General features: G+C 66.0%; 60 protein-coding genes. 49 read left to right on the forward strand and 11 right to left on the reverse strand.

Annotated elements, in window-relative coordinates:
- The coding region (locus tag Q7514_RS31455) for an IS30 family transposase (protein WP_330137167.1) at positions 1-411 on the forward strand (411 nt) is incomplete at its 5' end.
- Positions 412-502: 91 nt separating this feature from the next.
- Here Q7514_RS31455 and Q7514_RS31460 read toward each other — a convergent pair.
- From Q7514_RS31460 to Q7514_RS31480, 5 genes are all read right to left on the reverse strand, one after another.
- Positions 503-1,546 (reverse strand): esterase/lipase family protein, encoded by a 1,044-nt coding sequence (locus Q7514_RS31460; RefSeq protein WP_330137168.1) that lies wholly within the window; start codon positions 1,544-1,546, stop codon positions 503-505.
- A 101-nt stretch (positions 1,547-1,647) separates the two neighbouring features.
- Positions 1,648-2,496 carry an ABC transporter permease gene (locus Q7514_RS31465; protein ID WP_330137169.1) on the reverse strand — a complete coding sequence of 283 codons (849 nt, stop codon included), beginning with the start codon at positions 2,494-2,496 and terminating at the stop codon, positions 1,648-1,650.
- A gap of 4 nt (positions 2,497-2,500) precedes the next feature.
- Positions 2,501-3,352: an ABC transporter permease gene (locus tag Q7514_RS31470; protein WP_132471075.1), complete on the reverse strand. Its 852-nt coding sequence runs from the start codon at positions 3,350-3,352 to the stop codon at positions 2,501-2,503.
- The gene (locus Q7514_RS31475) at positions 3,349-4,359 is read right to left on the reverse strand and encodes an ATP-binding cassette domain-containing protein (protein WP_330137170.1); all 1,011 of its coding nucleotides are present in this window, start codon (positions 4,357-4,359) and stop codon (positions 3,349-3,351) included. The genes Q7514_RS31470 and Q7514_RS31475 overlap by 4 nt, the downstream gene beginning before the upstream one ends.
- 139 nt (positions 4,360-4,498) lie before the next feature.
- Positions 4,499-5,188 carry a GntR family transcriptional regulator gene (locus tag Q7514_RS31480; RefSeq protein ID WP_330137171.1) on the reverse strand — a complete coding sequence of 230 codons (690 nt, stop codon included), beginning with the start codon at positions 5,186-5,188 and terminating at the stop codon, positions 4,499-4,501.
- A gap of 188 nt (positions 5,189-5,376) precedes the next feature.
- Between Q7514_RS31480 and Q7514_RS31485 the strand changes: the two genes are divergently transcribed.
- From Q7514_RS31485 to map, 25 genes are all read left to right on the forward strand, one after another.
- Complete coding sequence (locus Q7514_RS31485; protein ID WP_330137172.1) at positions 5,377-7,050, forward strand: amidase; 1,674 nt, start codon at positions 5,377-5,379, stop codon at positions 7,048-7,050.
- 452 nt (positions 7,051-7,502) lie between these two features.
- Positions 7,503-7,808 (forward strand): 30S ribosomal protein S10, encoded by a 306-nt coding sequence (gene rpsJ, locus Q7514_RS31490; RefSeq protein ID WP_003938093.1) that lies wholly within the window; start codon positions 7,503-7,505, stop codon positions 7,806-7,808.
- A 39-nt stretch (positions 7,809-7,847) separates the two neighbouring features.
- Complete coding sequence (gene rplC, locus Q7514_RS31495; RefSeq protein WP_132471072.1) at positions 7,848-8,501, forward strand: 50S ribosomal protein L3; 654 nt, start codon at positions 7,848-7,850, stop codon at positions 8,499-8,501.
- On the forward strand, positions 8,498-9,181 hold the full coding sequence (rplD, locus tag Q7514_RS31500; protein ID WP_330137173.1) for a 50S ribosomal protein L4: 684 nt from the start codon (positions 8,498-8,500) through the stop codon (positions 9,179-9,181). The genes rplC and rplD overlap by 4 nt, the downstream gene beginning before the upstream one ends.
- The gene (gene rplW / locus Q7514_RS31505) at positions 9,178-9,483 is read left to right on the forward strand and encodes a 50S ribosomal protein L23 (RefSeq protein ID WP_054719983.1); all 306 of its coding nucleotides are present in this window, start codon (positions 9,178-9,180) and stop codon (positions 9,481-9,483) included. Before rplD ends, rplW begins: the two co-directional genes overlap by 4 nt.
- Positions 9,484-9,521: 38 nt before the next feature.
- Positions 9,522-10,355 carry a 50S ribosomal protein L2 gene (gene rplB, locus Q7514_RS31510; RefSeq protein WP_054719986.1) on the forward strand — a complete coding sequence of 278 codons (834 nt, stop codon included), beginning with the start codon at positions 9,522-9,524 and terminating at the stop codon, positions 10,353-10,355.
- A 19-nt stretch (positions 10,356-10,374) separates the two neighbouring features.
- Positions 10,375-10,656, forward strand: coding sequence for a 30S ribosomal protein S19 (rpsS, locus tag Q7514_RS31515; RefSeq protein WP_054719989.1), 282 nt, complete (start codon positions 10,375-10,377; stop codon positions 10,654-10,656).
- Entirely contained in the window at positions 10,653-11,045 is a 393-nt protein-coding gene (gene rplV / locus Q7514_RS31520; protein ID WP_132471070.1) for a 50S ribosomal protein L22, read from the forward strand. Before rpsS ends, rplV begins: the two co-directional genes overlap by 4 nt.
- Positions 11,045-11,836: a 30S ribosomal protein S3 gene (gene rpsC / locus Q7514_RS31525; RefSeq protein ID WP_132471069.1), complete on the forward strand. Its 792-nt coding sequence runs from the start codon at positions 11,045-11,047 to the stop codon at positions 11,834-11,836. The genes rplV and rpsC overlap by 1 nt, the downstream gene beginning before the upstream one ends.
- Before the next feature lie 4 nt (positions 11,837-11,840).
- The gene (gene rplP, locus Q7514_RS31530) at positions 11,841-12,257 is read left to right on the forward strand and encodes a 50S ribosomal protein L16 (RefSeq protein WP_330137174.1); all 417 of its coding nucleotides are present in this window, start codon (positions 11,841-11,843) and stop codon (positions 12,255-12,257) included.
- Positions 12,257-12,493 carry a 50S ribosomal protein L29 gene (gene rpmC / locus Q7514_RS31535; protein WP_054716697.1) on the forward strand — a complete coding sequence of 79 codons (237 nt, stop codon included), beginning with the start codon at positions 12,257-12,259 and terminating at the stop codon, positions 12,491-12,493. The genes rplP and rpmC overlap by 1 nt, the downstream gene beginning before the upstream one ends.
- The gene (gene rpsQ / locus Q7514_RS31540) at positions 12,490-12,774 is read left to right on the forward strand and encodes a 30S ribosomal protein S17 (protein WP_330137175.1); all 285 of its coding nucleotides are present in this window, start codon (positions 12,490-12,492) and stop codon (positions 12,772-12,774) included. The genes rpmC and rpsQ overlap by 4 nt, the downstream gene beginning before the upstream one ends.
- Positions 12,775-13,072: 298 nt before the next feature.
- Positions 13,073-13,441 (forward strand): 50S ribosomal protein L14, encoded by a 369-nt coding sequence (gene rplN, locus Q7514_RS31545; protein ID WP_003938082.1) that lies wholly within the window; start codon positions 13,073-13,075, stop codon positions 13,439-13,441.
- On the forward strand, positions 13,441-13,758 hold the full coding sequence (gene rplX / locus Q7514_RS31550; RefSeq protein ID WP_054716691.1) for a 50S ribosomal protein L24: 318 nt from the start codon (positions 13,441-13,443) through the stop codon (positions 13,756-13,758). Before rplN ends, rplX begins: the two co-directional genes overlap by 1 nt.
- Before the next feature lies 1 nt (position 13,759).
- Entirely contained in the window at positions 13,760-14,326 is a 567-nt protein-coding gene (rplE, locus tag Q7514_RS31555; RefSeq protein WP_054716688.1) for a 50S ribosomal protein L5, read from the forward strand.
- Between the two features lie 4 nt (positions 14,327-14,330).
- Positions 14,331-14,516: a type Z 30S ribosomal protein S14 gene (locus Q7514_RS31560; protein WP_054716685.1), complete on the forward strand. Its 186-nt coding sequence runs from the start codon at positions 14,331-14,333 to the stop codon at positions 14,514-14,516.
- A 167-nt stretch (positions 14,517-14,683) separates the two neighbouring features.
- On the forward strand, positions 14,684-15,082 hold the full coding sequence (gene rpsH / locus Q7514_RS31565; RefSeq protein ID WP_054716682.1) for a 30S ribosomal protein S8: 399 nt from the start codon (positions 14,684-14,686) through the stop codon (positions 15,080-15,082).
- Between the two features lie 14 nt (positions 15,083-15,096).
- Complete coding sequence (gene rplF, locus Q7514_RS31570; RefSeq protein ID WP_054716679.1) at positions 15,097-15,636, forward strand: 50S ribosomal protein L6; 540 nt, start codon at positions 15,097-15,099, stop codon at positions 15,634-15,636.
- Positions 15,637-15,638: 2 nt separating this feature from the next.
- Positions 15,639-16,046: a 50S ribosomal protein L18 gene (gene rplR, locus Q7514_RS31575; RefSeq protein WP_054716703.1), complete on the forward strand. Its 408-nt coding sequence runs from the start codon at positions 15,639-15,641 to the stop codon at positions 16,044-16,046.
- A gap of 31 nt (positions 16,047-16,077) precedes the next feature.
- Positions 16,078-16,731, forward strand: a complete 654-nt coding sequence (gene rpsE / locus Q7514_RS31580; RefSeq protein ID WP_132471067.1) for a 30S ribosomal protein S5 — start codon at positions 16,078-16,080, stop codon at positions 16,729-16,731.
- Positions 16,731-16,910, forward strand: a complete 180-nt coding sequence (gene rpmD / locus Q7514_RS31585; RefSeq protein ID WP_054716674.1) for a 50S ribosomal protein L30 — start codon at positions 16,731-16,733, stop codon at positions 16,908-16,910. Before rpsE ends, rpmD begins: the two co-directional genes overlap by 1 nt.
- Before the next feature lie 2 nt (positions 16,911-16,912).
- On the forward strand, positions 16,913-17,356 hold the full coding sequence (rplO, locus tag Q7514_RS31590; RefSeq protein WP_330137176.1) for a 50S ribosomal protein L15: 444 nt from the start codon (positions 16,913-16,915) through the stop codon (positions 17,354-17,356).
- A 254-nt stretch (positions 17,357-17,610) separates the two neighbouring features.
- Entirely contained in the window at positions 17,611-18,924 is a 1,314-nt protein-coding gene (gene secY, locus Q7514_RS31595; RefSeq protein ID WP_330137177.1) for a preprotein translocase subunit SecY, read from the forward strand.
- Positions 18,921-19,466, forward strand: coding sequence for an adenylate kinase (locus tag Q7514_RS31600; RefSeq protein ID WP_330137178.1), 546 nt, complete (start codon positions 18,921-18,923; stop codon positions 19,464-19,466). The genes secY and Q7514_RS31600 overlap by 4 nt, the downstream gene beginning before the upstream one ends.
- 16 nt (positions 19,467-19,482) lie before the next feature.
- On the forward strand, positions 19,483-20,280 hold the full coding sequence (gene map, locus Q7514_RS31605) for a type I methionyl aminopeptidase (protein ID WP_330137179.1): 798 nt from the start codon (positions 19,483-19,485) through the stop codon (positions 20,278-20,280).
- 9 nt (positions 20,281-20,289) lie between these two features.
- Here map and dtd read toward each other — a convergent pair whose 3' ends face one another.
- Positions 20,290-20,727, reverse strand: a complete 438-nt coding sequence (dtd, locus tag Q7514_RS31610; protein ID WP_330137180.1) for a D-aminoacyl-tRNA deacylase — start codon at positions 20,725-20,727, stop codon at positions 20,290-20,292.
- 186 nt (positions 20,728-20,913) lie between these two features.
- Between dtd and infA the strand changes: the two genes are divergently transcribed.
- The 9 genes from infA to Q7514_RS31655 all read left to right on the forward strand — a co-directional run bounded on the left by infA (position 20,914) and on the right by Q7514_RS31655 (position 26,712).
- Positions 20,914-21,135 (forward strand): translation initiation factor IF-1, encoded by a 222-nt coding sequence (gene infA / locus Q7514_RS31615; protein WP_006554587.1) that lies wholly within the window; start codon positions 20,914-20,916, stop codon positions 21,133-21,135.
- A gap of 92 nt (positions 21,136-21,227) precedes the next feature.
- Entirely contained in the window at positions 21,228-21,341 is a 114-nt protein-coding gene (gene rpmJ, locus Q7514_RS31620) for a 50S ribosomal protein L36 (protein ID WP_003938068.1), read from the forward strand.
- Positions 21,342-21,548: 207 nt separating this feature from the next.
- Complete coding sequence (gene rpsM, locus Q7514_RS31625) at positions 21,549-21,917, forward strand: 30S ribosomal protein S13 (RefSeq protein ID WP_330137181.1); 369 nt, start codon at positions 21,549-21,551, stop codon at positions 21,915-21,917.
- Positions 21,917-22,330, forward strand: a complete 414-nt coding sequence (gene rpsK, locus Q7514_RS31630) for a 30S ribosomal protein S11 (RefSeq protein WP_132471062.1) — start codon at positions 21,917-21,919, stop codon at positions 22,328-22,330. The genes rpsM and rpsK overlap by 1 nt, the downstream gene beginning before the upstream one ends.
- Positions 22,331-22,357: 27 nt before the next feature.
- A complete protein-coding gene (rpsD, locus tag Q7514_RS31635) occupies positions 22,358-22,963 on the forward strand; it encodes a 30S ribosomal protein S4 (protein WP_054715397.1) in 606 nt (201 codons plus the stop codon).
- 143 nt (positions 22,964-23,106) lie between these two features.
- Positions 23,107-24,165, forward strand: coding sequence for a DNA-directed RNA polymerase subunit alpha (locus Q7514_RS31640; protein ID WP_054715400.1), 1,059 nt, complete (start codon positions 23,107-23,109; stop codon positions 24,163-24,165).
- A 29-nt stretch (positions 24,166-24,194) separates the two neighbouring features.
- A complete protein-coding gene (rplQ, locus tag Q7514_RS31645; protein WP_330137182.1) occupies positions 24,195-24,755 on the forward strand; it encodes a 50S ribosomal protein L17 in 561 nt (186 codons plus the stop codon).
- A 5-nt stretch (positions 24,756-24,760) separates the two neighbouring features.
- Positions 24,761-25,669, forward strand: coding sequence for a tRNA pseudouridine(38-40) synthase TruA (gene truA / locus Q7514_RS31650; RefSeq protein ID WP_330137183.1), 909 nt, complete (start codon positions 24,761-24,763; stop codon positions 25,667-25,669).
- A 41-nt stretch (positions 25,670-25,710) separates the two neighbouring features.
- Positions 25,711-26,712, forward strand: coding sequence for an alpha/beta hydrolase (locus Q7514_RS31655; RefSeq protein WP_408016221.1), 1,002 nt, complete (start codon positions 25,711-25,713; stop codon positions 26,710-26,712).
- 653 nt (positions 26,713-27,365) lie between these two features.
- On the opposite strand, the gene Q7514_RS31660 is transcribed toward Q7514_RS31655, so the two are convergent.
- Complete coding sequence (locus Q7514_RS31660; protein ID WP_330137185.1) at positions 27,366-28,508, reverse strand: acyl-CoA dehydrogenase family protein; 1,143 nt, start codon at positions 28,506-28,508, stop codon at positions 27,366-27,368.
- Positions 28,509-28,577: 69 nt separating this feature from the next.
- Here Q7514_RS31660 and Q7514_RS31665 point away from each other — a divergent pair, with 69 nt between their 5' ends.
- Together Q7514_RS31665 and Q7514_RS31670 are read left to right on the forward strand one after the other, a co-directional pair.
- Positions 28,578-29,159: a TetR/AcrR family transcriptional regulator gene (locus Q7514_RS31665; RefSeq protein ID WP_330137186.1), complete on the forward strand. Its 582-nt coding sequence runs from the start codon at positions 28,578-28,580 to the stop codon at positions 29,157-29,159.
- Positions 29,160-29,179: 20 nt separating this feature from the next.
- A complete protein-coding gene (locus Q7514_RS31670) occupies positions 29,180-29,767 on the forward strand; it encodes an NADPH-dependent FMN reductase (protein ID WP_330137187.1) in 588 nt (195 codons plus the stop codon).
- Between the two features lie 54 nt (positions 29,768-29,821).
- On the opposite strand, the gene eccE is transcribed toward Q7514_RS31670, so the two are convergent.
- Positions 29,822-31,465, reverse strand: coding sequence for a type VII secretion protein EccE (eccE, locus tag Q7514_RS31675; protein ID WP_330137188.1), 1,644 nt, complete (start codon positions 31,463-31,465; stop codon positions 29,822-29,824).
- 108 nt (positions 31,466-31,573) lie between these two features.
- On the opposite strand from eccE, the gene eccB reads away from it, so the two are divergent.
- On the forward strand, positions 31,574-33,031 hold the full coding sequence (gene eccB / locus Q7514_RS31680; protein WP_330137189.1) for a type VII secretion protein EccB: 1,458 nt from the start codon (positions 31,574-31,576) through the stop codon (positions 33,029-33,031).
- Here the strand turns inward: eccB and mycP are convergent.
- Together mycP and eccD are read right to left on the reverse strand one after the other, a co-directional pair.
- The gene (mycP, locus tag Q7514_RS31685; RefSeq protein ID WP_330137190.1) at positions 32,977-34,419 is read right to left on the reverse strand and encodes a type VII secretion-associated serine protease mycosin; all 1,443 of its coding nucleotides are present in this window, start codon (positions 34,417-34,419) and stop codon (positions 32,977-32,979) included. The genes eccB and mycP overlap by 55 nt on opposite strands.
- The gene (gene eccD / locus Q7514_RS31690) at positions 34,416-35,879 is read right to left on the reverse strand and encodes a type VII secretion integral membrane protein EccD (protein WP_330137191.1); all 1,464 of its coding nucleotides are present in this window, start codon (positions 35,877-35,879) and stop codon (positions 34,416-34,418) included. The genes mycP and eccD overlap by 4 nt, the downstream gene beginning before the upstream one ends.
- Before the next feature lie 202 nt (positions 35,880-36,081).
- Between eccD and eccCa the strand changes: the two genes are divergently transcribed.
- The 9 genes from eccCa to Q7514_RS31735 all read left to right on the forward strand — a co-directional run bounded on the left by eccCa (position 36,082) and on the right by Q7514_RS31735 (position 46,939).
- Entirely contained in the window at positions 36,082-40,083 is a 4,002-nt protein-coding gene (gene eccCa, locus Q7514_RS31695) for a type VII secretion protein EccCa (RefSeq protein WP_330137192.1), read from the forward strand.
- The gene (locus Q7514_RS31700) at positions 40,065-41,522 is read left to right on the forward strand and encodes a type VII secretion-associated protein (protein WP_330137193.1); all 1,458 of its coding nucleotides are present in this window, start codon (positions 40,065-40,067) and stop codon (positions 41,520-41,522) included. Before eccCa ends, Q7514_RS31700 begins: the two co-directional genes overlap by 19 nt.
- A gap of 133 nt (positions 41,523-41,655) precedes the next feature.
- On the forward strand, positions 41,656-42,006 hold the full coding sequence (locus Q7514_RS31705; protein WP_330137194.1) for a WXG100 family type VII secretion target: 351 nt from the start codon (positions 41,656-41,658) through the stop codon (positions 42,004-42,006).
- Positions 42,007-42,097: 91 nt separating this feature from the next.
- The gene (locus tag Q7514_RS31710) at positions 42,098-42,397 is read left to right on the forward strand and encodes a WXG100 family type VII secretion target (protein WP_330137195.1); all 300 of its coding nucleotides are present in this window, start codon (positions 42,098-42,100) and stop codon (positions 42,395-42,397) included.
- A 315-nt stretch (positions 42,398-42,712) separates the two neighbouring features.
- Positions 42,713-43,156 carry a 50S ribosomal protein L13 gene (gene rplM / locus Q7514_RS31715; protein ID WP_054714919.1) on the forward strand — a complete coding sequence of 148 codons (444 nt, stop codon included), beginning with the start codon at positions 42,713-42,715 and terminating at the stop codon, positions 43,154-43,156.
- Positions 43,153-43,671 (forward strand): 30S ribosomal protein S9, encoded by a 519-nt coding sequence (gene rpsI, locus Q7514_RS31720; RefSeq protein WP_330137196.1) that lies wholly within the window; start codon positions 43,153-43,155, stop codon positions 43,669-43,671. Before rplM ends, rpsI begins: the two co-directional genes overlap by 4 nt.
- Positions 43,672-43,832: 161 nt before the next feature.
- Positions 43,833-45,170 (forward strand): phosphoglucosamine mutase, encoded by a 1,338-nt coding sequence (glmM, locus tag Q7514_RS31725; RefSeq protein WP_330137197.1) that lies wholly within the window; start codon positions 43,833-43,835, stop codon positions 45,168-45,170.
- Positions 45,171-45,278: 108 nt separating this feature from the next.
- Entirely contained in the window at positions 45,279-45,608 is a 330-nt protein-coding gene (locus Q7514_RS31730; RefSeq protein WP_330137198.1) for a hypothetical protein, read from the forward strand.
- Positions 45,605-46,939, forward strand: a complete 1,335-nt coding sequence (locus Q7514_RS31735; protein WP_330137199.1) for a hypothetical protein — start codon at positions 45,605-45,607, stop codon at positions 46,937-46,939. The genes Q7514_RS31730 and Q7514_RS31735 overlap by 4 nt, the downstream gene beginning before the upstream one ends.
- Positions 46,940-46,948: 9 nt before the next feature.
- On the opposite strand, the gene Q7514_RS31740 is transcribed toward Q7514_RS31735, so the two are convergent.
- A complete protein-coding gene (locus tag Q7514_RS31740; protein ID WP_330137200.1) occupies positions 46,949-47,797 on the reverse strand; it encodes a dienelactone hydrolase family protein in 849 nt (282 codons plus the stop codon).
- Between the two features lie 139 nt (positions 47,798-47,936).
- On the opposite strand from Q7514_RS31740, the gene glmS reads away from it, so the two are divergent.
- Both glmS and Q7514_RS31750 read left to right on the forward strand, forming a co-directional pair.
- Positions 47,937-49,802 carry a glutamine--fructose-6-phosphate transaminase (isomerizing) gene (gene glmS, locus Q7514_RS31745; RefSeq protein ID WP_330137201.1) on the forward strand — a complete coding sequence of 622 codons (1,866 nt, stop codon included), beginning with the start codon at positions 47,937-47,939 and terminating at the stop codon, positions 49,800-49,802.
- A 51-nt stretch (positions 49,803-49,853) separates the two neighbouring features.
- Positions 49,854-50,150: NAD(P)H-hydrate epimerase (locus Q7514_RS31750; protein ID WP_330137202.1), on the forward strand; the 297-nt coding region annotated here is incomplete at its 3' end.

The raw sequence follows: 50,150 nt of genomic DNA on the forward strand, positions 1-50,150 counted from the left end.
GGCACCCTGGTCGAGCGCTCCACTCGCTACACGATGCTGCTTCACCTACCCGACGGGCATGATGCCGAATACGTCCGCGATGCGCTGATCGTGGCCATGCGCGAGTTGCCCTCGCATCTACGTGGGTCGCTGACGTGGGATCAAGGAGCCGAGATGGCCAGACACAAGCAGATCAGTGTTGCTACCGACATGGCCGTCTACTTCTGCGACCCGGGCAGTCCGTGGCAGCGGGGCAGTAACGAGAACACGAACGGGTTGCTGCGGCAGTACTTCCCGAAGAGCACCGATTTGAGCGTCTACGGTCCCGAGGACCTCGAGCATGTCGCCCAGGAACTCAACGGCCGGCCACGCAAGACGCTCGGCTGGGATACTCCAGCCGAGCGTCTGCGTGATCTAATCACCACCTATTGACAGGCAGTGTTGCGCCGACCCCTTGAAACCGCCGGCGCAGGAGGGGCCTTGTTCCCGCTTCGGGACAGTGTCGGTCGGTTGGTCCGAGTGCTTACGGGGTTCCGGGTGCGTCAGGAACAGTGCAGGGCACTTCGTGGGCACCGGCGTAGGCCGGATCGAGCGCCGACTTCAGCAGATACAGCGATTCGGGCAGCATCAGCATCGTCGAATGATCTGCGGGCGACGACGGGCACAGGTCCTGGACCCACTTGTTGTAGACCTCGGCCCCGGGGTCGGGCTCGAGGAACGAGCTCTCCGGAGGCGTCACGATCTCGTCGTGACGGGTCGCAATCGACGTGTAGGTGATTCCCGGCAGTGTCTCCGGTCCGTTGTTGAGGGCCGCGAGCACCCGAGAACCGATGAGCTGCTGCTGACCGGCGACACCGAGATTGGTGCCGGCGAACAGTGCCTGGGCGACGATGTCCTTCCCGTTCGTCAGACCGAGGATTGCCAGCGCCCCATACAGCTGCTGGAGCCCGTTGAAGGACGTGCCGTGGTTCGTTGCTCCGAGCATGACGAGGTTCTCGACCTTGTTGCGCGCCGGATCGACGGGATCGGCTCCATCTTCGAATTTCAGGTATTGCCGCGAAAGCATTCCACCCTGTGAATGGCCCACCAGATCGACCTTGTCGCTCCCGCTGTGCTCGAGAACCGCGTCGACGAAGTCCCGTACTTCCACCGCGGACTGTTCGATGTCGGTGACCCCCCAGATCGTCGTGGCGGGATCGAACATTGCCTTCGCGCCGCCGTAGTTCAGCGCGTACACGCAGTAGCCGAGGTCGGCGAGCTGCGGCGCGACGATCGGCCACGTCTGCATCATTCCCGACCCGGTTCCGTGTACGAGTACCACCGGGCGTGGATGCTCAGGGGACAGGACACAGTCGAGATCGTTCGTGCCTTCGGGACTGGGCCCCATAGTGGAGAGCAGCTCGGAGAGGCGGTTGTCGCTCGTAGCGGGGGAATCTGTGGCGACCTCGCCAGGAGGCAGGTCGGTGGCGGGCTGGGCGGACGCGATCGCGGGTGTGGTGGCCAGCGACGCCGAGACGGCAAGGGTAGCGGTGGCTGTGGCCACAGCGATCCGGCGCGCAAATTTCATCGGGGCTCCTCGGGCGGACAGCCGGGTCGTGGCGTATCCGTACCTGGTTGGACGCAAGTGAGATTAGCAGCGGCAGCCGTGTTCGTCCGGGAAGTTCAAGGTCATCCCTGTTGGGCCGCCCGTCGATAGCCGCGGATCGCCGGTACCAGGAACAGGACGAACATCCCGAGCGACCACGCCAGGGTTTTGATCATCGGTTCGGCCAGCGGCCCACCCACCGCGAGCGCGCGCATGGTGTCGATGGCACACGACATCGGCTGGTTGGCGACGATGGGCTGCAGCCAGGTCGGATAGGCCATGACCGGCACGAACCCCGAATTGAAGAACATGAGGAGGGTACACACGATCGACACCATCTCGACGAGCGGGATCTTGGTCGACAGGGTGGCCAGAACGGTCACCATCATGGCGAATCCCATCCCGAACACGATCGGCACCACCAACATCAACAGCGTTGCCGGGATGCCCTGCGTGAACCGGAAGCCCATGACGACGCCTGCGGCGAAGATCACAATCGAAGTGACCAGGACGCGAACGGCCTCGGCCATCAGACGTCCCACCAGTCCCGCTGATCGGTGGATCGGCAGCGTGTAGAAGCGGCTCAATAGGCCGGACTCGCGTTCGGCGCGCAACCCGACCGCGCTGACCACGGAACCGAACATCGCGCCGACCAACACGATCATCGGGACCGTCCCGAAGATCGACGGCTGCCCCGTCGCGGCCGTGATGCTGTCGCCGAGCACGATCCGGAACATCACCAGCGTCAACGCGGGATAGATCAATGCCTGGATCATCGTTGCCGGATCGCGGGCCCAGCGAAGGAGGAGCCGGCCGCACTGAAGGCGGCTGTGTTCCCACAACGCGGCGAAGGAGCCTTCGCCGACCACGGCATTCGGTGCCGGATATCCGAACGACCCGGTTCCCGTTCCCGTCGCAGTGTCCTGACTCATCGAGTCACCTCCGCCTCGTGTTCGCCCACACGGCAAGAGGTAGACACACCACGGTCAGCCCGACCAGCCACAGCAAACTCGGGAAGAACACCTCCCAGGTGACCCCACCATCTGCCATGTCGCGCATCGCGAACGAGAACTGCGAGATCGGCTGGTTGCGCACGAACGGTCGGATCCATTCGGGGAAACCCTGCTCGGGAACGAAACCGCACGACAGCATCCCGAGGATCAACTGTGGAAGCGTCAGGGCCTGAGATGTCGCTTCGGGGCTCTTGGAGAGGCTGCCGATCGCGTCGGCTCCCAGACACAGCACGAGGCTGATCGCGAGTGCCGTCACTCCGAAGAGAACCGCTTGTCCGAGTCCGGCGGTGAACCTGAAGCCGATCACGTAGCCGAATCCGATCGCGGCGAACAGCGAAATCACCGATCTCGTCAGCCCCGCCGTCATGCGCGAGAGCAGCGGCACGGTCGCGCCCACCGGCATGGTCTTCAACCGGGTGGTCAGCCCGGTCGTGGCCTCCTGCGCCGCCATCTGGGCTGCGGAGATGGCGGTGAACGCCATTGATTGAAGGACGATGATCGGCATCAGGAACTGCGCGTAGTCGATGCCTTGCATCTGCATCACGAACTTCAGCGGCAGATAGAACCCGAGGCCGAAGACGAACGGTGCGATGACGGCGATGATCAGTTCGCCGTATCTGGCCATCGTGCGCAGGGTGCGTCCGGTCAGCGCCGACCACTGGGACACCGAGTTCGGGTGGACACGGCGGTGCGAGCCGGACCGCCGGTCGGGAACGCTCACACTCGCGCCGCCGGGTACCCGGCCCGCCGGAAGATGCTCGGTGCGGGCCGTCACGCGCCCCCTCCCGCCGCGGCGGCATCGAGTTCGGAGGGCGTCGTCGACGCGCTGTGCCCCGTCAGCTGGAGGAAGACGTCGTCCAACGAGGGCCGCCGCAATCCGATATCGGCGAGTTCGATTTCGAGGGGCGAGATCAGTCCGAGCGCCTCCGTAAGGGTCGCCGCTCCGTCGGGAGCCGGGATGGACACTCGGTCGAAGTCGCCGGGTGCCGCGAGGTCGGCACGTGTGGACTCGGGGACGAGGGATCCGAGCGCGTGGACGATCCGTGGCAGGTCCGCCGGATCGACGGGGACGATCTCGCAGTAGCTACCTCCGGTCGAGGCCTTCAGTTCGTTCGCCGTGCCCCGCGCGATGACCGTCCCCTTGTCGATCACGATGATGTTGTCGCTCAGGACGTCGGCTTCTTCGAGGTATTGGGTGGTCAACAGGGTCGTGATGCCTTGTTTCTTCAGGGACTCGACCAGCGACCACACACCTTGACGCGACCGTGGATCGAGCCCGGTGGTCGGCTCGTCCAGGAACACGACCTCGGGCCGGACAACGAGCCCGCACGCAATGTCGACACGGCGGCGCATACCCCCCGAATAGCCCTTGACCGGTCGGCGTCCTGCGTCGACGAGGTCGAACTCGCGGAGCAGTTCGTCCGCGCGCAGCTTTGCCGAAGCCTTGTCGAGTCCCATCAACCGTCCGAACAGGACGAGGTTCTCCCGCCCGGTGAGAGTGTCGTCCAATGCTGCGAACTGCCCGGTCATCATGATCGAGCGCCGGACGGCCGCAGGGTTGGTCTCGACATCATGACCTGCAACGACGGCGCGCCCGCTCGAGGCTCGGATGAGCGTCGACAGTATCTTGACCATGGTGGTCTTACCGGCACCGTTGGGGCCGAGTACGGCGAGGACCGAGCCTTCCGGAGCTGAGAAATCGACACCGGCGAGTGCGTGAACATTTCCGAACGACTTGTGGACATCCTCCACGAGGACTGCATGGTCGTGGTTGCTTCGCATCCGCACTCCACCGTCGAACTCGGTCCCTGTCGGGATCGGTCATGGCCCGTCCAGCGGGGGTCCCCGCCTCCTGCGTCGAGATGCTACCGCTCGGGGGCGTTCCCGGCCGGATGTCCGAGAAGGCCGGTTCGAGATGAGATCAGGACCAGATGCCGATCTCGTCCAGATGCCGGACGAGGCGGCGTGCTCCGTCGGTGAAATGGTCCCGGGTCTCGGTTCCGGCCGTGTTCGGGTCGTGCTCGCGGAGAGCATCGAGAATTCGGTGGTGCGCTGCGACGGCCTCGACCCCCCATTCCTGGTCGGACGAATAGAAATGCGCGGGCGTGTATCGCGTCGCGTTGTGCAGGAACCATGCGAGTTTTCGTGCGGCAGCAGCCCGGTTGAGTGTGCGGTGGAAGGAGAACTCGAGGGTCTCGATACGTGCACCGTCGCCGATCCGAACCGCGTCGCTGAACCTGACGTTGATGTCGTCGAGTTCGGCGATCGTCTCGTCACCGATGGTTTCCGCGGCACGCGCGGCGAGCTTCTCGGCTATGCACCCCTGCAACCAGAACACGTCGTCGATGTCGGATCGGGTCAATGGTGCGACGACGTAGCCACGGTGCGGAACCAATTCGACCAGACCCTCGCCGCGAAGGGTGAGCAGGGCCTCACGAACCGGGGTGACGCTGACCCCTAGTTCGGCCGCAGTCTCGTCGAGCCGCACGAAATCTCCCGGGCGCACCTCGCCCGACATGATCCGATTGCGGACGAACGACGCCACATCATCCGATAGCTGGGGGCGCCGTCCCAGGCTGCGAGAGGAGCCGGACCGGTTGGGCGGGGGCATCGGCTTCTCCTGTGTTTCGTCATCGGTGTCGGGCGGGTCGAGAGGACATGTCGATCCGGGGCATTATCGCGTACGTCACCTTCTCGTGCTGTGAAATCTCACCGAAGGTGAATGCCCTCCGTCGACATCTGGGCATGCCCCGGTATGTCGATTCTGCGCTCACGCACCATCCGTGCTTCGCTGGGCAGATGGGTAGTGCATTCTCTCGCCGTCGGATGTTGGGTTCGCTCGCGGGGGGCGCGCTGCTCGTAAGCACAGCCACTGCGCAGCGTAGCCACGCCTCACCGGGCCATCGTCGCCACACGACACCGGGACACAGGCTCCCGGATCCGGGCACGGTCGATGCGACGGACCCGGCGTTGTTGAGCGCGGTGGAGGCCGCGAGTCTCCTGCACGCCGGCCGGTTGCATCCGAAGGAACTGCTCGATGCGTGCCTGGCTCGGACGCGGGAGTTCGACGGTCTGATCGGCGCGTGGGTCCGGTTGTATCCGGAGTTCGCGTACGCAGCCGCAGACGCGGCGGGGGAGAGGCTCACGCGGGCGAGGAGCGAGGGGACTCCCGCACCCGATGTCTGTGGTCTGCCGATCGCGCTCAAGGACCTTTTTGCGGTGTCGGGGCTGCCGCTCACCGCCTCGAGCAGAGTGCTCGAAGGGAACATCGCAGCCGGACACTCCGGTGTGTGGAACAAACTCGAGGACGCCGGTGCGATCCTCATGGGGCACGCCCACACCGACGAGTTCGCGATCGGTGTCGCGACGCCGCAAGTGGGAAATCCGTGGAACACCGAGATGTCGCCGGGTGGGTCCTCGGGTGGCAGTGCCGCGGTCCTCGCCGCGTGCTTCGCCCCGCTGGCGGTCGGCAGCGATACCGGAGGATCGGTGAGGTTGCCTGCGAGCGCATGCGGGATCTCGTCGATCAAACCCACCTACGGGCGGATCACCTCCCACGGCATGATTCCGCTGACCTGGACCCGCGACCACGTCGGTCCGATGGCGCGGAGTCTCGCCGACGCATCGATGATGTTGTCGACCCTCGCGACCGTCGACGTCGACGACCCGATCACCGCGCTCGGCCCCCCGGTCCCGGCAGGTGGCTATCCGCTGGCCGCGAAAGGGGGTGCGTCGCCGTTGGCCGGGATTCGGCTGGGACTTCCGCCGTCGGATCTCCCGCCGTCACTGCAGCCCCTGTTCGACGACGCCATCCAGGTCGCGCGTTCGCTCGGCGCCGAGGTGGTTCCCGTCATGATGCCACCGACTCCGACCTCGCTGGCGACGGGTGATGTGGTCGAGATGGGTTCGTACCACAGGCAATTCGCCGATCGGATCGGCCTGTATCGGCCGGAGCGGGTGGCCAGTGTGGGAGCCGCGGTGGCGTCGTTGGCGGTCCCGGTCGTGGACTACCTGATGCTCGAGCGCGACCGGCTGCGCTACCAGTACGACTACAACAGGCTCTTCACCGACAACGATCTCGACGCGGTCATGATCCCCGGGACTCGTGTGGACGGCGCGTTGCGCGAGGAGTTCCTCGGCGTGAGTGTGACCGAAGGCGTACCCGGGGAGGTGAAGTGGGCCAATTACTCGGGTGCACCGGTTGTGACGCTGCCGGTGGGACGGTCGTCGGCGACGGGAATGCCGTTCGGCGTGCAACTCGGTGCCAGACCCTGGCAGGACGAACAGATCATCGAAATCGGCCTCGAGCTGCAGGAAGCGATCCCGGTGTGGCGGGATGTGCCCGATCTGACGCCGGCGCCGGGAGCTGCGCCCGAAGTGTTGCAGGTCGCACCCGGCCCCGGTCCCGACCCGACCAACACGGCGGATGCGGCAGCACCGTTGCGGACGCCCCCGATGAACGCGATAGATTAGGACTTGCGTCGCGACCGGGGGAGCGTTCGCCGGAGTTGTACTCAGTGGCGAATTGCTGCATACTGGTCGGGTTGCCTTGACCGGGCCATGGATGTTTCGCGGCTCGGAACGGTGAAAGTAGTAACAGTCGCGGATCGAGCCTTACGGCCAGGTCGCGGCCACATGCAAGACGGAAGCAGCACCAACGTGCGCTCGTATGAGCGCATCCGGTCCCGTTCTGTGCGGTGTCGAAGCGAAAATTTCGGCACCGAGGAATGAGCGACGGAGCGACACGCCCGACCGCGTGGACCGGAGAACAATGACAGATGAACAGCGGCAGCGGATCGGGTGAGCCCGGATCGCTATGTGTATGAGTGCTGTTCTCGGTCGCCGTTCCGTTCGGAACTGTGCAGACGAGGTGGTTCCCGATTCATTCGGGTGCTACGAAACGCGGCAAGAAAAGGACACTAAGCGTGGCGGGACAGAAGATCCGCATCAGGCTCAAGGCCTATGACCACGAGGCGATCGACGCATCTGCGCGAAAGATCGTCGAGACGGTCACCCGTACGGGTGCCCGCGTGGTCGGCCCGGTGCCGTTGCCAACGGAAAAGAACGTGTACTGCGTCATTCGCTCGCCGCACAAGTACAAGGACTCGCGCGAGCACTTCGAGATGCGTACTCACAAGCGGCTGATCGACATCCTCGACCCGACGCCGAAGACGGTCGACGCACTCATGCGCATCGACCTCCCGGCGAGCGTCGACGTCAATATTCAGTGACTTACAGCGAGCTTGTAGAAGACGCAGCGGAGAGAACAGATGACTAACCAGATCAAGGGAATCCTGGGCACCAAGCTCGGCATGACCCAGGTCTTCGACGAGAACAACCGGGTCGTTCCGGTGACCGTCGTCAAGGCCGGACCGAACGTGGTCACGCAGATTCGCACCGAGGAGCGCGACGGCTACAACGCCGTGCAGCTCGCATTCGGCGCCATTGCACCGCGCAAGGTCAACAAGCCGGTTCGCGGCCAGTTCGACAAGGCCGGCGTGACCCCGCGCCGCCACCTCGTCGAGCTCCGTGTCGAGGACGCCTCGGAGTACGAGGTCGGCCAGGAACTGACCGCAGAGGTGTTCGAGGACGGCGCATTCGTCGACATCACGGGCACCTCCAAGGGCAAGGGCTTCGCCGGCACCATGAAGCGTCACGGCTTCTCCGGTCAGGGCGCTTCGCACGGTGCGCAGGCTGTGCACCGTCGTCCCGGTTCCATCGGTGGCTGCGCCACCCCGGGCCGTGTCTTCAAGGGCACGCGCATGTCCGGCCGTATGGGTAGCGACCGCGTCACGACGCAGAACCTCTCCGTCCACAAGGTGGACGCCGAGAACGGTCTGCTGCTTATCAAGGGCGCGATCCCCGGCCGCAAGGGCGGCCTCGTGATCGTCAAGACTGCAGTGAAGGGTGGTGCACGGGCATGACCAGCACCGAGACCGCAACCAAGCTGACGCTGGACGTCAAGGCTGCAGGTGGCAAGACCACCGGCACCGTCGATCTCCCCGCTGAGATCTTCGACGCCCCGGCGAACATCGCGTTGCTGCACCAGGTGGTTGTCGCGCAGCTCGCTGCCGCACGCCAGGGCACGCACTCGACCAAGACCCGCGGAGAGGTCCGTGGCGGCGGCCGTAAGCCGTACCGCCAGAAGGGCACCGGCCGCGCACGTCAGGGCTCGACCCGTGCACCGCAGTTCGTCGGCGGCGGCACGGTCCACGGCCCGCAGCCGCGCGACTACAGCCAGCGGACGCCCAAGAAGATGAAGGCAGCCGCCCTGCGCGGTGCCCTCTCCGACCGGGCGCGCAACGAGCGCATCCACGTGATCACCGAGCTCGTCGCGGGTCAGACCCCGTCGACGAAGTCGGCGCGCGCCTTCCTCGGTGAGCTCACCGAGCGCAAGAAGGTGCTCCTGGTGGTCGGCCGTGCAGACGTCGCCGCGTGGAAGAGCGTGCAGAACCTGCAGAACATCCACGCACTCGCACCCGATCAGCTGAACACCTACGACGTCCTCTACAGCGACGACATCGTGTTCAGCGTCGAGGCGCTCAACGCGTTCATCCACGGGCCGGCCGAGTCGGCTCAGGAAGTCAAGGAGGAGAGCAAGTGAGCACGATCGCCGACCCGCGCGACATCCTGCTGGCTCCCGTCGTCTCCGAGAAGTCCTATGGGCTGATGGAGGAGGGCACCTACACCTTCCTGGTCCACCCGGACTCGAACAAGACGCAGATCAAGATTGCCGTCGAGAAGATCTTCGGCGTCAAGGTGAGCAGCGTCAACACCGCCAACCGTCAGGGCAAGCGCAAGCGGACGCGGTTCGGTTACGGCAAGCGCAAGGACACCAAGCGCGCGCTCGTGACCCTGACCGCCGACAGCAAGCCCATCGAGATCTTCGGAGGCCCGGTCGCCTAGGCGCCGGAACTCGCGAGAGATAGAGGACGAGAAGACTCATGGCAATCCGTAAGTACAAGCCGACAACGCCGGGCCGTCGTGGCGCCAGTGTGTCGGACTTCGCCGAGATCACTCGGTCGACGCCCGAGAAGTCGCTGATCCGCCCGCTGCACGGTCGCGGTGGTCGTAACGCGCACGGTCGTATCACGACCCGGCACAAGGGTGGCGGACACAAGCGCGCATACCGCTTGATCGATTTCCGTCGCAACGACAAGGACGGCATCCCGGCCAAGGTCGCTCACATCGAGTACGACCCCAACCGCACCGCCCGCATCGCGCTGCTCCACTACGTGGACGGCGAGAAGCGCTACATCATCGCCCCCAAGGGCCTGGTGCAGGGCGCTCCGATCGAGTCCGGCCCGACGGCCGACATCAAGCCGGGCAACAACCTGCCGCTGCGCAACATCCCGACCGGTACCACCATCCACGCGGTGGAGCTGCGTCCCGGTGGCGGCGCCAAGATGGCCCGTTCGGCCGGCGCGAGCATCCAGCTCCTCGGTAAGGAAGGCACCTACGCCACGCTGCGTATGCCGTCCGGCGAGATCCGTCGCGTCGACGTGCGCTGCCGCGCAACCGTCGGCGAGGTCGGCAACGCCGAGCAGTCGAACATCAACTGGGGCAAGGCCGGCCGTATGCGCTGGAAGGGCAAGCGCCCGACCGTCCGTGGTGTGGTCATGAACCCCGTCGACCACCCGCACGGTGGTGGCGAGGGCAAGACCTCGGGTGGCCGCCACCCGGTCAGCCCGTGGGGCAAGCCCGAAGGCCGCACCCGCAAGAACAAGGCGTCCGACAAGCTCATCGTCCGTCGCCGCCGTACCGGTAAAAAGCGCTAGTCAAGGAGGGAGTTAGAGAATGCCACGCAGCCTCAAGAAGGGCCCGTTCGTCGACGACCACCTCCTGGCGAAGGTTGACGTCCAGAACGAGAAGGGCACCAAGCAGGTCATCAAGACCTGGTCGCGCCGTTCCACGATTCTGCCGGACTTCATCGGTCACACGTTTGCCGTCCACGACGGACGCAAGCACGTTCCGGTGTTCGTCTCGGATTCGATGGTCGGCCACAAGCTCGGTGAATTCGCACCGACCCGTACGTTCAAGGGCCACATCAAGGACGACCGGAAGAGCAAGCGTCGATGAGTACTGAAACCACAAACCCGAGCGCTCGGGCTGTTGCGCGCCACGTGCGTGTGACCCCGATGAAGGCGCGCCGCGTCGTCGACATCGTCCGCGGAAAGTCCGTCGAGGAAGCCCTCGCAATCCTGAAGTTCGCGCCGCAGGCCGCGGCGGAGCCGGTCGCCAAGGTGATCGCCTCGGCAGCTGCCAACGCGCAGAACAACCTGAACCTCGACCCCAGCACGCTCGTTGTTGCGACGGCGTATGTGGACGAGGGCGCAACCCTCAAGCGGTTCCAGCCGCGTGCGCAGGGTCGCGCGTTCCGTATCCGCAAGCGGTCGAGCCACATCACCGTGATCGTGGAGAGCATCGGCTCGAACTCGTCTCGTAACCGCCGGAAGGGAGCTCAGTAGTGGGCCAGAAGATCAACCCGCACGGCTTCCGTCTGGGCATCACCACCGACTGGAAGTCGCGTTGGTACGCAGACAAGCAGTACGCGGACTACGTGAAAGAAGACGTCGCGATCCGTAAGTTCCTGGCCTCCGGCCTCGAGCGTGCAGGTATCGCGAAGGTCGAGATCGAGCGCACTCGCGATCGTGTGCGTGTGGACATCCACACCGCACGTCCGGGCATCGTCATCGGCCGCCGCGGCGCCGAGGCCGATCGCATCCGCGCCGAGCTCGAGAAGCTGACCGGCAAGCAGGTTCAGCTCAACATCCTCGAGGTCAAGAACGCCGAGTCCGAGGCTCAGCTGGTGGCGCAGGGCGTCGCGGAGCAGCTCTCGAACCGCGTGGCGTTCCGCCGGGCGATGCGCAAGGCCATTCAGTCGGCAATGCGTCAGCCCAACGTCAAGGGCATCCGCGTGCAGTGCTCGGGCCGCCTCGGTGGCGCCGAGATGTCGCGCTCGGAGTTCTACCGCGAAGGTCGCGTCCCGCTGCACACGCTGCGCGCGGACATCGACTACGGCCTCTACGAGGCGAAGACCACCTTCGGTCGCATCGGCGTGAAGGTCTGGATCTACAAGGGCGACATCGTCGGTGGCCGTCGTGAGCTCGCTGCTGCTGCAGCTGCTCCCGCTGACCGCCCGCGCCGTGAGCGTCCGAGCCGCCCGCGTCGTTCCGGCGCTTCGGGCACCACCGCGACGAGCACCGAAGCGGGACGGGCAGCCGACGCCCCGGCTTCGGCAGAGAACAAGGAGGGCTGACGCAATGTTGATCCCCCGGCGGGTCAAACACCGCAAGCAGCACCATCCGAGCCGTTCGGGTAACGCCAAGGGCGGCACCCAGGTCGCCTTCGGCGAGTACGGCATCCAGGCTCTCGAGCCGGCCTACATCACGAACCGGCAGATCGAAGCCGCTCGTATCGCCATGACCCGGCACATCAAGCGTGGCGGCAAGATCTGGATCAACATCTTCCCGGATCGCCCGCTCACCAAGAAGCCGGCCGAAACCCGCATGGGTTCCGGTAAGGGTTCGCCCGAGTGGTGGGTCGCGAACGTCAAGCCCGGTCGCGTGCTGTTCGAGATGAGCTACCCGAACGAGGAGATTGCTCGTGAGGCCCTGCGCCGTGCGATGCACAAGCTCCCGTGCAAGTGCCGGATCGTGACGAGGGAGGAGCAGTTCTGATGGCTACCGAAACCCCCGCCGCAGAACTCCGCGAGCTCACCGAGGAAGAGTTGACCTCGAAGCTTCGTGAGTCCAAGGAAGAGCTGTTCAACCTCCGCTTCCAGATGGCTACCGGTCAGCTGGACAACAACCGACGACTGCGCACCGTGCGTAACGAGATCGCTCGTATCTACACGGTTCTGCGCGAGCGTGAGCTCGGTCTGGCCACCGGCCCGGATGCGGGTGACGTGGCATGAGTGAGGAAAAGGCAGTGACCCAGAACGAAGAGCGCGCGAGCCGCAAGGTCCGCATCGGCTACGTCGTCTCGGACAAGATGGAAAAGACCATCGTGGTCGAGCTCGAGGATCGTGTGAAGCACCCGCTGTACGGCAAGATCATTCGCCGTACCACCAAGGTGAAGGCACACGACGAGAACGGTCTCGCCGGCGTCGGCGATCGCGTGCAGCTGATGGAGACCCGTCCGCTGTCGGCGTCGAAGCGCTGGCGTCTGGTCGAGGTGCTCGAGAAGGCCAAGTAGGCCTTCAACACCTCGTGTGACGAAAGTCCTCGGCCCGGCATCCATTTCGGATGCCGGGCCGAGTTCGTGTTCGGAGTGCGGGTGGGTGCGCGAAGTATCGTGCGACACACCTGGATCCGGCGCCGGGGGCGAGCTCACAGTTCGCTAATTTGCCCTGGGTGCGGTATATGGCCTACTCTGGACGGGTTGCTTCGCGGGACCCGTGTGTCTTTCGCGCGTGCGCCGTGAGCAGCCGACGACCGCGTACGTCCAGGTCGGAAATCTGACGTACATACCAATCCAGGTCAAGGAGACGTAAGTGATCCAGCAGGAGTCGCGACTGCGCGTCGCCGACAACACGGGTGCCAAGGAGATTCTCTGCATCCGCGTTCTCGGTGGTTCGTCCCGTCGCTACGCCGGTATCGGTGACATCATTGTCGCCACCGTCAAGGACGCCATCCCCGGCGGCAACGTCAAGCGTGGCGATGTCGTCAAGGCCGTGATCGTGCGCACCGCCAAGGAGCGCCGTCGGCCGGACGGCTCGTACATCAAGTTCGATGAGAACGCCGCAGTCATCATCAAGGGTGACAACGATCCGCGCGGCACCCGCATCTTCGGACCCGTCGGTCGCGAGCTTCGCGACAAGCGGTTCATGAAGATCGTCTCGCTCGCTCCGGAGGTGCTGTGATGAAGGTGCACAAGGGCGACACCGTGCTCGTCATCTCGGGCAAGGACAAGGGCGCGAAGGGCAAGGTCATCGCTGCCTTCCCGCGCGAGAACCGTGTCCTCGTCGAGGGCGTGAACCGGATCAAGAAGCACACCGCGGTCTCGGCCAACGAGCGTGGCGCCTCTTCGGGCGGCATCGTGACGCAGGAGGCCCCGATCCACGTTTCCAACGTTGCGGTCGTCGACTCGGACGGAAACCCCACTCGTGTGGGCTACCGGACCGATGAGGAAACCGGCAAGCGCGTTCGGATTTCCCGGAAGAACGGGAAGGACATCTGACATGACCACCACCGAGAACAAGATCCAGCCGCGTCTGAAGACCCGCTACCGTGCGGAGATCCGTGACGCGCTGAACGCGGAGTTCGCCTACGCGAACGTCATGCAGATCCCCGGCGTCGTGAAGGTCGTCGTCAACATGGGTGTCGGCGACGCTGCCCGCGACGCGAAGCTCATCAACGGTGCGGTCAACGACCTCGCGTTGATCACCGGTCAGAAGCCGGAGATCCGCAAGGCCCGTAAGTCCATCGCGCAGTTCAAGCTTCGCGAGGGTATGCCCATCGGTGCGCGCGTCACGCTGCGCGGCGATCGCATGTGGGAGTTCCTGGACCGTCTCGTGTCCATCGCACTTCCCCGTATCCGCGACTTCCGTGGCCTGAACGGCAACCAGTTCGATGGCAACGGCAACTACACGTTCGGCCTGAACGAGCAGTCGATGTTCCACGAGATCGATGTGGACAAGATCGACCGCCCGCGCGGCATGGACATCACTGTCGTGACCACCGCTACCAACAACGAAGAAGGCCGTGCCCTGCTCAAGCACCTCGGCTTCCCGTTCAAGGAGAACTGAGCCCATGGCTAAGAAGGCACTGGTCAACAAGGCCAACAAGAAGCCCAAGTTCGCGGTCCGCGCCTACACGCGCTGCCAGCGTTGCGGTCGTCCGCACGCGGTGTACCGCAAGTTCGGCCTCTGCCGCGTCTGCCTCCGTGAGATGGCACACGCCGGTGAGCTTCCGGGAGTTCACAAGAGCTCCTGGTGACGTGAGCGGGTGGGCGGAGCGCCTCGTGCCTCCGCCCACCATCACGCTGTCAGGGGTCGGCCCGCTCCGGGCCGGCTCGCATTGAAACCAAATTCGCTGCAGGCCCACGGCCGGGTCCTCCCGGTGTTGCATGGGAACCGCTCCGAGAAAGGTGTACAGGTCAGACCATGACCATGACCGACCCCATCGCAGACTTCTTGACACGTCTGCGTAACGCCAACACGGCGTTCCACGACGAGGTCAAGCTCCCGTCATCGAAGATCAAGGTGAACATCGCCGAGATCCTCAAGCGCGAGGGCTACATCTCCGACTACCGCACCGAGGACGCCGAGGTGGGCAAGACCCTCGTCGTCGACCTCAAGTACGGGCCTTCCCGTGAGCGCAGCCTCGCCGGCGTGCGTCGCGTTTCGAAGCCCGGCCTTCGCGTGTACGCGAAGTCCACCAACCTGCCCAAGGTCCTGGGCGGACTCGGCGTGGCGATCATCTCCACGTCCTCCGGTCTGCTCACCGATCGCCAGGCGGCCAAGCAGGGAGTAGGCGGGGAAGTCCTCGCCTACGTCTGGTAAGGGAGGCCACCACAATGTCGCGAATCGGAAAACTCCCCGTTGCAGTTCCCTCGGGCGTCGAGGTGAACATCGATGGCCAGAACGTCGCAGTGAAGGGCCCCAAGGGCAACCTGTCGCTGACGATCGCTGAGCCCATCACCGTTGCCAAGGGCGACGACGGGGCACTGAACATCAACCGCCCCAACGACGAGCGTCGCAGCCGTGCGCTGCACGGTCTGTCGCGGACCCTGGTGCAGAACCTCATCGTCGGTGTGACCGAGGGCTACACCATCAAGATGGAGATCTTCGGCGTCGGCTACCGCGTGGCGCTCAAGGGCAAGGACCTCGAGTTCTCGCTCGGTTACAGCCACCCGGTGCTCATCGAGGCCCCCGAAGGCATCACCTTTGCCGTCGAGTCACCCACGAAGTTCTCGATTGCGGGTATCGACAAGCAGCAGGTCGGCCAGATCGCGGCCAACGTCCGCCGTTTGCGTAAGTCCGACCCGTACAAGGGCAAGGGCATCCGCTACGAGGGCGAGCAGGTCCGTCGCAAGGTCGGAAAGACGGGTAAGTGATCATGAGCCAGACCGAGAACCAGAAGGCCAAGCGGATCCCGCGCGGCAAGGATGCGTCCACGACGCGTCGGCTGTCGAAGACGCGTCGTCATTTCCGCCTCCGCAAGAAGATCGCCGGAACGGCAGAGCGTCCGCGTCTCGTCGTCAACCGCTCGTCGCGCCACATGCACGTGCAGGTCATCAACGACCTCACCGGCACGACCGTTGCCGCTGCGTCGACCATCGAGGCCGACGTGCGTGCGCTCGAGGGCGACAAGAAGGCGCGCGGCGCCAAGGTCGGACAGCTGATCGCCGAGCGCGCGAAGGCTGCCGGCGTGGAATCCGTGGTCTTCGACCGCGGTGGACACACGTACAGCGGCCGCATTGCGGCCCTCGCGGACGCAGCACGCGAGAGCGGGCTGAAGTTCTGATGATCATCTTTGCTAACGGAAGGAACGTCTGATGCCGGGACGTCAGCGGCGTGACGGCGGAAGCGGCCCCGCCGGACAGAATGGCCCCAACACCGGGGACAACCGTGGTGGTCGCGGCGACCGCCGCGATCGTGACTCGCGCGGCGGCAACGCTGCCGAGCGGTCGAACCACATCGAGCGTGTCGTCTCGATCAACCGAGTGTCGAAGGTCGTCAAGGGCGGCCGTCGCTTCAGCTTCACCGCGCTGGTGATCGTCGGAGACGGCAACGGCGTGGTCGGCGTCGGCTACGGCAAGGCCAAGGAAGTTCCCGCGGCCATCACCAAGGGTGTCGAGGAAGCTCGCAAGAACTTCTTCCGCGTTCCGCTCATCGGCGGAACCATCACCCACCCGGTTCAGGGTGAGGCTGCTGCAGGCGTCGTCCTGCTGCGTCCGGCTTCCCCCGGTACCGGTGTGATCGCCGGTGGCGCTGTGCGCGCCGTGCTGGAGTGCGCGGGCATCTCCGACATCCTGTCGAAGTCCCTCGGCTCCGACAATGCCATCAACGTGGTGCACGCGACGGTTGCAGCTCTCAAGGGCCTGCAGCGTCCGGAGGAAGTTGCGGCTCGCCGTGGCCTCCCCCTCGAGGACGTCGCTCCCGCCGGCATGCTTCGCGCCCGTGCACTTGCTGCTGGGAGCGTGAAGTAATGGCAGAGCTGAAGATCACCCAGATCAAGAGCACCATCGGTACCAAGCAGAATCAGCGTGACAGCCTGCGCACCCTCGGCCTGCGGAAGATCCGCCAGTCGGTGGTCCGCGAGGACAACTCGCAGAACCGTGGCTTGATCAACGTGGTGCGTCACCTCGTGACCGTTGAGGAGGTCTGAGAATGACCATCAAGCTGCATCACCTGCGCCCGGCCCCGGGCGCGAAGACGGACAAGACCCGCGTCGGACGCGGTGAGGGTTCCAAGGGCAAGACCGCTGGTCGCGGTACGAAGGGCACCAAGGCGCGTAAGAACGTCCCGGCAGCCTTCGAAGGTGGCCAGATGCCCCTGCACATGCGTCTGCCGAAGCTCAAGGGCTTCAAGAACGCATTCCGCACCGAGTACCAGGTCGTCAACGTCAGCGACATCGCCCGGGTCTTCCCGGAGGGTGGCCAGATCGGCGTCGACGAGCTTGTGGCCAACGGCCTGGTTCGCAAGAACCAGCTCGTCAAGGTCCTCGGCGAGGGCGAGATCACGGTTGCCGTCCAGGTTTCCGCGAACAAGTTCTCCGGCTCCGCCAAGGAGAAGATCGCCGCTGCCGGTGGCACCGCAACCGAACTGGCCTGACCGGTTCGGACCTGCATGAATCACGGCTGACGAACGGCCGCGGTGTAGTCGATGACTGCACCGCGGCCGTTCGCGTATGTCTGTGCTGCCGTACGCTTGTGACGTATTTGCAGCGCGTTGCACCCTCTGCGTCGTCCCCATCGGCGATCCTGGCCGGTGGCCGCCGGGGTGCACACTGTTAGAGTTCTAGAGTTGTCTACTGTCCGACGGACCTATCCGGTCTGTCGCTCCCGATCGGCCTGCCAGGAGGATTCTTGCTTTCCGCCTTCGTCTCGGCCCTCAGGACACCGGACCTGAGGCGGAAGATCCTCATCGCCCTCGGGCTGGTGGCTCTGTACCGACTCGGCGCCTCGGTGCCGTCCCCGGGCGTCGACTACGGCAACGTCCAGGCGTGTGTCGACCAGCTCGCCGGCAGCGAACAAGCCGGCATCTACTCCCTGATCAATCTGTTCTCGGGCGGTGCCCTCCTTCAGCTGTCGGTGTTCGCCATCGGCATCATGCCGTTCATCACCGCGAGCATCATCGTGCAGCTGCTCACCGTCGTGATCCCCAGATTCGAGGAACTCCGCAAGGAGGGCCAAGCGGGTCAGGCCAAGATGACGCAGTACACGCGATATCTGGCCGTGGCGCTGGCCGTCCTGCAGGCGACCGGCATCGTGGCGCTTGCCGCCCGAGGTCAGCTGCTGCAGGGCTGTGCGGAGCCGATCCTGGCCGATGACGGCGTGTTCAGCATGGTCGTCATCGTCCTCGTCATGACAGCAGGCGCTGCAGTCGTGATGTGGTTCGGCGAGCTGATCACCGAACGCGGTGTCGGCAACGGTATGTCGATCCTGATCTTCGCCGGTATCGCATCTGCGCTGCCGTCCGAAGGACGAACGATCCTCGAATCCCGCGGCGGTCTCGTCTTCACGATCGTGCTGGTCGTGGCGTTGCTGCTGATCACCGGCGTCGTCTTTGTCGAGCAGGGGCAGCGTCGTATCCCGGTGCAGTACGCCAAGCGCATGGTGGGTCGCCGCATGTACGGCGGCTCGTCGACGTATCTGCCGTTGAAGGTCAACCAGGCCGGCATCATCCCGGTGATCTTCGCGTCGTCGTTGCTGTATCTGCCCAACCTGATCGCTCAGCTCACCGGTGCGACCACCAATCCGGAGCCGAGTTGGTGGCAGCGCATCATCAACGAATATCTCGTCAATCCGAACAACCCGGTCTACATCGCGCTGTACTTCGGTTTGATCGTCTTCTTCGTGTTCTTCTACGTGGCCATCACGTTCAATCCGGAGGAACGCGCCGACGAGATGAAGAAGTACGGCGGCTTCATCCCGGGCATCCGGCCGGGCCGGCCGACCGCTGAATACCTCAGCTTTGTGCTCAACCGCATCACGGTTCCGGGCTCGATCTATCTCGGTCTCATCGCAGTACTTCCGAACTTCTTCCTGTCGGGAGGCCAGACCGCCAGCAGCATCTTCGGCGGCGCAGCGGTGCTCATTCTCGTCAGTGTCGCGCTGGACACTGTCAAGCAGATCGAAAGTCAATTGATGCAGCGCAACTACGAAGGGTTCCTCAAGTGAGACTTGTACTCCTCGGTCCTCCCGGTGCCGGCAAAGGCACACAGGCCGCAATCCTGTCCGAGAAGCTCGGCGTTCCCGCCATCTCGACCGGTGATCTGTTCCGCGCCAATATCGGTCAGGGCACTGCGCTCGGCTTGGAAGCCAAGAAGTACATCGACGCCGGAGACCTCGTCCCCGCGGAGATCACCAACAACATGGTGCGTGAGCGGCTTGCGGAGCCCGACGCTGCGAACGGATTCCTTCTGGACGGGTTCCCCCGTAGCGTCGAGCAGGCAGAGGAGCTCGCCAGCATTCTGAAGAACCTGGACACCGCTCTCGACGGTGTGCTGTCGTTCGTCATCGACGAGGACATCGTCGTCGAGCGCATGCTTGCTCGCGGCCGTGCCGACGACACCGAGGACGTCATCCGCAATCGTCTCCGGGTCTACCGCGAAGAGACAGCACCGTTGCTCGACCACTATGCAGATGTCCTCATCACCGTGGACGCTGTCGGTGAGGTCGAGGAAATCAACGCGCGCGCCCTCGCTGCGCTCGGCAAGTAGACACAGGAATTCGGGTATGGGTTTCGGGCGCAAGCGCAAAGTGGTTCCGTTCCGCACTTCAGGCGAACTGGATGCGATGGCAGCCGCGGGTGCCATTGTGGGTGCCGCGCTCGTCGCGGTGCGGGATGCGGCGAAACCGGGCGTGAGCACCCTGGAACTCGACCGGGTGGCGGAAGCGGTGATCCGCGATGCGGGCGCCGTTCCGTCGTTCCTGGGGTACCACGGCTTCACGGGCTCGATCTGTTCGTCGGTCAACGACAGGGTGGTGCACGGTATCCCGTCGGCTGACGACATTCTCGCCGAGGGCGATCTGGTGTCGATCGACTGCGGAGCGATCCTCGACGGATGGCACGGTGACTCGGCGTGGAGTTTCGGGGTGGGGGAATTGTCCGCTGCCGACTCCGACCTGAGCGACGCCACGCGCCTGTCGATGGAGGCGGGCATCGCCGCGATGATCGCGGGTAACCGTCTCACCGACGTGTCCCACGCCATCGAAGAGGGCACGCACGCCGCGGAGCGTCTGCACGGTCGCCCGTACGGCATCGTCGACGGTTACGGTGGGCACGCCATCGGCCGCGAGATGCACATGGATCCGTTTCTTCCCAACGAGGGCAAGCCGGGAAAGGGCCCGCAGCTCGTCGTGGGTTCGGTCCTGGCGATCGAGCCGATGTTGACACTCGGCACGTACGAGACGGTCGTCCTCGAGGACGAGTGGACCGTGGTGACCACCGACGGCAGCCGTGCCGCACACTGGGAGCACACCGTCGCTGTCACCGAGGACGGTCCGAGGATCCTCACCATCCGTCCCGAGTAGCGGGGCGAGTCACACCTCGACCAGCAGGGTCACCGGGCCGTCGTTGACGAGGCTCACTTCCATGTGGGCGCCGAAGACCCCCGATTCGACATGCGCGCCGAGTGTGCGCAGCGCCGACGTGAACTCGTCGATCAAGGGTTCGGCCACCGGCCTGGGCGCCGCCGCCGACCATGACGGGCGCCGGCTCCTCCTCGTGTCCGCCATCAAGGTGAATTGGCTGACGACCAGCAGCGGAGCGTTCAGATCCGCCGCGGATTTCTCGTGCTCGAGGATCCGCATCGTCCAGACCTTGCGTGCAAGAGTCGCGGCCTTCGCTGAGTCGTCGTCGTGGGTGACGCCGACGAGGACGAGCAATCCGTGGCCACGGTTCGGGGGCGTGATCCGCGCGACCTCTACTCCGTCGACTGCGACGGCCGCGGTGGTGACCCGTTGAACCAGCGCACGCACGTGTGCCTCCTAACATCGATGCCATTTGGCCTGGTGATGAACTTCCCGTAATATTGATCGGTGGTGCGCGCTGCGCTCCGGTCGGTCTGCGTCGACATGGTCTTCGCAAAGGGATTCCGGGGATGCCGAGCGTCACGGTATCGGATGCCGATGCAACCACACGTCGAACAACGGATCGCGGAGGATATGGCTAAGAAGGACGGCGCAATCGAGGTCGAGGGTCGGGTCATCGAACCGCTTCCCAATGCGATGTTCCGCATCGAGCTGGAGAACGGCCACAAAGTGCTGGCCCACATCAGCGGCAAGATGCGGCAGCACTACATTCGTATCCTTCCCGAGGACCGGGTTGTCGTGGAGCTTTCGCCCTACGACCTCACGCGTGGACGCATCGTCTACCGCTACAAGTAACAGACTTCCCCGGCCGCACGGTCGGGGAAAAACCTGTCTCCGGAAGGACTTGCGTCGTGTCCGGAGGCGCACATACAGGAGATCGGACGCACGTGAAGGTTCAGCCTAGCGTCAAGAAGATCTGCGAGAAGTGCAAGGTGATCCGTCGTAACGGTCGGGTCATGGTGATCTGCGAGAACCTGCGTCACAAGCAGCGTCAGGGCTAGATCGACCTTCCTCGCGAAGATCTGCTTGGCAACAAGCAAGAAGACCTTCCAGTACCAGTCGCACGGTCACGATCCTCGATTCGTCGAGGAGCTGTGCGATACACCCCCGGTTCGGAGGCCGGGGCCCCACTGTGTTTGTCACTACACAGTTTCTTACGCAGGGGACGGGCTGGGAGCAGACCTCCGCACACCGAATAGGAATGCCACATGGCACGTCTCTCAGGTGTTGATCTTCCCCGCGAGAAGCGGATGGAGATCGCACTCACATACATCTACGGCATCGGCCGTACCCGTTCCAAGGAGATCCTCGAGGCAACCGGCGTCAGCCCGGACCTGCGCAGCAAGGATCTGTCCGACGAAGACCTCTCGAAGCTCCGCGAGTACATCGAGGACAGCTACAAGGTCGAGGGTGACCTCCGCCGCGAGGTCCAGGCGGACATCCGTCGCAAGATCGAGATCGGCTGCTACCAGGGCCTGCGACACCGTCGTGGTCTGCCCGTGCGTGGACAGCGCACCAAGACCAACGCTCGTACCCGTAAGGGCCCGAAGCGCACCGTCGCAGGAAAGAAGAAGTAATGCCTCCCAAGTCACGCACCGCCGGTCCGAAGAAGACCCAGAAGGCACGGCGTAGGGACAAGAAGAACGTCCCGCACGGCGCAGCTCACATCAAGAGCACCTTCAACAACACGATCGTCTCGATCACGGATCCCCAGGGCAATGTGATCTCCTGGGCGTCCTCGGGCCACGTCGGATTCAAGGGCTCGCGCAAGTCGACGCCGTTCGCCGCGCAGCTCGCCGCCGAGAATGCTGCCCGCAAGGCGCAGGAGCACGGCGTCAAGAAGGTCGACGTCTTCGTCAAGGGCCCGGGTTCGGGCCGCGAGACCGCGATCCGCTCCCTCCAGGCCGCCGGCCTCGAGGTCGGAACGATCTCCGACGTCACCCCCCAGCCGCACAACGGCTGCCGCCCGCCCAAGCGTCGTCGCGTCTAACAACGGGAAAGGAAAAGGTTCTAAGTCATGGCACGTTATACCGGTCCCGTTACACGTAAGTCGCGGCGTCTCCGCGTCGACCTGGTCGGAGGCGACCAGGCATTCGAGCGTCGCCCCTACCCGCCCGGCCAGCACGGCCGCGCGCGGATCAAGGAGAGCGAGTACCTGCTCCAGCTGCAGGAGAAGCAGAAGGCCCGCTTTTCCTACGGCATCATGGAGAAGCAGTTCCGCCGCTACTACGAGGAAGCAGCCAGCCGCCCCGGTAAGACCGGTGAGGTTCTGCTGACGATCCTCGAGTCGCGTCTGGACAACGTCGTCTACCGTGCCGGCCTCGCGCGCACCCGTCGCCAGGCCCGCCAGTTGGTGTCCCACGGACACTTCCTGGTCAACGGCAAGAAGGTCGACATCCCGAGCTACCGCGTCTCCCAGTACGACATCATCGATGTCCGCGAGAAGTCGCTGAGCACGCTGCCGTTCCAGATCGCGCGTGAGACCCAGGGCGAGCGCCCGGTCGCTGCGTGGCTGCAGGTCGTCGGTCCGCGTCTGCGGGTGCTGGTCCACCAGCTGCCCGAGCGCGCGCAGATCGAGATCCCGCTGCAGGAACAGCTCATCGTCGAGTACTACTCGAAGTAAGAGCGCTTCGTGTTCTGCAGCAGAGCTTCGTGCTCTGCCATCAGGGCACTTCGTGCCGTGGTGTCCTCCTGCCCTGCTGGGGCGGGAGGACACCACACCACCACTAGGGCGTCAAATAGCGGACGCCCACAAGGAGGCAACTCATGCTCATCTCGCAGCGACCCACGCTGACCGAAGAGGTCCTCGCCGACAATCGGTCGAAGTTCGTCATCGAGCCGCTCGAGCCCGGCTTCGGCTACACGCTCGGCAACTCGCTTCGCCGCACCCTGCTCTCCTCGATTCCCGGTGCCGCCGTCACCAGCATTCGTATCGACGGCGTGCTCCACGAGTTCACCACGGTTCCGGGTGTGAAGGAGGATGTCACCGACATCATCCTGAACCTCAAGGGCCTCGTGGTCAGCTCGGAAGAGGACGAGCCGGTCACCATGTACGTCCGCAAGCAGGGCCCGGGCGTCGTCACCGCAGCGGACATCGTTCCGCCGGCCGGTGTCGAGATCCACAACCCCGATCTGCACATCGCCACTCTGAACGACAAGGGCAAGCTGGAGGTCGAGCTCGTCGTCGAGCGCGGTCGCGGTTACGTCCCCGCCGTCCAGAACAAGGCATCCGGTGCCGAGATCGGCCGTATCCCGGTCGACTCGATCTACTCGCCGGTGCTCAAGGTGACGTACAAGGTGGAGGCCACCCGCGTCGAGCAGCGCACCGACTTCGACCGGTTGATCCTCGACGTGGAGACCAAGAACTCGATCGCCGCACGCGACGCACTCGCCTCGGCGGGCAAGACGCTTGTCGAGCTCTTCGGTCTGGCTCGTGAGCTGAACGTCGAAGCAGAAGGCATCGAGATCGGTCCCTCGCCTGCCGAGGCCGACCACATCGCCTCCTTCGGACTTCCGATCGAGGACCTGGACCTGACGGTCCGGTCCTACAACTGCCTCAAGCGCGAAGGTGTCCACACCGTCGGCGAGCTCGTGGCACGCACGGAATCCGACCTGCTCGACATCCGCAACTTCGGTCAGAAGTCCATCGATGAGGTCAAGGTCAAGCTGCACTCGCTCGGCCTGTCGCTGAAGGACAGCCCCGCGTCCTTCGACCCCAGCAGCGTTGCCGGCTACGACGCCGCCACCGGTACTTGGAGCGACACCGACGCCGGGTTCGGCGACACCGACGGCAACGAGGACTACGCCGAGACCGAGCAGCTGTAGCAGCTCACGGTCCTTACTAGGAGAAAATCATGCCCAAGCCCAAGAAGGGCGCCCGCTTCGGCGGGTCGGCCTCGCACCAGAAGGCGATCTTCGCCAACCTGGCCACCGCGCTCTTCGAGCACGGCCGCATCACCACCACCGAGGCCAAGGCCAAGGCCTTGCGCCCTTACGCCGAGAAGCTCGTCACGCACGCGAAGGCCGGCACGCTGGCTTCGCGTCGTGAGGTGCTGAAGGTCATCCGCAACAAGGACGTCGTGCACGCCCTGTTCGCGGAGATCGGTCCCTCGTTCGAGGACCGCAACGGCGGCTACACGCGCATCATCAAGACGATGCCGCGCAAGGGCGACAACGCGCCCATGGCGGTCATCGAGCTCGTGCGTGAGAAGACCGTCTCCTCCGAGGCCGACCGCGCTCGGCGCGTCGCGGCTTCGCAGGCTGCACCGGCTGCCGAGGAGAACGTGGTGGAGGCCGTCGAGGCCGACGCCACCGACGCCGAGGTCGAGAACGCCGATGCCGTCGTCGAGGCGATCGAAGACACCACCGCAACGGCCGCTGACGCGACCGAGGCGGACGAGGCCAAGAAGGACTAGTCCACTTGGCTTCGGCATCTGCTGAAACGAACGAGCCCGCCGTCCCTGTTCAGGGCGGCGGGCTCGTCGCTTCGGACACAGTTTCCGGTGATCGGACCCGGCTCCGGCTCGATATTTCCTACGACGGCACCGATTTCTCCGGGTGGGCCCGCCAGCCCGGCCGTCGTACGGTGTGCGGCGAGATCGAGGAGAAGCTGTCGGCGATCGTTCGGGAGCCCGTGCTCCTCACCGTCGCAGGTCGCACCGATGCCGGAGTGCACGCCTCGGGCCAGGTCGCGCACGTCGATGTACCGACCGTGTCGCTTCCGGATGATCCGTCACGCTGGATACGACGGCTCGCTCGATTTCTCCCGCGGGATGTCCGGGTGACCGGAATCTCGGAGGCTCCCGAGCATTTCGACGCGCGATTCTCCGCGGTCCGCCGGCATTACGAGTACCGCGTGTCGACGGCCGCGCACGGGGCGGATCCGCTGCGTGCGCGCGACACCGTCGCCTGGCCGAAAACCGTCGATCTCGGAGAAATGCAGCGCGCGTCCCGTTCCTTGTTGGGGCTTCACGACTTCGCCGCCTTCTGTAAGCGGCGCGAGGGCGCGACCACGGTCCGCGAACTCCAGCGCTACGACTGGACCCGTTCCGGTGACATCCTCACCGCGCATGTGAGTGCCGACGCGTTCTGCTGGTCGATGGTCCGCAGTCTCGTCGGCGCGGCGCTTGCAGTGGGGGAGGGGCGCCGGTCGGTCGAGTGGATGACCGCCCTGCTCGGCGAGCGTGAACGCGCCGCATCCGTGGCAGTGGCACCGGCTCACGGCCTTTCACTCGTCCGTGTCGATTACCCTGCCGATGAGGATCTCGCCGCGCGCAATCGTGCGACGCGGGAGACACGCGGGCCGATCGAGCACGGCTGCTGCGGTTGACGAAGGGGAGCGCGAAGTTGATCGGACGACGATGTGCGATCGTGGCGGCGATCGCGGTGGCTGCGGTGACGGCGACAGTTGGTACCGATCCAGGCATCGGTCGGGCCGATGAGCCGCCGGCCGGGGTCGCCGGCGAGGTCGACTCCGGTCTCGTGGCACTGGAACGCGTGGACCGGCATTCCGCGCGCGACTGGTCCCTGTTCGTCCATTCCGAGGCGATGGGTCGCACGATCGAACTCCGGGTGATCCGTCCCGCTGACGTCACCGAGCCGCGCCCTGTGCTGTATCTGCTCAACGGCGCCGGCGGTGGTGTCGACGAGGCCACGTGGCGTGAGCAGACCGATGTCGTCGATTTCTTCGGCGACAAGAATGTCAACGTCGTCACCCCGATCGGCGGTGCATTCAGCTACTACACCGACTGGCTTGCCGACGATCCGGAACTGGGTCGTAACCAGTGGACGACATTCCTCACCGAAGAAGCGCCACCGATAGTCGACGACGTGCTCGGTGCGAGCGGGAGCAACGCGATCGCGGGTGTGTCGATGTCGGCAACATCTGCACTCGCGCTCGCCGAGTATGCGCCGGATCTGTACCAGGCAGTGGCGTCGTACAGCGGTTGCGCCGAGACCTCGACGGATGTGGGTAGCCGCTATGTCGAGATGGTCGTCGGGCTCGGCGGCGGTGAGGTGGAGAACATGTGGGGGCCGGTCGGCGGTCCGTACTGGATGGAGCAGGATGTGATCCGCAATGCCGAGCGGCTGCGCGGAACGACGGTGTTCGTGTCGTCGAGCGGAGGACTGCCCGGCGCGCACGAGGCCGGCGCGTGGCAGGAACACGGACCTGCGGTGATACCGGATGTGGCGCTGCTGGGGGTGATCGAGACCGCTGTGAGTGGGTGCACCGACCGGCTACGCACCGAGCTCGACGCGCTCGGGATCGAGGCGACCTATTCGACTCGTATCGAGGGCACCCACACCTGGGGGTACTGGGAAGACGCGCTGCATGAATCTTGGCCGTTGCTGTCGGAGGCCCTCGACGCCTGACGCAGGACTCCGGACTGTGGGCCATCACTGGTCAGCGTCCCCGGCCGTGCACAGCGGCGTGCCACCCTCGGAAGAGGTGACACGCCGCTGACCGGAATCAGAGCAGGATGCCCAGACCCGCAAGAAGCGCGAACAGGGTGGCACCGAGTGAACCGAGAATCATGTTTCCTCCAGGTGTTGACGGTTTCGCATCCGGTCGGAGGCGAAAATGACCTCCGAGTCCCTCACAGGGGGAGAGGGACTCAGTAGTCATTGGTCACATCGGCATCAGGAGACTCTGTGTTAACACGGGACTCGTCCATCTCCATTCTCGGGCCCGTACTCCCGGCGATCCGGGATACGGGCATCCGGTCGAGGACGTTCAGAGGACGTTCAGAGTAGGACACCCAGACCCGCGAGCAGAGTGGCAAGTGTGGCAGCGAGTGAGCCGAGAACCATATCGTTGCTCCTTCGTCGTGGATCCTGGCCCGTTGTCGGACACCAGGGGGGTGACCTCGGCCCCCGATGGGGGGTGAGGGCCTCGGCCACCCACTGTGGGTCTACCCGATCGTGGCGTCCCTATTCCTCCACGGTGCACGAGATAGTCGCGGAGACGTTTCGTCGCGCCTGCGGGTGTGCGGTGTCCAACCCTCCGGCGGGAACCGCAGCGCAGGTCAACTCGCCAGCGACCGCGCGATCACGAGTCGCTGGATCTGGTTCGTGCCTTCGAAGATCTGGGTGATCTTCGCGTCGCGCATGAACCGTTCGACGGGGAAATCGCGGGTGTAACCGTATCCGCCGAGGACCTGCACGGCATCGGTGGTGACCTTCATTGCGGCATCCGTGGCGACCAGTTTCGCGACGGAGGCCTGACGCGAATAACTCAGACCTGCGTCCTTGCGGCGGGCAGCGTCGATGTAGGTGGCGCGGGCGGAATCGACGGCGGCAGCCATGTCTGCCAGGACGAAACCGAGACCCTGATGGTCGATGATCGCCTTGCCGAAGGCCTTGCGTTCCTTGGCGTATGTCGTTGCCTCGTCGAGCGCGGCCTGAGCGAGTCCGGTTGCGACGGCGGCGATGCCGAGACGTCCGGAGTCGAGGGCGCTGAATGCGATGGGAAGACCCTGTCCTTCGGCGCCGATGCGGCGTTCGGCGGGTACGAACGCATCGTCGTAGTGGGCTGAGGTGGTGGGGATCGCGTGCAGGCCCATTTTCTCTTCGGGCCTCCCGAAGCTCAGGCCCTCGGTGCCCTCGGGTACGAGGAAGCACGAGATGCCCTTGCTGCCGGTGTCTGCGGTCCGCGCGAACAGGGTGTAGAAATCGGCCTTGCCGCCGTTGGTGATCCACGCCTTCGAACCGTTGATCCGGTATCCGCCGTCGGTGGCCTGCGCCCGGCAGGTCAATGCCGCTGCGTCCGAGCCGGCCTGAGGCTCGGACAGGCTGTAGGCGCCGATCGTCTCGCCACCCAGCATGTCGGGTAGCCACGTGTTCTTCTGCTCATCGTTGCCGTGCGCCGCAAGGGCGAAGCACGACAGGCCGTGCACACTCACGGCGACCGCGACTGCTGCCCAGCGTGCGCCCAGTTCCTCGAGGACCTGGAGGTACACCTCGTACGGCTGGTTGCCCCCGCCGAACTCCTCGGGGTAGGGGAGACTGAGCAGTCCTGCGGCGCCGAGCGCGGGGAACACGCCGTCCGGGAAGGTCTCATTGCGTTCGTGTTCGACGACGCGGGGTGCGAGCACTTTGTCGGCGACGTCGCGCGTGAGGTCGATCAGGTCGTGGGCCTCGGGGGTGGGCAGTAGACGCTCGACGGGCACGGCAGAACTCCTCGAAGAAGGCGGATTCACAAACAGTACTCATATCGATACTGCAGTACTATTTCGAGTATGGCAAGAGTAGCGGCACGGCGCACCACCGCACGGCAGGCGCAACTGTTCGACCAGCTTGTCGCGCTGTTCCTGGACGAAGGATTTGCGCACTTCACGTTGGACGACATCGCAGCCCGGTTGCGATGCTCGAAATCGACGCTCTACGCCCTCGCCGAGAACAAGGACAGACTCGTCTACGCCGTCACCGTCCATTTCTTCCGCGGTGCAACCGAGCGCGTCGAAGCAGATGTCGCGGAGGTCGCAGGGGCCGAGACGCGAATCCGCGCCTACCTCGAATCCGTAGGAAGGCAACTCGAACCTGCATCGGCCCGCTTCATGGACGACATCGCCGCGACACCCGTCGCGCGGGAGGTATACGAGCGCAACACCCGCCTCGCTGCCGACCGGGTGCGTGTGCTGATCTCGGAAGGTGTCGCGGCGGGCGAACTGCGTGACGTGCACGCGGCGTTCGCGGCCGATGTCGTCGCGACGGTCATGGTGCGTATCCAGCAGCGACAAGTGGCGGAGCGAACCGGGCTCGCCGACGCACAGGCCTACCGCGAACTCGCGGCCCTGCTCACCCACGGTCTGACCCCCTGAGGCGCCTTACGATCGCAGGCATGGACCAGAAGAGGCAGGCACCGATTCGGCTCGGGATCATCGTGGCGAGTGTGCGCGCGGGGAGGGTCGCACCGGTTGTCGCGAACTGGTTCGCCGAGATGGTGAGACGCCATTCGGGGGTCGACGGTCAGGAGTTCGGCATCGACATCATCGACCTCGCGGAGACGCCGCTGCCGCAGGACCTTTCGGGGGGCTCCGAGGTCGAGGCGTTCACGCGCCGGATCGACGCGACGGAGGCGTTCGTGGTGATCACCTCCGAGTACAACCACGGTTATCCCGCAGCGCTGAAGACCGCGATCGACAGTGTCAAGCACGAGTGGCGCGCAAAGCCGGTCGGGTTCGTGTCCTATGGTGGGCTGTCCGGCGGGCTGCGTGCGGTCGAGCAGCTTCGGCAGGTCGTTGTCGAGGTCCACATGGTGCCGGTGCGCGAGTCGGTGAGTTTCCATCGTGTCAGGCACGCCTTCGCCGCCGACGGCACGACGCGTGACGGTGCGGCCATCGATTCGGCCGGGCGCATGCTTCGGCAGCTCGAATGGTGGGTGCACGCGGTGCGGCGTGGCCGGGAGGATCGTCCCTATCCCGGCTGAGGCCGGGACGCCCTGCTCACCCTCGAGTGCGTAGTCGAGTGACGTCGCTCGTGCTCACCGTGACGGGACGGACTCCGGAATGCGGGGGCGCCCGATGTGCGCGGACTCGGCCGCGATGGTGACAAGTGTCAGTGTCATCCGCTTTCCGTGTGTGGTGAGCACGACCCGCTCGCCGGATCCGTTCGGTTGTTCGAGGGCAACGGTGGGACGTTCGCGGGGCCACTGATCGGGATGCGCATGCACGTGGATGGCACCGGTGTGCGGCCTGCGCGACGGCCGGACCCCGTCGAAGACGAGGGTGTCGAACTCACGGTCGTCGGGATGCTCACCGGCGATCCTCAAACGATCCGGTGACGCAGCACTGTTCAGCAGCGGCCGCCACGCATCGGCGCGGTCGGTGTGGATCGCCACGCGCGCACCGATCGCTACCGCGCGGAACACGATCTGCTGGGCGAGATACAACTCGCCCGCGACGTGAACCGAGCGCACCCCCGGGCCGGTGAGGCGCACCGCGATCGCCCGACCCGACTCGTCCGCTCCGATCAGCTGACCGCAGCCTGCGACGGGCAGTGCCAATCCGTCGAGGTGGTCGCGGCTCACGCTGCGTAGATCGGTGATGCCCTCGAGTCCGGTCGTCGCATAGGGCAGAGACGCGAGCAGTGCCTCACGCTCGCACCCGTGGACGGTGCGAGCACCGGACGTGACCGGACCGTCGAGGGTACGCGTCGCGTACCGGACCAGCCCCCCGACGCGCGTTGAACCCAAGGAGCCCGGACGTATGCGCACTGTCACCGTCGACGACAGCGACGGGTGGGTCCAGATGTGGGTCAGGGTGCTCGCGTCGAGTCGCCGCGGATCGAGTACGGCCCCGGTGCTGTACCCGACGGGGAGGCGGACGTACCGCCAAGAGCGCTCCGCCGCCAGTGGATCGGCGCCGAACGTCACCCGGTCTGCAGCAGACCGGATCTCCGTGGCTGTCAATATTCTTGCCGTGCAACCTGAATCACCGAGTGCTCGGACGACACGCCGAGCCGATGCGGTAATCGTACGGGTCGCGCCTTCGGTGCCGCCACCGCGCCGCTCCACGGCGTCGGGACACGTCGCCGCGTCGAGGCGTAGTGCGAGCCACACCGTGCGTGTCGCAGCTGCAGGCAGGGGTCCGACGAGTTGCGCATAGACCTGACCCGCGGGGGTTGCGTCCAGCACTCGCCGACCGTGGACGACGACATCGATTCCGTCGAGCGTCACATCGTGCCGGCGCAGGCAGTCGGACAGAGCACCCAAGGGCAGGGTCTGCGACGAGTCGGCCCGATCTCGTCCCAGCCGTGTGATGACCCCGACGGGAGCGAGCACCTCGACGACGGCGGTCACACACGTTCCGTCCCAACGTAATCCGACCGGTCGGTCGTCCGACTGTGCTGTATCGCGGATCTCCGCCGGCGCGTGCGCACGCGGAAACGAGTGCCGCAGCAGCGCTATCGCCACCTCGATCGCGTCGCGGCCGCGGATTCGGATGAGCACGAGTACACCGGCCACAGCTGCTGCCGTCGGTGCCACCCACGAGGGGGAGCCCGTCGCAGCCACTGCGATCCAGACGGAGAGCGCGGCGCACTGTGCCACGACAAGCCGTGAGACGAGCCGGGGCCGTTCCTGCACGACGGACCTTTCACGCACGACCTCGGACACAGTTCGATCCACGACATTCCCCCCGATGGCGAACGGGCGGCCGTCTGGGTGCCGCCCGAGCTTCCCGAGGCACAACTGTACTGTGTTGCGGCAGTGAGCGTGCCGCACGGGGGAGGACACATGGCATCGCAGCCCACCACTCGATGGCAGGTGAGCGGATACCGATTTCTGATGAGACGGATGGAGCATGCGCTCGTCCGTCGCGACGTCCGCATGATCCACGACCCGATGCGGTCGCAGGGGCGGTCGCTCATGGTGGGGATGGTGGTCGCCTGCCTGGTACTGGCAGGGTGCGCCGCATTGGCCTTGTTCCGGCCTCAGGACAGGATCGGCAACGCGACACTCGTGGTCGGCAGGGATTCCGGTGCGCTCTACGTCGCGATCGACGGGGTATTCCATCCCGCGATGAATCTGGCATCCGCGCGACTCGTGCTCGACGACCCGGCCGAACCCACCGTCGTGGCCGACGAAGAACTCGAGTCCCGAGCGAGGGGACCGCTCGTCGGTATCCCCGGCGCGCCGTCGTCTCTCGCGTACGTCGACCACGACCTGTCCTGGACCGTATGCGACACGGTCGATGCAGGTGGACGGAAGTTCGTCACCACCGCGGTGACGGCCGGCACGCCCGAGTACACCGGTGTCGGTGGGCCGCTCGACGACGACGAAGCACTGCTCATGACCTTCGACGGTGAGTACCACCTCGTCTACGGAGGTGGACGGGCCGAGATCGACCCGCAGGATCGTGCTCTGACACGGGTGCTGGGCATCGATGTCGGATCGGCCAGGCCTGTGGGTGAGGGGTTGCTCGCGGCGATCCCCGAACTTCCGGAGCTGACCGCACCCGTGATCCCTGGCGCAGGGGGTAGACCACGAGTGGGGGTCGGCGATGTCCTCGTCGGATCCGTCGTCGGACTTGCGGAGCCTGGCGGTCAGCGCTACTACGTCGTACTGAACGAGGGGGTGCAGGAAGTGTCGAGTGCGACTGCGCAGATCATCCACGCCGCGGACTCACAGGGCGTCGCCGAGATTCCGATCGTGCCGCCCGACACGCTCAAGGACGCGCCGACGGTGCATCACCTCGCGGTCGACACGTTCCCGGCAGTGGTGCCCACGATTGTCGACCCTGCGGACCGGCCCGTCGGATGCCTGACCTGGAAACCGGGGGAAGGACCCGACGATCAGCGACGATCGGAACTGGTGCTGTCCGCGGGTAGTGTCCTGCCGATCGCCCAGGACTCGATCCCGGTCGCCCCGGCACAGGCAGACGGGCAGGGACCGAACGTGGACGTCGTCCACATTCCACCGGGGCGAGGAACATTCGTGCAGACGACGTCGGTTGTCCCCGACAGTGAACGTCGGGGAGCTCTGTTCTACATTGCGGACACCGGTGTCCGGTACGGCATTGCCGATGCGGAGGCCGCCACGGCACTCGGACTCGAGGGAGAGCCGGCACGAGCGCCCTGGCAGATCGTCGACCTGCTCGCGCCAGGCCCCTCGCTCGGGCGTGCCGAGGCGCTACTCGCTCACGACGGCGTCGCCCCGGACCCTCGACCCGCGCCACTCGGAACTGGCGAATGACGGTCGCGTCCGAGTTGTGGTCGGCGCGCACGTTCTCGAAACGGTAGGGCCGCCACCAGCGCGAGGACGAGCACGCCGAGGACCGCGGCACCAGCGCCCCACGCGACGTGCCGCGGAGTCGGGTCCGGAGGATCGACCGGTGTGGGACCGGCGATCTGCTTCGGGGGCGCAGGGTCGTCCCGCTCCGTGTGCAGCGGTGCGGTGACCGCGGCCAACGGGTCGACGACGCCGTGCCCGACCCGGGGGTTCCAGCCTTCTGCCGGGGCATGGGCGGTCGATTCGATGCGGTCCATCACGGCGCGCGCGTCGAGGTGAGGGTGGCGGGCTCTCACCAACGCGACCGTTGCAGAGACCAATGGTGCGGAAAAGCTCGTTCCCGAGAGCGGTACCGGCCCTTGGGCGCTGATCTGCGCGTCGATGAGGCCGTCGGAGAACGGATCGAGGGAGACGATGCCGCTCCCGGGCGCTGCGACATCCACCCACGGCCCTGGAACGCTCTCGTCGGACGGTGTGCCGTCGGCTTCGACCCAGCCGACTGTGAGCACATAGTCGTCGTACCAGGCAGGGGAGGCGATCGTCGTGATCGAATCCCACGGATCTGCGTGCGGATCGAGCGGATTCGCAGCCGGAGGATTCCACGCCGGGCACACATCCCTGTTTCCGGCTGCCGCGACCACGACCGCGTCTTCGACGTCGGTTGCGTACTGGACTGCAGCGCCGAGGGGTCCGTCGGCGATCCCCTCAGTCGCGAGCGTGCAGGCGACCTCGGAGATGTTGATGACCGTGGCTCCGAGATCCGCGGCATGCCGCACTGCAGATGCCAGGGTGCGCACATCACCGTAACCGGGGGAGTTCTGTGCCGCCTCTTCATCTCCGGCGGAGCGGTCGGAGTAGTTGCGACTGGATTGGCGGATGGCGATCACTTCGACATCGGGAGCTCCGCCGGCGAATCCCGAACCCTCCACCGGCTGCGCTGCGATGAGGCCGGCGACGAGCGTTCCGTGCGCGTCGCAGTCGACAGTACCGTCGTCGGTCGCGACGTAGTCGCCGCCAGGGGTGAGGTGGGGAAGGCGTGGATGCCGGTTCACCCCGGTGTCGATCACAGCGACGACCTGACCGGCACCGCGCGTGAGCGGCCACACCCGTTCGAAGTCCATGATGCGTTGTGCGAGCGGTCGCTGCGGATCGTCTACGACGGGTCGGCCCTGGGTGCACAGGTTTCGCTGCTCAGCGGGTTCCGGGGCCGCGGGTTCACTCACGGCGGGCAGCAGTCCGCCGTCGGGAACCGGGGGAGCCGCCGAAGCCGGACCCGCAGCCGCGACGGTGGAGAGTGTGACGATCAGGGTGGCGATGAGTGAGGCGGGGGTGAGCCGTCGATGACGAGTCACAACCCACGGACCGCGGAGTAGAGGCCGGCAACCCAGCATGCCAGCGGCACGATCGTGGCAATGACGGCGTACTCGGTGAGCTCGCTGATCCGCCGTTGCACAGGTGTGAAGGTGCGCCGGGGCACAACGACCCCGAAAATCAGGGCACCGGCGAACAGTACGACAGTGATGCCGAAGAGTGCCTGCGGAGCAACCGTTCCGAAGAGCGCGGCGCCGGCGACAAGACCGAGGACGAGCATTGCACCACCGACGATCATCGGAGCCGCCTGCTCGGCGCCGATATACGTGCGACCCCGGAACATCAGGACGATTCCCGTCGCCACGGCCAACGCGATACCGGGCCAGAAGGTACCCGCATCCGGGACCGGCCACGCCGCGCACCATGCACCCGCCGTCGCGAGCACGACCACCGCGTACACCCACCCGGTCAGATGAGCTCGGGCACGCGCCGTCTTCGCCTCGAGCTCCTCGAACGTGGGCGGCGGATTCTCGTCGTCCGGGTCGGGAACCACAGGGTCCAGGGATGTTCCGGGCGCGGGAACGGGAGGAAGGGGAAGACGGGCGAGGAACGTGGCGGCACGGGCGGCAAAAGTCGCCAACAGCAACGAGGCCACGACGACGCCGGCCCCGAGCGCCTGAACCTGTACGTCGGTGGCGGTGCCGACGATCAGCGCGATCGTCGCGACCGCCGAAATCGTCGGGATCGCGGTGAACGTAGCGAGTCCGACCGTCGTGACACCCACCGTGACCACACCGACCGCGCCGGTCAGGAGGGTCGCCAACAGCAGGTGCGGCGCACCGAAATCGCCGGGAACCAGAAGCATCCCGGTGACGAAGGAAACGGGGACGGCGCAGACCGCGAGCAGTAGTCCGATCGGCCGGTCGAGATACACCCGTGCAATGACGGCGGCCGTGGTCACGAGCAACAGCGCCAACGCCGCGGTCGCGATCCCCGCGAACACCCGCTCGTCACCGGAAGACGGCAGCAGAAGCAACGACCCGCACCCGGTCGTGATCGCAGCCGCCGCGATCGCAGCACCGACTCCCGCCGCGGTGCGATCGGACCAGCGCCGCAACCGGTCGCGCCCCGCGACCGCCACGTTGTACATCACGTCGTCGAACAAGGGTGGCGACGACGGTGACGACGATTCCTCGAGGATCAGCACCTCACCGTCGCGGATTCCGAGTTCGTCGAGACTCGAGGCGCCCGCGAGCGGAGCTCGGCCGATCCGGGCCAGGCTCCATGCTTCCGGCTCGACCCGTTCCGGAGTGACGTCGAATTCGTTGTCGGGGCGATGAGCGGCCACGAGATCGACGATTCCCGCGAGCAGCAGGGCAACCGGAACGCCCAGTGGCAGTGCCAGATCGACCTCGGAGTGTTTGGTGAGCACTGTGATCCGGCACAGTTCCGGTGCTGCTACGGCACCGGGTACGTTCGGCCTCGTCGGTGCAGCCGTCATCGAATTGTTCCCCCGTCGTTCGCGCGCTGGTCCGGCGACCGAAGGTGGCGCGGACCTTTCGACGACGCAGACATTACGACATCGTCGCGGAAGCGCCCACAGCATCATCACGGATGTAACTGTCGCGACGGTGCGCTACTCTTCCACGACCGTGGGGGGAAGGCCGCTGTCGGCGGTCTGTGTGTACGGGGGGTTGGGGAACTTGAGCACTGTACGGTTCGCGCGTCGAGCGCGTCGGGACGCGCCGCGCGCACCCGGTGGTGAGGTGAGTCTGCAGGCGCCGCCCGATATTCCGAGAGCCACGCCGGGCAATCTGCTCATGAAGCTGCTGCCGCTGGTGATGGTTGCGGCGATGATCGGCATGGTCGCGCTGATGTTCGGTTCCGGTATGGCACGAAGTCCCATGGCGCTGGTCTTTCCGCTGATGATGATGGTGTCGATGATCGGCATGCTCGCCAACAGCGGTCGCGGAGGGGGCGCGAAAACCGCGGAGGCGAATGAGGATCGCAAGGACTACCTGCGCTATCTCGACACGCTGCGCAGCGACGTCGCCGAGACCGGCTCGGCGCAGCGGCGGGCCCTCGAGTGGACCCACCCGGATCCGACGCTGTTGTGGACTCTGGTCGGGACCGTCCGGATGTGGGAACGTCGCCCGACCGACGCCGACTTCTGCCACGTGCGGGTGGGCCTGGGCGGACAGCGACTCGCCACCAAGCTGATCGCTCCCGAAACCGGTCCTGTCGAGGATCTCGAACCCGTTGCCGCGGTGTCGTTGCGCCGCTTCGTGCGCGCGCACTCGGTGGTACCGGCACTACCGACGGCCGTATCGCTTCGGGGATTCGCGTCGGTCGGTATCGGCGGCGACCGCGAGGCGGCACAGCAACTGGCCCGAGCAATGCTCGGGCACCTGTGCACCTTCCACGCACCCGACGTACTCCAGGTCGCGGTGGTCTGCGGACCGGACACTGCTGCGGAGTGGGAGTGGGTCAAGTGGCTGCCGCACGCTCAGCACCCGGAAGCACGTGACGGAGCGGGCAGCACTCGCATGGTGTTCGGTTCCGTCCTCGAACTCGAGACGGTCCTCGGTGTACACCTGTCCGCACGCGGACGGTTCGTCCGCAATACCCCCGCCGTCGAAGGGGTTCCACAACTGCTGATCGTCATCGACGGTGGGGTCTCCGGATCCGGATCCGGGCTCCTCGACGACGGGCTCGACTCCGTGACCCTGCTGGACCTCTCGGCGTTCGCCCCGCGGCTCGCGGCACTTCGTGGGTTGCAGCTCGTCGCGGAGAACGGTCGCCTCGGCGCGAGAACGGGCAGCTCGGTGGAGACCTTTGCGGACGCCGACGGGATCAGCGCCCCGCAATCGCAGGCGCTCGCGCGACGACTTGCCCCGTACCGGGCTGCCACTCAGCTCGCCACGGACGACGGTGCCGACCCGGGCAGCATCGAGACCTGGCAGGACCTGCTCGGACTCGGCGACATCGCGCGACTCGATCCGCTCCGGGCATGGGCGCCGCGATCCGGGCGCGACAGGCTTCGGGTGCCGATCGGGTTCGGTGCAGACGGCGCTCCGGTCGAGATCGACCTGAAGGAATCCGCGGAGAACGGAATGGGTCCTCACGGCCTGTGCATCGGTGCCACGGGTTCGGGAAAGAGCGAGTTCCTGAGGACTCTCGTACTCGGTCTCGTCGCCACGCACTCACCCGACACCCTCAATCTCGTGCTCGTCGACTTCAAAGGCGGCGCGACCTTCCTCGGGCTCGATCGGAGTCCTCATGTCGCAGCGGTGATCACCAACCTCGCGGACGAACTCGCGATGGTCGAGCGGATGAAGGATGCACTCGAGGGCGAGATGACCCGCCGCCAGGAGCTGCTGCGAGCGGCCGGCAACTTCGCAAATGTGGGTGACTACGAGAAGGCGCGGGCCGCAGGTGCTCCGCTCGCCCCATTGCCGGCGCTGTTCATCGTTGTCGACGAGTTCTCCGAGCTGCTCTCCCAGCAGCCCGACTTCGCCGATCTCTTTGCGGCGATCGGTCGTCTCGGCAGGTCGCTGCACATGCATCTGCTATTGGCCAGCCAGCGGCTCGACGAAGGAAAACTGCGTGGCCTGGACAGTCACCTGTCGTACCGGATCGGTTTGAAGACCTTCTCCGCGAATGAATCCCGGAGCGTTCTCGGTGTTCCGGATGCCTACAGTCTGCCGCCCACGCCGGGTGCCGGCTACCTCAAGTGTGATTCGGCCGAGATCGTGCGCTTCGATGCGGCCTACGTGTCGGGACCGTACGAGCCCGGCCGTCCGGCGCGCCGCACCCGGACGGCAGCAGCCGGGATTCCGGGTCCACGCGTGTTCACGGCACGAGATGTACCTGTCGATCGTGCTGTTCCCCTACCGGTGCCGCCGGTCGGCGAACCGACCCCCGATACCGCCCCGGCACCGTCCGACGGCGGCCGCAGTGTGCTCGACGTCGTGGTCGGCCGGGTCCGCGGACACGGCGCCCCCGCACACGAGGTGTGGCTGCCGCCACTCGACGAGTCCCCGAGCCTCGACATGGTGCTGCCGCACTCGCTTCTCACCGGAGATCTTCTGCATCAGTCGACCCTGCGGACAGCGATCGGGATCGTCGACCGGCCCTTCGAGCAGCGTCGTGACCCCCTTGTTGTCGACCTGTCGGGGGCCGCAGGCAACGCCATCGTGGTCGGTGGTCCGCAGTCGGGTAAATCGACATTGCTGCGCACCCTGATCATGTCGATGGCCCTCACCCACACAGCCGAGCAGGTGCAGTTCTATTGCCTCGATTTCGGTGGCGGCACGCTCGCCGGGCTCGTAGGGCTCCCACACGTCGGCTCCGTGGCGAATCGTCTGGCAGCCGACCGGGTGCGCCGTACCGTCGCGGAGCTCATGGGTTTGCTGCGCCGGAGAGAACAGCAGTTCGGCGAATGGGGCATCGAATCTATGGCGACACTGCGACGCTTGCGCGCAGACGGAGCGCCGCATGTCTCCGGCGACCCATTCGGCGATGTCTTCCTCGTGATCGACGGCTGGCCCAGCATCCGGGAGGACTTCGAACCACTCGAACAGAGCGTGGGTGTCCTGGCGTCACGTGGGTTGTCCTACGGAATTCACGTCATGATCAGCGCACCGCGGTGGTGGGATGTCCGCCCAGCACTACGTGACCACCTCGGAACCCGCCTCGAACTCCGTCTCGGCGACCCGGCCGACTCGGAATACGGGCGCAAGAAAGCGGCGCTGGTGCCCGAGGGCAGACCCGGCCGAGGCATCGACAGGGACGGACTGCACGTACTGGCCGCACTGCCGCGGGTCGACGGCAGTTCCGGCGTCGACGATCTCGGCGAGGGCGTGACCACGGCGGTTGCTGCGATCGTTGCTGCGACTCCGGGTGGCCACGCGCCTGAGGTCCGGATGCTTCCCGAGGAAATCGACCGTGCGACCGTTCTCGCTGCGCTTCCCGACGGATGGCCGGTCCCGGTCAGCGCACCGGTCGCGCAGCGGCTGCGTGTGCCGATCGGCATCGACGAAGCGGAGCTCGCACCGGTGGCCCTCGACTTCACCGACAGCCCCCACCTGCTGGTGTTCGGCGACTCCGGTTGCGGAAAGACCGCGCTGCTCCGCGGGATCTGCCGGAGCCTCATGGAGTCGAACACCGGTGCGCAGGCACGGATCATCATGGGTGACTATCGCCGGACCATGCTCGGGGTCGTCGAAGGCGACCATCTCGGCGGATACGCGCCGGGCACATCCGTGTTGTCCGCGATGGCCACCGAGCTCGCCGGGGTCTTCGAACGTCGGCTTCCGGGTGCCGACACCACGCAACAGCAATTGCGCGACCGTTCGTGGTGGACCGGCCCCGAGGTGTTCGTCATCATCGACGACTACGACCTGGTCGCATCATCCGGTCAGAATCCGCTGACGCCGCTGCTCGAGTATCTGCCGCAGGCGAAGGACATCGGTCTGCATCTGATCATCGCGCGGCGGGCGGGTGGCGCGGGCCGCGCGCTGTACGAGCCGGTCATCGCACGCTTGCGTGAACTGTCGACTCCGGGTCTGGTCATGAGCGGGAGTCGTGACGAAGGCGCGCTCGTGGGAACGGCGAGACCCGGTCCGATGCCGCCCGGTCGCGGAATTCTCGTGCGACGCAACGGTAGCGAACTCATTCAGACGGCATGGCTGCAACCGTCATGAGCGCAGATGTGCTCGGGCTCCACGTCGGCGCGACCAGCGTGTGTGTGCGCCGTGCCGAGCGCATCCGGCACGTGCCTGCCGTCGCTGCGAGGCTGAGCGGCGGGTGGGTCTTCGGAGATACGGCGGCGTCGCTCGAGACGACCGACGTTCTCGCCGAGGACCGAGGAGACGACTTCGCGGAGTTGCTGACAGGGCTGGTGCGTTACGCCGCTGCCGTGATCGGTGCACCCCCGAACATCGGAACTGTCGTCGCGGTGCATCCGACGAGGTGGAGTGCGCGGCGGCGCGACGCGCTGTACACCGCCGCTCGGAATGTCGCGCGCAATGCGGAGCTGGTTCCGGCTGCGGTCGCTGCGTGCGACGCAGTCGAGGTGGATGCCGATGAGCGGTGTGTGACTCTCGAAGTCATGCCGGACGGGGTCACAGCGACCTCGCTCGAACCGATTCGTGGCGGACGGGCCGTCATCGACCGTGTTGCGAGGGACCAGGGCCTGCAGGCCGACGAGGTGGATTCCGACGACGGTGCGATACGCCTCAGATCTCTGATCGAATCGGTCTCCGGGCGGGTCGATCCGGATGTGCTGCTGGTGACGGGGATTCCGGGTGAGCCCGCGGGTGTCGACTTGTGTGGACGGCTGGGTGAGCGGATCGGGAGGGGGATTCGGGTTGTCCCGGTGGCCGCCTCGGAAATGCTTGTGTCGAGCACAGAAGTACCCGAGGCGAGCACGGGGCGGGCCGCGGCCTCACGGAGCGAGGCCGGGTCGTCGACCGCGCAGTGGCTGCAGGATGTCCGTGCACCAATGCCCGAACCGTCACGCGCACCCCGCTTCGGGTGGATGGTTGCGGGAGCGCTGCTCGTGATGATGGTGGTGGTCGCGACGGTGTTCATCTCGGGTGATGGGGACGTCCACGAGACCGTCGCGGACAGGGTTGGTATTGAGAGCGCGGAGACCGTCCGGGCCGAACCGACCGACGATGCCTCCGTCACGGCCTCGCCGGATCCGGATGCATCCGACTTCACCACGATCGATCTCGGTGTCGTACGCCTGGACCTCCCGTCGTACTGGCGAATACGCGATTCCGGTGTGCAGGACCCGGGAAGGGCCGAGCTGTTGCCGGATTCGGGCCCCGACCGCAGGATCGTGATCGTGTCCTCACACCTCGCGGACGGGATGGATTCGGACGCGGTGGCGCGGAGTCTTGCAGCCCGTGCGACGGCGCGCAGCGATGTCATCCGAGATGTGGAGTCGGACACGCGCTTCGGTGACCGCCCGGTCATCTCCTACGTGGAGGTGCCCGACGAGTTCTCCATGGTGAGGTGGTCGGTCGTAGTCATGCCGGGCCTGCAGGTTTCCATCGGCTGCCAGTTCCTCGCCGACGAATGGACCGGAATCCGAAGTGAATGCGAGCAGGCCGTCCACACGGTGGAGCCGATGTGAGAGAACTCCGACGTAGTCCGGATGGAACGGAACCGATCCGGTTCGGGCTGCGTCGAATCAGATGTAGGGGCGAAACGGATCGGACCAACGGGGGACGAGTGAACCGTGACGCAGAACAATGGAGGGGCACACGATGAGTGAGGGCGAAACCGGAAGCGGGCAGCAGCTCGAAGTAGACCCGGTCGTCTTGGGAATGACGGCGGACAGACTGGATGATTCCCGCGAGGCTCTGGCCGGCGTGGTGACTGCGCTCGGCAACAGGGTTGCGAGTTCGTCTGCGGATTGGACAGGAACAGCGAGCGGCGAGTTCGGACGGATCATGGAGCGCTGGAATCACAACGCGAGGAAGTTGGACGATGCGCTGCTCGAGATCGTCGACCGCGTCCGTAACGGCGGTCAGCGCTACGCGGCGCAAGAAGAAGAACACGCCAACGAAGTCGCGAAGGTTGCCGCGAGCAATTCACTGCTCAGCGGCCCGTTCTGACTCGGCGCTAGAACCGACTCGGTGCTCGAACGCACCTATCACCGAACATCCGACCAGGGTCGGCAACCGCATAGAGACGAGGAGCATCTGAATGTCCGAAGGTCCGTTGGGTTACAACTTCGAAGGTATCGCCAATCTTCGAACCGGTATCTCCGGGGTGAACAATGAGATGACCGCGATTCTCGACGGCATCGTGGCGGAGGTGAAACCTCTGGGGGAGAGCTGGCGCGGTGAGGCCGCCGGGGCATACCTGGATTGCCAGCGGCGCTGGGACCAGGCAATAGACGGCCTGAATCAGGTGCTGGCAGAGGTCGGCATCGTCGTCGGGAGAGGCGGCGAGAACATGCAGATGGTCAACCAAGCGATCGGGCGATCCTTCCCCGGTCGGTGATGTCCGCTTCCGATTGAGAGTCTCCGGGTGAGAGACAGCGGCACATCGCACGACGTCCCGGTGGTGGAGAGGCCGCCGGGACATCGAGTCTTCCGGGAAGCGCAGAGTTCTTCCTGAACGCCCGGAGTCGTCGGCGGGCGCGACGGCCGCGCTTTGACCCCATCGATGCCGGACGGGTATTGTGTGCGATCGGCGTGTCGTACGCTGTCGTAGCCATGTGCACGGCAAGTGTCGTCTCTCGGGTCTCAACTGGCCGCCGAGGGCGACTATGCGCGGCGCGCGGGCCAGCAGCGAAACGATAGACGAGGAAGATCTGTGTCTACGTACACACCGAAAGCCGGCGACGTGACCCATCAGTGGCACGTCATCGACGCCACCGACGTGGTGCTCGGCCGCCTCGCGGTGCAGGCAGCGAACCTGCTCCGCGGCAAGCACAAGCCCACCTTTGCCCCGCATGTCGACGGTGGTGACTTCGTCGTCATCATCAACGCCGACAAGGTTGCCATCTCCGGCAACAAGCGCGAGGGCAAGTTCCTCTACAGCCACTCCGGTCACCCGGGTGGTCTCCGTGCTCGTTCGGTGGGTGAGGTTCTCGAGAAGAACCCCGACCGCCTCGTGGAGAAAGCCGTCACCGGCATGCTCCCGAAGAACAAGCTCGGCCGCGCCATCGCCAAGAAGCTGAAGGTGTACGCGGGCCCGAACCACCCCCACGCCGCGCAGCAGCCGGTGCCGTTCGAGATCAAGCAGGTGGCCCAGTGACGGCGCCGGAGGAGCAGAACGTGAACCCCGAAGAGTACGCCGACAACGTCGAGGTTGCCGCGGACGAATACGTGGTCGAGGAGGTTGCCGAGGAGTTCGTCGAGGCACCTGTCGAGCCGATCGTGTTCGATCGCCCGATCCAGACCGTCGGTCGCCGTAAGGAGGCAGTCGCTCGCGTCCGCCTCGTGCCCGGCAGCGGCAAGTTCGTGCTCAACGGCCGCACCATCGAGGACTACTTTCCGAACAAGGTGCACCAGCAGCTCGTGAAGTCGCCGCTGGTGACCGTCGAGCGCAGCGAGTCGTTCGACATCCACGCGCGCCTGCACGGCGGCGGACCGTCCGGCCAGGCCGGCGCTCTGCGTCTCGCCATCGCGCGTGCGCTGATCGAGGTCACCCCCGAGGATCGTCCGTCGCTCAAGCGCGCCGGCTTCCTCACGCGTGACCCGCGTGCGACCGAGCGTAAGAAGTACGGCCTCAAGAAGGCCCGTAAGGCACCTCAGTACTCCAAGCGCTGATGTGTTGCCGACGCTGACTCAGTCGGCCTCGGCATCTGTTCGACCACGAGAGCAGGCGTCGGTAGAGAATCACTACCGGCGCCTGCTTTCGTGCATTCTGATTCCGGTGGCAGTGCTCGTGGGGGGCCTGTCTTCGAAGACTCGACGTGAAGGACGTGTGTATGGCCCGGTTGTTCGGCACGGACGGGGTTCGCGGTACAGCGAACGGCGGACTGACTGTGGAATTGGCGATGCAACTCGCCGGGGCGGCGGCGACCGTGCTGGCGCCCGGCGGTGAGGGGCGTCGTCCGGTCGCAGTGGTGGGGCGCGATCCGCGTGCCAGCGGTGAGATGCTCGAAGCCGCCGTCACCGCGGGACTTGCCGCGGCGGGTGTCGACGTCGTGGCTGTCGGCGTACTGCCCACACCGGCGGTCGCGTATCTCACCGGTGAGTATGCGGCGGATCTCGGCGTGATGATCTCGGCGTCACACAACCCCATGCCGGACAACGGAATCAAGATCTTCGCCGCGGGCGGTCACAAGCTCGACGATGCCGCCGAGGACCGGATCGAGGCGGCACTGCACGACGGAGTGACTCCAGCACGTCCGACCGGGGCCGGAGTGGGCAGGGTGCGCACTGCCGCCGACGCTGCAGACCGCTATCTGGCGCACCTCGCGAGCGCGACGAGCGTGCCGCTCGACGGTGTCACGGTCGTGGTCGACTGCGCGCACGGCGCCGCGTCGCACGTCGGTCCTGCCGCCTACGCAGCCGCAGGCGCCACCGTGATCGCGGTGAGCGCCGAGCCGGACGGCCTCAACATCAACGACGGCTGCGGGTCCACACACCTCGATGCCCTGCAGAAGGCCGTAGTCGAGCACGGCGCCGACCTCGGGCTCGGACACGACGGCGACGCGGACCGCTGCCTCGCCGTCGATGCGTCCGGCGCGGTCGTCGACGGAGACGCAATCATGGCGGTGCTGGCACTGAGCATGCGAGACCGCGGCGAGCTACGCGAGAACACTCTCGTCGCGACCGTCATGAGCAATCTGGGCCTGCACCTGGCGATGCGTGCGTCCGGCATCGAGGTCGTGACCGTCGGTGTCGGCGACCGGTACGTGCTCGAGGAACTGCGTCGCGGCGGATTCTCCCTCGGTGGCGAGCAATCCGGGCACATCGTCTTCCCCGCGCACGGCACGACCGGTGACGGCATCCTGACCGGCCTGCGGTTGATGGAACGGATCGCAGCGACCGGAACGTCACTGGCAGACCTGGCCGCGGTCATGCGATCACTCCCGCAGGTCCTCGTCAACGTCTCCGTATCCGACAAAGTAGCGGTCGCTGCGGACCGGGCGGTCGCGGATGCGGTAGCGGAAGCCGAACGGGAACTCGGCGACACCGGGCGAGTGCTGCTCCGCCCGTCCGGCACCGAACAGCTCGTGCGAGTCATGGTCGAGGCGTCGGAGGACACGCACGCACAGGCAGTTGCGGATCGTCTCGCCAAGGTCGTCGCCGGCATCTGAATGATCGCCGTCCACGGGCGGATCGATTCTTTGCCTCGAGGGGAACCGGATCGTCCGGCGCTGCGTCCAACTCTGTGACGGTGTCGACCGACACGTGAAGGAGCGGACGTGGAGCCACGATCCGAACTGTATTTCGACGGCACAGCGGTCCGGGCGGTCGCGTCCGCGGTGACCGGCTCGGCGGTGGCCGCGGACCGGGCATGCCGCCGTGCCCTCGGCGCCCTGGAATTCGGCCCTCGGTGCTCCGGGGAGACCTATCGATCGCGCGGGGTTGCCGTCGAAGACGGGTACCGGCGCCTACGGCGCGCCCTCGACGAGTGGACGGCGGCGACCAACCGGTATTCCGACGCAGCCGCGGAAGCAGCGCGCGGTTACCACGACCAGGAGCAGGCCACACTGGACGCACTGCGCGACACCCGGACGGACCTCGCTCGGTGAGTTCGCGCGTAGGTCTGGTCGAGCTGCTCGATGCCGGTGCCCCCGGACTGGACTTCTTCGCCGCATACCTCCCGCGCGCCCATCGGGTAGGCATTGCCGGGCGGGTGACCGTCGACGGTTTGCGCGCACGCTACGACGAGCAGATCGGGCTCGACGTGTCGGTACTCGCGGACGACGCGGCCGTGCTGACCCGACTCGTGGCGGATTTGGAGGGCCGAGTCGAGGAACAGACGGACGGGGTACACGCATTGCGTTCCGCGTGGCGTGGTGATGCCGGTGACCTGGCCCGCGACGATCTGGATCGAGCCGTGCAGCGCGGTGCGATGCTGTATGAGGCGGTGCATGCGCTGGCCCGAGCATGTACGGGTGCCGTCGACGGTATTACCCGAGCGGTGAACGAGAAGTCGTCTGCGGTCGGACTGTTCGCGGACATGTCGGTCGACGGCCGGACCCCCGAGGACATCGACGCAATCATTGCGGGCGCACGCGGCGGCACCGAGGGCCCGACCGCCGAGCAGGTGGCGCTCTGGTGTGCGGAAGCCGGTACACCCGCTGCGAGGCCGGACGGCGTCGCCGCGTGGTGCACGCAATGGCTGCACGAGGTGTTCGCACCGACGATCACGGCACGAATCGATCGGTTCATCGAGGTGTGCGGTATCGCCGACGCCACGGTCGACGACCACCTCGCCGCGGTTGTCCGGGCGTTCGACCTGCTGGACGCATCGACATCGGCGCCAGAATCGGCGCAGCAGCTCGGTGGTGGTTCCCGCGGCACGACCGACACAGCCGGCGGACAGGATGACGTCCTGCGAGCAACGGCCGATCTCGTCGACGCCGGCCGAGATCTCGTCGAGGCCGTCGCAGATCTGACCGGCGCGGTGGCCGATCTCGCGACGACAGCGGTGGAGGGAGCGACAGCCTTCACAGAGGCCGTCACGTCCGGGATATTCCGGCCGAGTGTCGAAGAAGTCGCGCCTCGATCGGTCCCGGAGTCGCCGGTCCCGGAGGCACCGACCGGGTTCGTGCCGGATTCGCGAGAGCCTGCCCCTGCCCCTGCTCCTCGGCCGGCAGCCACTCCCTCGGAGCCCGATGCATCTGTGACACTGCCCTCGGAGCCCGATGCATCTGTGACACTGCCCTCGGAAAGCTCGTCGTCGGAGGATACGGGGCCACCGTCCGGCCCCGTAGTCGCTCAGGCACCCGCCGGGGGCCGCGCGGTCAACCGTCGTTCGGGCGCGAACTCAGGTGCAGCGATCACCGACCCGGGCGACGCCGGGAGGCCCAGGGACGACGGAGACGGGGTCGTGCTGGCCGAGGCCGGTCCGCTGTGACTCGCGCGTTCAACTGCTGAGCAGCTTGTTGATCCGGCTGCCGAGATCCTGCTCGACCAGGGAGGGATCCGTGATCACGGTGGAGCCGGGGATCTCAGTGGTGGGATCGGCGAATGCCGCGTAGGTCTTGTCGTCGGTCAGTCCATTCAGGAGGAATCCGGTCAGCAGCGCCCGGGTACGTTCCTGTGTCTTCCGCTCGGCGCCACCGAATCCGAGTGCGCCGAGCAGGCGGCGGCCTTCGACGAGCCCTTGGTCGTCGGCGCTGTCGACGATGCGCAGTTGCACGTCCTCGCCACCCCACTTCTGGGCTATCGACACCGCGTCGCTGTTCATCGATCCGAAACTCTTCTCTCCGACGAGCACCAACCCGGGGGCCTCGACGCGAGCTGCGGCGTCGGCTGCGGACGGGGTGGTGGGGGCGGGGTAGAGCGCCGCGACAGCGCCCACCCGGCGTTGTGCCGCACCCAGGATCGCGGCACCGGCACCGAGGCCGTGCCCGACGAGGGCCAGCCGGCTCGGGTGCACGCTGATGCGACCGGTGCCCAGGCGGACACCGGTACAGATGTCGAGGGTGGTCAGGAGATCGGTGGCGAATCCGATGGAGGAGGGAACGGGCCCGCGTTCGGTGCCGGGTGCTGCAGCAACGATCCCCCAGGACGCGAGGTGCTCGAGCAGCCCCGAATACTTGCTGATACCGGTCAGCCAGCCATGACCGAACGCCACCGCAGGAAGGTTGAAGCCCTCCGCAGGGGTGTAGACGATGCCGGGGAGACCGGCGAGCGCGAGGTCGCCGCGCAGCACCGTGTGAGGGCCGCGCTTCGAGAGTTGCCGAGCCAGGGATTTCGGGTTCGCCGCCACGGCGAGAACGTTAGCCGATCGATGTGAGAGACGGGTGCGGTGATCGCGATGGGCGTGCCGCAGTTGTCCTGTGTAGCGCTCGCCACCTGGTCACCAGCGCATTATCGATGATCCGAGCGTGCCAAGTACCCTGCTAACCATGTGCGGAATCGTGGGGTATGTCGGGCACCGCCGTGCCCTCGACGTCGTGGTGGAAGCCCTTCGGCGGATGGAGTACCGAGGGTACGACTCGGCCGGTATCGCCGTCCTCGACGGCGCCGGTGGGCTCGCTGTCGAACGTAAGGCCGGTCGCCTCGTGAACCTCGAAGCGGAACTCGCCGAGATCGGTGAGGACCGCTTCGACGGCACGGCCGGGATGGGGCACACGAGGTGGGCGACGCACGGCCGCCCCACCGACCGCAACGCGCATCCGCATCGCGATGCCAGCGGCCGGATCGCGGTGGTCCACAACGGCATCATCGAGAACTTCGCGCCGCTGCGCGCCGAACTCGAAGCGGCCGGTGTCGAACTCGAATCGGACACCGACACCGAGGTCGCGGTACATCTGGTGGCCCGCGCCTACGCCGAGGGACCCACGGCCGGTGATTTCGTGGAGAGTGCCCGCAGTGTGCTGCGCCGCCTCGAAGGTGCGTTCACGCTGGTGTTCGTGCATGCCGATCATCCCGGGACGATCATCGCGGCCCGCCGCTCGACGCCGCTGGTCGTCGGTGTCGGGGACGGGGAGATGTTCATTGCCTCGGATGTGGCGGCGTTCATCGAGTTCACCCGCAACGCCGTCGAGCTGGGCCAGGACCAGGTCGTGGTGATCACGAAGGACTCGTACGAGGTCACCGACTTCGACGGCAACACCGATGTGCCGACGCAGCCGTTCACGATCGACTGGGATCTCGCGGCCGCGGAGAAAGGCGGCCACGACTACTTCATGCTCAAGGAGATCGAAGAGCAGCCCGCTGCGGTGGCCGACACGTTGCGCGGGCATTTCGTCGACGGCCGGATCGTGCTCGACGAGCAGCGGCTCTCGGATCAGGAACTGCGCGATATCGACAAGGTGTTCGTCGTCGCGTGTGGCAGCTCGTATCACTCGGGTCTGGTGGCGAAGTACGCGATCGAGCATTGGACGCGGCTGCCCGTCGAGGTCGAGTTGGCTTCGGAGTTCCGGTACCGGGATCCGGTGCTGGACCGGTCGACGCTGGTCGTGGCGATCTCGCAGTCGGGGGAGACCGCCGACACGCTCGAGGCGGTGCGGCACGCGAAGGATCAGAAAGCGCGGGTGCTGGCGGTGTGCAACACCAACGGTGCGCAGATTCCGCGTGAGGCCGATGCGGTGTTGTACACGCGGACCGGTCCGGAGATCGGGGTGGCGTCGACGAAGGCGTTCCTGGCGCAGATGGCGGCGAACCTGCTGGTGGGGCTGGCGTTGGCGCAGGCACGGGGTACCAAGTATCCCGATGAGGTGGCGCGCGAGTATCAGGATCTCGAGGCGATGCCCGCGAAGATCGAGCAGTTGCTGCTCGGGATGGGGCCGGTGCGGGAGTTGGCACGGGAGTTGGCGGCGTCGCCTGCGGTGCTGTTCCTGGGTCGGCATGTGGGGTATCCGGTGGCGCTCGAGGGTGCGCTCAAGCTCAAAGAGCTTGCGTACATGCACGCGGAGGGTTTCGCTGCCGGTGAGCTCAAGCACGGGCCGATCGCGTTGATCGAGGACGGGTTGCCCGTCATCGTCGTCATGCCGTCACCGAAGGGTCGTGCCGTTCTGCACAGCAAATTGCTCAGCAACATCCGGGAGATCCAGGCTCGTGGCGCGGTGACCGTGGTGATCGCGGAGGAGGGTGACGAGACGGTGCGTCCGTTCGCGGATCATCTCGTGGAGATCCCGGCGTCGCCGTCGTTGCTTCAGCCGTTGTTGTCGACGGTGCCGTTGCAGGTGTTCGCGGCGGAGGTCGCGCAGACGCGTGGTTACGACGTGGACAAGCCCCGTAACCTCGCCAAGTCCGTCACTGTGGAATAGAGGAGCACAGAGACACGAAAAGCAGCACAGACCGAGCGACCGGGAGCCCCGATGCGCAGCTACTACCCGTGTGAGCAGATCCGCGCCGCGGAGGAGCCGCTCCTGGCGTCGCTGCCCGAGGGCACGCTGATGCGCCGAGCGGCATACGGGCTCGCGCGTGTTGTGGCCACCGAGCTCCACACGCGCACGGGCGCCGTTGCGGGCCGGACCGTGACCTTGCTCGTGGGTTCCGGTGACAACGGCGGCGACGCGTTGTGGGCCGGCGTCTTCCTGCGTCGGCGCGGGGTCGCCGTGACAGCACTGTTGCTCGCCCCGGATCGCACGCACCCCGGGGGGGTAGCAGCGCTG

Source organism: Rhodococcus artemisiae (genome assembly GCF_036327795.1).
Lineage (GTDB): Bacteria > Actinomycetota > Actinomycetes > Mycobacteriales > Mycobacteriaceae > Rhodococcus > Rhodococcus artemisiae.

Coding starts and splice junctions, on each gene's coding strand:
- eccB (WP_330137189.1), top strand. CDS start 31,574: ATGGCATCGCAGCCCACCACTCGATGGCAGGTGAGCGGATACCGATTT.
- rplR (WP_054716703.1), top strand. CDS start 15,639: ATGAGCCAGACCGAGAACCAGAAGGCCAAGCGGATCCCGCGCGGCAAG.
- Q7514_RS31700 (WP_330137193.1), top strand. CDS start 40,065: ATGGCTGCAACCGTCATGAGCGCAGATGTGCTCGGGCTCCACGTCGGC.
- Q7514_RS31665 (WP_330137186.1), top strand. CDS start 28,578: ATGGCAAGAGTAGCGGCACGGCGCACCACCGCACGGCAGGCGCAACTG.
- rpsK (WP_132471062.1), top strand. CDS start 21,917: ATGCCTCCCAAGTCACGCACCGCCGGTCCGAAGAAGACCCAGAAGGCA.
- rplP (WP_330137174.1), top strand. CDS start 11,841: ATGTTGATCCCCCGGCGGGTCAAACACCGCAAGCAGCACCATCCGAGC.
- rpsD (WP_054715397.1), top strand. CDS start 22,358: ATGGCACGTTATACCGGTCCCGTTACACGTAAGTCGCGGCGTCTCCGC.
- rpsQ (WP_330137175.1), top strand. CDS start 12,490: ATGAGTGAGGAAAAGGCAGTGACCCAGAACGAAGAGCGCGCGAGCCGC.
- rplX (WP_054716691.1), top strand. CDS start 13,441: ATGAAGGTGCACAAGGGCGACACCGTGCTCGTCATCTCGGGCAAGGAC.
- rplB (WP_054719986.1), top strand. CDS start 9,522: ATGGCAATCCGTAAGTACAAGCCGACAACGCCGGGCCGTCGTGGCGCC.
- Q7514_RS31670 (WP_330137187.1), top strand. CDS start 29,180: ATGGACCAGAAGAGGCAGGCACCGATTCGGCTCGGGATCATCGTGGCG.
- rpsS (WP_054719989.1), top strand. CDS start 10,375: ATGCCACGCAGCCTCAAGAAGGGCCCGTTCGTCGACGACCACCTCCTG.
- Q7514_RS31640 (WP_054715400.1), top strand. CDS start 23,107: ATGCTCATCTCGCAGCGACCCACGCTGACCGAAGAGGTCCTCGCCGAC.
- map (WP_330137179.1), top strand. CDS start 19,483: ATGGGTTTCGGGCGCAAGCGCAAAGTGGTTCCGTTCCGCACTTCAGGC.
- rplE (WP_054716688.1), top strand. CDS start 13,760: ATGACCACCACCGAGAACAAGATCCAGCCGCGTCTGAAGACCCGCTAC.
- rpmC (WP_054716697.1), top strand. CDS start 12,257: ATGGCTACCGAAACCCCCGCCGCAGAACTCCGCGAGCTCACCGAGGAA.
- rplV (WP_132471070.1), top strand. CDS start 10,653: ATGAGTACTGAAACCACAAACCCGAGCGCTCGGGCTGTTGCGCGCCAC.
- rplO (WP_330137176.1), top strand. CDS start 16,913: ATGACCATCAAGCTGCATCACCTGCGCCCGGCCCCGGGCGCGAAGACG.
- rplD (WP_330137173.1), top strand. CDS start 8,498: ATGACCAGCACCGAGACCGCAACCAAGCTGACGCTGGACGTCAAGGCT.
- rpsH (WP_054716682.1), top strand. CDS start 14,684: ATGACCATGACCGACCCCATCGCAGACTTCTTGACACGTCTGCGTAAC.
- rpsM (WP_330137181.1), top strand. CDS start 21,549: ATGGCACGTCTCTCAGGTGTTGATCTTCCCCGCGAGAAGCGGATGGAG.
- rpmD (WP_054716674.1), top strand. CDS start 16,731: ATGGCAGAGCTGAAGATCACCCAGATCAAGAGCACCATCGGTACCAAG.
- glmS (WP_330137201.1), top strand. CDS start 47,937: ATGTGCGGAATCGTGGGGTATGTCGGGCACCGCCGTGCCCTCGACGTC.
- rpsE (WP_132471067.1), top strand. CDS start 16,078: ATGCCGGGACGTCAGCGGCGTGACGGCGGAAGCGGCCCCGCCGGACAG.
- Q7514_RS31560 (WP_054716685.1), top strand. CDS start 14,331: ATGGCTAAGAAGGCACTGGTCAACAAGGCCAACAAGAAGCCCAAGTTC.
- Q7514_RS31480 (WP_330137171.1), bottom strand. CDS start 5,188: ATGCCCCCGCCCAACCGGTCCGGCTCCTCTCGCAGCCTGGGACGGCGC.
- rplC (WP_132471072.1), top strand. CDS start 7,848: ATGACTAACCAGATCAAGGGAATCCTGGGCACCAAGCTCGGCATGACC.
- rplQ (WP_330137182.1), top strand. CDS start 24,195: ATGCCCAAGCCCAAGAAGGGCGCCCGCTTCGGCGGGTCGGCCTCGCAC.
- Q7514_RS31710 (WP_330137195.1), top strand. CDS start 42,098: ATGTCCGAAGGTCCGTTGGGTTACAACTTCGAAGGTATCGCCAATCTT.
- infA (WP_006554587.1), top strand. CDS start 20,914: ATGGCTAAGAAGGACGGCGCAATCGAGGTCGAGGGTCGGGTCATCGAA.
- Q7514_RS31475 (WP_330137170.1), bottom strand. CDS start 4,359: ATGCGAAGCAACCACGACCATGCAGTCCTCGTGGAGGATGTCCACAAG.
- Q7514_RS31465 (WP_330137169.1), bottom strand. CDS start 2,496: ATGAGTCAGGACACTGCGACGGGAACGGGAACCGGGTCGTTCGGATAT.
- eccD (WP_330137191.1), bottom strand. CDS start 35,879: ATGACGGCTGCACCGACGAGGCCGAACGTACCCGGTGCCGTAGCAGCA.
- Q7514_RS31705 (WP_330137194.1), top strand. CDS start 41,656: ATGAGTGAGGGCGAAACCGGAAGCGGGCAGCAGCTCGAAGTAGACCCG.
- rplF (WP_054716679.1), top strand. CDS start 15,097: ATGTCGCGAATCGGAAAACTCCCCGTTGCAGTTCCCTCGGGCGTCGAG.
- glmM (WP_330137197.1), top strand. CDS start 43,833: ATGGCCCGGTTGTTCGGCACGGACGGGGTTCGCGGTACAGCGAACGGC.
- Q7514_RS31460 (WP_330137168.1), bottom strand. CDS start 1,546: ATGAAATTTGCGCGCCGGATCGCTGTGGCCACAGCCACCGCTACCCTT.
- Q7514_RS31485 (WP_330137172.1), top strand. CDS start 5,377: ATGGGTAGTGCATTCTCTCGCCGTCGGATGTTGGGTTCGCTCGCGGGG.